This is a genomic window from Burkholderia sp. PR2, assembly GCF_052372875.1.
Taxonomy (GTDB): domain Bacteria; phylum Pseudomonadota; class Gammaproteobacteria; order Burkholderiales; family Burkholderiaceae; genus Burkholderia; species Burkholderia diffusa.
Genome location: NZ_JBQRWH010000002.1, coordinates 743,175 through 798,976, shown reverse-complemented (window position 1 = coordinate 798,976; position 55,802 = coordinate 743,175). Strand labels below are relative to the sequence as shown.

52 protein-coding genes and 2 pseudogenes (1 of these 54 only partly in view) are annotated in these 55,802 nt (G+C 66.5%); 32 read left to right on the top strand and 22 right to left on the bottom strand.

The window, feature by feature from the left end; all coding sequences use genetic code 11:
- Window positions 1–93: 93 nt before the first annotated feature.
- Window positions 94–1,341, top strand: coding sequence for an MFS transporter (locus tag ACT2FV_RS15215; RefSeq protein ID WP_444504228.1), 1,248 nt, complete (start codon window positions 94–96; stop codon window positions 1,339–1,341).
- 77 nt (window positions 1,342–1,418) lie between these two features.
- Entirely contained in the window at window positions 1,419–1,985 is a 567-nt protein-coding gene (locus tag ACT2FV_RS15210; protein WP_444504227.1) for an SLOG cluster 4 domain-containing protein, read from the top strand.
- 43 nt (window positions 1,986–2,028) lie between these two features.
- On the opposite strand, the pseudogene ACT2FV_RS15205 reads toward ACT2FV_RS15210, so the two are convergent.
- The 3 genes and pseudogenes from ACT2FV_RS15205 to ACT2FV_RS15195 all read right to left on the bottom strand — a co-directional run.
- Window positions 2,029–2,172: pseudogene (locus ACT2FV_RS15205) on the bottom strand (polyamine ABC transporter substrate-binding protein); the annotation flags it as partial.
- 211 nt (window positions 2,173–2,383) lie between these two features.
- Window positions 2,384–3,076, bottom strand: coding sequence for a pentapeptide repeat-containing protein (locus ACT2FV_RS15200; RefSeq protein WP_059600681.1), 693 nt, complete (start codon window positions 3,074–3,076; stop codon window positions 2,384–2,386).
- An 84-nt stretch (window positions 3,077–3,160) separates the two neighbouring features.
- Window positions 3,161–3,787 (bottom strand): TetR/AcrR family transcriptional regulator, encoded by a 627-nt coding sequence (locus ACT2FV_RS15195; RefSeq protein WP_444504226.1) that lies wholly within the window; start codon window positions 3,785–3,787, stop codon window positions 3,161–3,163.
- A 264-nt stretch (window positions 3,788–4,051) separates the two neighbouring features.
- Here ACT2FV_RS15195 and ACT2FV_RS15190 point away from each other — a divergent pair, with 264 nt between their 5' ends.
- Window positions 4,052–5,239: a beta-propeller fold lactonase family protein gene (locus tag ACT2FV_RS15190; protein WP_151048040.1), complete on the top strand. Its 1,188-nt coding sequence runs from the start codon at window positions 4,052–4,054 to the stop codon at window positions 5,237–5,239.
- A gap of 168 nt (window positions 5,240–5,407) precedes the next feature.
- Here ACT2FV_RS15190 and ACT2FV_RS15185 read toward each other — a convergent pair whose 3' ends face one another.
- Together ACT2FV_RS15185 and ACT2FV_RS15180 are read right to left on the bottom strand one after the other, a co-directional pair.
- Window positions 5,408–6,166, bottom strand: a complete 759-nt coding sequence (locus ACT2FV_RS15185) for a hypothetical protein (protein WP_444504225.1) — start codon at window positions 6,164–6,166, stop codon at window positions 5,408–5,410.
- 144 nt (window positions 6,167–6,310) lie between these two features.
- Window positions 6,311–6,445: a hypothetical protein gene (locus ACT2FV_RS15180; RefSeq protein WP_006750603.1), complete on the bottom strand. Its 135-nt coding sequence runs from the start codon at window positions 6,443–6,445 to the stop codon at window positions 6,311–6,313.
- A 392-nt stretch (window positions 6,446–6,837) separates the two neighbouring features.
- On the opposite strand from ACT2FV_RS15180, the gene ACT2FV_RS15175 reads away from it, so the two are divergent.
- The 6 genes from ACT2FV_RS15175 (at window position 6,838) to ACT2FV_RS15150 (ending at window position 11,718) form a co-directional block, all read left to right on the top strand.
- Window positions 6,838–7,269, top strand: coding sequence for a hypothetical protein (locus ACT2FV_RS15175; protein WP_124629452.1), 432 nt, complete (start codon window positions 6,838–6,840; stop codon window positions 7,267–7,269).
- A gap of 102 nt (window positions 7,270–7,371) precedes the next feature.
- The gene (locus ACT2FV_RS15170) at window positions 7,372–8,184 is read left to right on the top strand and encodes an alpha/beta fold hydrolase (RefSeq protein ID WP_444504224.1); all 813 of its coding nucleotides are present in this window, start codon (window positions 7,372–7,374) and stop codon (window positions 8,182–8,184) included.
- Window positions 8,185–8,369: 185 nt separating this feature from the next.
- Window positions 8,370–9,539 (top strand): class C beta-lactamase, encoded by a 1,170-nt coding sequence (ampC, locus tag ACT2FV_RS15165; protein ID WP_444504223.1) that lies wholly within the window; start codon window positions 8,370–8,372, stop codon window positions 9,537–9,539.
- A 93-nt stretch (window positions 9,540–9,632) separates the two neighbouring features.
- Window positions 9,633–9,986: a hypothetical protein gene (locus ACT2FV_RS15160; protein WP_444504222.1), complete on the top strand. Its 354-nt coding sequence runs from the start codon at window positions 9,633–9,635 to the stop codon at window positions 9,984–9,986.
- 160 nt (window positions 9,987–10,146) lie between these two features.
- The gene (locus ACT2FV_RS15155; RefSeq protein ID WP_059600841.1) at window positions 10,147–10,401 is read left to right on the top strand and encodes a hypothetical protein; all 255 of its coding nucleotides are present in this window, start codon (window positions 10,147–10,149) and stop codon (window positions 10,399–10,401) included.
- A 144-nt stretch (window positions 10,402–10,545) separates the two neighbouring features.
- Complete coding sequence (locus tag ACT2FV_RS15150) at window positions 10,546–11,718, top strand: 4-hydroxybenzoate 3-monooxygenase (protein WP_444504221.1); 1,173 nt, start codon at window positions 10,546–10,548, stop codon at window positions 11,716–11,718.
- Between the two features lie 78 nt (window positions 11,719–11,796).
- Here the strand turns inward: ACT2FV_RS15150 and ACT2FV_RS15145 are convergent, their stop codons facing one another.
- The gene (locus tag ACT2FV_RS15145; RefSeq protein ID WP_059600665.1) at window positions 11,797–12,696 is read right to left on the bottom strand and encodes a helix-turn-helix domain-containing protein; all 900 of its coding nucleotides are present in this window, start codon (window positions 12,694–12,696) and stop codon (window positions 11,797–11,799) included.
- A 183-nt stretch (window positions 12,697–12,879) separates the two neighbouring features.
- Between ACT2FV_RS15145 and ACT2FV_RS15140 the strand changes: the two genes are divergently transcribed.
- The 4 genes from ACT2FV_RS15140 to ACT2FV_RS15125 all read left to right on the top strand — a co-directional run bounded on the left by ACT2FV_RS15140 (window position 12,880) and on the right by ACT2FV_RS15125 (window position 17,534).
- A complete protein-coding gene (locus ACT2FV_RS15140) occupies window positions 12,880–13,716 on the top strand; it encodes an SDR family NAD(P)-dependent oxidoreductase (protein WP_444504220.1) in 837 nt (278 codons plus the stop codon).
- 85 nt (window positions 13,717–13,801) lie between these two features.
- Window positions 13,802–15,583: an FAD-dependent oxidoreductase gene (locus tag ACT2FV_RS15135; protein ID WP_444504285.1), complete on the top strand. Its 1,782-nt coding sequence runs from the start codon at window positions 13,802–13,804 to the stop codon at window positions 15,581–15,583.
- Window positions 15,584–15,597: 14 nt separating this feature from the next.
- The gene (locus ACT2FV_RS15130) at window positions 15,598–15,939 is read left to right on the top strand and encodes an NIPSNAP family protein (protein WP_059600837.1); all 342 of its coding nucleotides are present in this window, start codon (window positions 15,598–15,600) and stop codon (window positions 15,937–15,939) included.
- Window positions 15,940–16,160: 221 nt separating this feature from the next.
- On the top strand, window positions 16,161–17,534 hold the full coding sequence (locus tag ACT2FV_RS15125) for an MFS transporter (RefSeq protein WP_059600660.1): 1,374 nt from the start codon (window positions 16,161–16,163) through the stop codon (window positions 17,532–17,534).
- 148 nt (window positions 17,535–17,682) lie between these two features.
- On the opposite strand, the gene ACT2FV_RS15120 is transcribed toward ACT2FV_RS15125, so the two are convergent.
- Window positions 17,683–18,624 carry a dihydrodipicolinate synthase family protein gene (locus ACT2FV_RS15120; protein WP_059525958.1) on the bottom strand — a complete coding sequence of 314 codons (942 nt, stop codon included), beginning with the start codon at window positions 18,622–18,624 and terminating at the stop codon, window positions 17,683–17,685.
- A gap of 595 nt (window positions 18,625–19,219) precedes the next feature.
- On the opposite strand from ACT2FV_RS15120, the gene ACT2FV_RS15115 reads away from it, so the two are divergent.
- Entirely contained in the window at window positions 19,220–20,194 is a 975-nt protein-coding gene (locus ACT2FV_RS15115) for an MFS transporter (protein ID WP_444504219.1), read from the top strand.
- A 288-nt stretch (window positions 20,195–20,482) separates the two neighbouring features.
- Here ACT2FV_RS15115 and ACT2FV_RS15110 read toward each other — a convergent pair whose 3' ends face one another.
- Window positions 20,483–21,406: a recombination-associated protein RdgC gene (locus ACT2FV_RS15110; protein ID WP_059600656.1), complete on the bottom strand. Its 924-nt coding sequence runs from the start codon at window positions 21,404–21,406 to the stop codon at window positions 20,483–20,485.
- 230 nt (window positions 21,407–21,636) lie between these two features.
- On the opposite strand from ACT2FV_RS15110, the gene ACT2FV_RS15105 reads away from it, so the two are divergent.
- Both ACT2FV_RS15105 and ACT2FV_RS15100 read left to right on the top strand, forming a co-directional pair.
- Window positions 21,637–22,581, top strand: coding sequence for a DMT family transporter (locus ACT2FV_RS15105; RefSeq protein ID WP_151048050.1), 945 nt, complete (start codon window positions 21,637–21,639; stop codon window positions 22,579–22,581).
- Between the two features lie 251 nt (window positions 22,582–22,832).
- Window positions 22,833–23,513: a GntR family transcriptional regulator gene (locus ACT2FV_RS15100; RefSeq protein WP_059600652.1), complete on the top strand. Its 681-nt coding sequence runs from the start codon at window positions 22,833–22,835 to the stop codon at window positions 23,511–23,513.
- 122 nt (window positions 23,514–23,635) lie between these two features.
- On the opposite strand, the gene ACT2FV_RS15095 is transcribed toward ACT2FV_RS15100, so the two are convergent.
- Window positions 23,636–23,830, bottom strand: a complete 195-nt coding sequence (locus tag ACT2FV_RS15095; protein ID WP_059600650.1) for a hypothetical protein — start codon at window positions 23,828–23,830, stop codon at window positions 23,636–23,638.
- 742 nt (window positions 23,831–24,572) lie between these two features.
- On the opposite strand from ACT2FV_RS15095, the gene ACT2FV_RS15090 reads away from it, so the two are divergent.
- From ACT2FV_RS15090 to ACT2FV_RS15075, 4 genes are all read left to right on the top strand, one after another.
- A complete protein-coding gene (locus ACT2FV_RS15090; RefSeq protein WP_059600647.1) occupies window positions 24,573–25,559 on the top strand; it encodes a TRAP transporter substrate-binding protein in 987 nt (328 codons plus the stop codon).
- Window positions 25,556–26,134 (top strand): TRAP transporter small permease, encoded by a 579-nt coding sequence (locus tag ACT2FV_RS15085; RefSeq protein WP_124629435.1) that lies wholly within the window; start codon window positions 25,556–25,558, stop codon window positions 26,132–26,134. Before ACT2FV_RS15090 ends, ACT2FV_RS15085 begins: the two co-directional genes overlap by 4 nt.
- 4 nt (window positions 26,135–26,138) lie before the next feature.
- Window positions 26,139–27,491, top strand: coding sequence for a TRAP transporter large permease (locus ACT2FV_RS15080; RefSeq protein WP_059449222.1), 1,353 nt, complete (start codon window positions 26,139–26,141; stop codon window positions 27,489–27,491).
- Window positions 27,492–27,892: 401 nt separating this feature from the next.
- Window positions 27,893–28,717 (top strand): alpha/beta fold hydrolase, encoded by an 825-nt coding sequence (locus ACT2FV_RS15075; RefSeq protein WP_444504218.1) that lies wholly within the window; start codon window positions 27,893–27,895, stop codon window positions 28,715–28,717.
- Between the two features lie 82 nt (window positions 28,718–28,799).
- Here the strand turns inward: ACT2FV_RS15075 and proP are convergent, their stop codons facing one another.
- The 8 genes from proP to ACT2FV_RS15035 all read right to left on the bottom strand — a co-directional run bounded on the left by proP (window position 28,800) and on the right by ACT2FV_RS15035 (window position 40,193).
- The gene (gene proP, locus ACT2FV_RS15070; RefSeq protein ID WP_444504217.1) at window positions 28,800–30,269 is read right to left on the bottom strand and encodes a glycine betaine/L-proline transporter ProP; all 1,470 of its coding nucleotides are present in this window, start codon (window positions 30,267–30,269) and stop codon (window positions 28,800–28,802) included.
- Window positions 30,270–30,758: 489 nt separating this feature from the next.
- The gene (locus tag ACT2FV_RS15065) at window positions 30,759–31,826 is read right to left on the bottom strand and encodes a porin (RefSeq protein WP_444504216.1); all 1,068 of its coding nucleotides are present in this window, start codon (window positions 31,824–31,826) and stop codon (window positions 30,759–30,761) included.
- 227 nt (window positions 31,827–32,053) lie between these two features.
- Window positions 32,054–34,048: an acetate--CoA ligase gene (gene acs / locus ACT2FV_RS15060; RefSeq protein ID WP_444504215.1), complete on the bottom strand. Its 1,995-nt coding sequence runs from the start codon at window positions 34,046–34,048 to the stop codon at window positions 32,054–32,056.
- A 251-nt stretch (window positions 34,049–34,299) separates the two neighbouring features.
- The gene (locus tag ACT2FV_RS15055) at window positions 34,300–36,186 is read right to left on the bottom strand and encodes a sigma-70 family RNA polymerase sigma factor (RefSeq protein WP_444504214.1); all 1,887 of its coding nucleotides are present in this window, start codon (window positions 36,184–36,186) and stop codon (window positions 34,300–34,302) included.
- Window positions 36,170–36,487: a high-potential iron-sulfur protein gene (locus ACT2FV_RS15050; protein ID WP_174909781.1), complete on the bottom strand. Its 318-nt coding sequence runs from the start codon at window positions 36,485–36,487 to the stop codon at window positions 36,170–36,172. Before ACT2FV_RS15050 ends, ACT2FV_RS15055 begins: the two co-directional genes overlap by 17 nt.
- A 75-nt stretch (window positions 36,488–36,562) precedes the next feature.
- The gene (locus ACT2FV_RS15045; protein WP_444504213.1) at window positions 36,563–37,822 is read right to left on the bottom strand and encodes a c-type cytochrome; all 1,260 of its coding nucleotides are present in this window, start codon (window positions 37,820–37,822) and stop codon (window positions 36,563–36,565) included.
- Between the two features lie 82 nt (window positions 37,823–37,904).
- Window positions 37,905–39,632, bottom strand: coding sequence for a methanol/ethanol family PQQ-dependent dehydrogenase (locus ACT2FV_RS15040; RefSeq protein WP_444504212.1), 1,728 nt, complete (start codon window positions 39,630–39,632; stop codon window positions 37,905–37,907).
- 87 nt (window positions 39,633–39,719) lie between these two features.
- The gene (locus tag ACT2FV_RS15035) at window positions 39,720–40,193 is read right to left on the bottom strand and encodes a hypothetical protein (protein WP_444504211.1); all 474 of its coding nucleotides are present in this window, start codon (window positions 40,191–40,193) and stop codon (window positions 39,720–39,722) included.
- On the opposite strand from ACT2FV_RS15035, the pseudogene ACT2FV_RS15030 reads away from it, so the two are divergent.
- Both ACT2FV_RS15030 and ACT2FV_RS15025 read left to right on the top strand, forming a co-directional pair.
- Window positions 40,096–40,404 (top strand): annotated as a pseudogene (locus ACT2FV_RS15030) (TonB-dependent receptor plug domain-containing protein); the annotation flags it as partial. The gene ACT2FV_RS15035 and the pseudogene ACT2FV_RS15030 sit on opposite strands and share 98 nt — an antisense overlap.
- Window positions 40,405–40,558: 154 nt before the next feature.
- A complete protein-coding gene (locus ACT2FV_RS15025; protein WP_444504210.1) occupies window positions 40,559–40,756 on the top strand; it encodes a hypothetical protein in 198 nt (65 codons plus the stop codon).
- On the opposite strand, the gene ACT2FV_RS15020 is transcribed toward ACT2FV_RS15025, so the two are convergent.
- Entirely contained in the window at window positions 40,741–41,736 is a 996-nt protein-coding gene (locus tag ACT2FV_RS15020; RefSeq protein WP_444504209.1) for an alpha/beta fold hydrolase, read from the bottom strand. The genes ACT2FV_RS15025 and ACT2FV_RS15020 overlap by 16 nt on opposite strands.
- 338 nt (window positions 41,737–42,074) lie before the next feature.
- Here ACT2FV_RS15020 and ACT2FV_RS15015 point away from each other — a divergent pair, with 338 nt between their 5' ends.
- The 6 genes from ACT2FV_RS15015 (at window position 42,075) to pqqE (ending at window position 47,565) form a co-directional block, all read left to right on the top strand.
- On the top strand, window positions 42,075–44,084 hold the full coding sequence (locus ACT2FV_RS15015) for a sigma-54-dependent Fis family transcriptional regulator (RefSeq protein ID WP_174920267.1): 2,010 nt from the start codon (window positions 42,075–42,077) through the stop codon (window positions 44,082–44,084).
- Between the two features lie 292 nt (window positions 44,085–44,376).
- Window positions 44,377–44,451, top strand: a complete 75-nt coding sequence (gene pqqA / locus ACT2FV_RS15010) for a pyrroloquinoline quinone precursor peptide PqqA (RefSeq protein ID WP_006410019.1) — start codon at window positions 44,377–44,379, stop codon at window positions 44,449–44,451.
- 64 nt (window positions 44,452–44,515) lie between these two features.
- Window positions 44,516–45,439, top strand: a complete 924-nt coding sequence (pqqB, locus tag ACT2FV_RS15005) for a pyrroloquinoline quinone biosynthesis protein PqqB (RefSeq protein ID WP_444504208.1) — start codon at window positions 44,516–44,518, stop codon at window positions 45,437–45,439.
- Between the two features lie 2 nt (window positions 45,440–45,441).
- Complete coding sequence (pqqC, locus tag ACT2FV_RS15000) at window positions 45,442–46,161, top strand: pyrroloquinoline-quinone synthase PqqC (RefSeq protein ID WP_444504207.1); 720 nt, start codon at window positions 45,442–45,444, stop codon at window positions 46,159–46,161.
- Window positions 46,158–46,439, top strand: coding sequence for a pyrroloquinoline quinone biosynthesis peptide chaperone PqqD (pqqD, locus tag ACT2FV_RS14995; protein ID WP_006751646.1), 282 nt, complete (start codon window positions 46,158–46,160; stop codon window positions 46,437–46,439). The genes pqqC and pqqD overlap by 4 nt, the downstream gene beginning before the upstream one ends.
- A 1-nt stretch (window position 46,440) precedes the next feature.
- Complete coding sequence (gene pqqE / locus ACT2FV_RS14990) at window positions 46,441–47,565, top strand: pyrroloquinoline quinone biosynthesis protein PqqE (protein ID WP_444504206.1); 1,125 nt, start codon at window positions 46,441–46,443, stop codon at window positions 47,563–47,565.
- Window positions 47,566–47,592: 27 nt separating this feature from the next.
- Here the strand turns inward: pqqE and ACT2FV_RS14985 are convergent, their stop codons facing one another.
- Window positions 47,593–48,663, bottom strand: coding sequence for a DNA topoisomerase IB (locus ACT2FV_RS14985; RefSeq protein ID WP_444504205.1), 1,071 nt, complete (start codon window positions 48,661–48,663; stop codon window positions 47,593–47,595).
- Between the two features lie 426 nt (window positions 48,664–49,089).
- On the opposite strand from ACT2FV_RS14985, the gene ACT2FV_RS14980 reads away from it, so the two are divergent.
- The 4 genes from ACT2FV_RS14980 (at window position 49,090) to yjfF (ending at window position 53,787) form a co-directional block, all read left to right on the top strand.
- On the top strand, window positions 49,090–50,052 hold the full coding sequence (locus ACT2FV_RS14980) for an ABC transporter substrate-binding protein (protein WP_059529188.1): 963 nt from the start codon (window positions 49,090–49,092) through the stop codon (window positions 50,050–50,052).
- A gap of 68 nt (window positions 50,053–50,120) precedes the next feature.
- The gene (locus ACT2FV_RS14975; protein WP_151049982.1) at window positions 50,121–51,635 is read left to right on the top strand and encodes a sugar ABC transporter ATP-binding protein; all 1,515 of its coding nucleotides are present in this window, start codon (window positions 50,121–50,123) and stop codon (window positions 51,633–51,635) included.
- On the top strand, window positions 51,632–52,672 hold the full coding sequence (locus ACT2FV_RS14970; protein WP_124901839.1) for an ABC transporter permease: 1,041 nt from the start codon (window positions 51,632–51,634) through the stop codon (window positions 52,670–52,672). The genes ACT2FV_RS14975 and ACT2FV_RS14970 overlap by 4 nt, the downstream gene beginning before the upstream one ends.
- Window positions 52,669–53,787, top strand: coding sequence for a galactofuranose ABC transporter, permease protein YjfF (gene yjfF, locus ACT2FV_RS14965; RefSeq protein ID WP_444504204.1), 1,119 nt, complete (start codon window positions 52,669–52,671; stop codon window positions 53,785–53,787). Before ACT2FV_RS14970 ends, yjfF begins: the two co-directional genes overlap by 4 nt.
- Before the next feature lie 184 nt (window positions 53,788–53,971).
- Here yjfF and ACT2FV_RS14960 read toward each other — a convergent pair whose 3' ends face one another.
- The 3 genes from ACT2FV_RS14960 to ACT2FV_RS14950 all read right to left on the bottom strand — a co-directional run.
- Complete coding sequence (locus tag ACT2FV_RS14960; RefSeq protein ID WP_444504284.1) at window positions 53,972–54,718, bottom strand: SDR family NAD(P)-dependent oxidoreductase; 747 nt, start codon at window positions 54,716–54,718, stop codon at window positions 53,972–53,974.
- A 169-nt stretch (window positions 54,719–54,887) separates the two neighbouring features.
- On the bottom strand, window positions 54,888–55,529 hold the full coding sequence (locus tag ACT2FV_RS14955; protein WP_444504203.1) for an HD domain-containing protein: 642 nt from the start codon (window positions 55,527–55,529) through the stop codon (window positions 54,888–54,890).
- A gap of 66 nt (window positions 55,530–55,595) precedes the next feature.
- Window positions 55,596–55,802: the 3' end of a catalase gene (locus tag ACT2FV_RS14950; protein WP_444504202.1), read on the bottom strand. It continues 1,263 nt past the right edge of the window; only the last 207 of its 1,470 coding nucleotides appear in the window; the start codon falls outside the window, past its right edge — the gene reads right to left on this strand; the stop codon is at window positions 55,596–55,598.

Genomic DNA, 55,802 nt, shown 5'->3' with positions numbered 1-55,802 from the left:
GGGCAGCGCGGCGCTTTCCGCGTGCGCGTCCGGCGCCCGTCATGCGCGGGAACAGGCTTTAGAATGTCGCCCGGACATTTCCGGCAGGACACCATGGCAGCAAACATGAAATCTTCGGCGCTTGGCGATCCGGCGGCGCCGCGCGACGAGCAGGTCGGGGCGTACGCGTGGAAGGCGCTGGCCGGTTCGGCGATCGGCTATGCGATGGACGGCTTCGACCTGCTGATCCTCGGCTTCATGCTGCCGGCGATCACGGCGGCATTGCAGCTGACGCCCGGGCAGGGCGGCGCGCTTGTCACGTGGACGCTGATCGGCGCCGTCGCGGGCGGCATTCTGTTCGGTGCCCTGAGCGATCGTTACGGCCGCGTGCGCGTACTGACCTGGACGATCATGCTGTTCGCGGTCTTCACCGGCCTGTGCGCGTTCGCTCAGGGTTTCCGGGATCTGCTCGTGTATCGGACCATCGCGGGCATCGGCCTCGGCGGCGAGTTCGGAATTGGCATGGCGCTCGCGGCCGAAGCGTGGCCGGCCAGCAAGCGGGCACGCGTCTCGTGCTACGTCGCGCTCGGCTGGCAGGCCGGCGTGCTGCTCGCCGCGCTGCTGACGCCAATGCTGCTGCTCCATGTCGGCTGGCGCGGGATGTTCGTGGTCGGCGTGCTGCCCGCGCTACTCGCGTGGATGCTGCGCAACCGGCTGCACGAGCCGGAAGTCTTCGTGCAGCGCGCGACGCGGCCGCGCGCCAACGCGTTCCGGATGCTCGTCGCCGACGCCCGCACCGCGCGCACGAGTCTCGGCATCGTGATCCTGTGCTCGGTCCAGAACTTCGGCTACTACGGGATCATGATCTGGCTGCCGACCTTTCTGTCGAAGCAGATGGGCTTCTCGCTGACGAAGTCGGGGTTATGGACGGCGGCGACCGTCGTCGGGATGATGATCGGCGTCTGGGTGTTCGGGCAGCTCGCCGATCGCATCGGCCGCAAGCCGACGTTCCTGCTGTACCAGCTCGGTTCGGTCGTGACGGTCATCGTATACGCGCGGCTGTCGGACCCGACGGCGATGCTGTGGGCCGGCGCGCTGATGGGGATGTTCGTCAACGGGATGGTCGGCGGCTACGGCACGCTGATGTCCGAAGGCTATCCGACCGCCGCGCGCGCGACCGCGCAGAACGTGCTGTGGAACATCGGCCGCGCGGTCGGCGGCTTCGGGCCGGTGGCGGTTGGCGCGCTGGCCACGCACTACTCGTACCAGACGGCGATCGCGCTGCTCGCCGGCCTCTACGTGCTCGACATGGTCGCGACGCTGTTCCTGATCCCGGAACTCAAGGGCGTCGAACTCGAATGATGCTGCGCGGCGCGCGCCGGGTTTCGCGACCCGGCGCCACGGCACGGTTCAATTCAATTTCATCACCGGAACTCACGATGCAACGCAACAACCGAACGATCGGCGTGATGGGCTCGGGCAAGGAACCATGGCTCACGTTTTCCGAGCCGCTCGGCGCATGGCTCGCGCAGGCCGGCTTCAACCTGCTGACGGGTGGCGGCCAGGGCGTGATGCTGGCAGTCGCGCGCGCATTCGTCGGCGTGCCGGGGCGGGCCGGCCGGTCGATCGGCATCGTGCCGACGCAGGCCGATCCGCACGCGGGCTTCGTGCCGCTCGACGGCTATCCGCATCCGTTCGTCGAGATCCCGATCCTCACGCCGCTGCCGCGCCGCGAACCGGGCGCCGATCCGCATACCATCAACCGGAACTACGTGAACGTGCTGAGCAGCGACCTGATCGTCGCGCTGCCCGGCGGGCACGGGACGGCTGAGGAGATCGCGCTCGCGCAGCGCTGGCGCAAGCCGCTCATCTGCCTCGGGCCGGACGGCGAGTTTCGGGAACGCGCCGCGGGCGCGACGTGCACGTCGTCGCTCGACGACGTGATCCGGTTCATCGACGTAACGTTCGCTGCGGCGTTGCCGCATGCGGAGCGGGCGCAGGGATAGTGGCCGTGGCTGTCCCGCCGTTGTCTGACGCGAGCTGCCCCCGTCAGCGCCCGGTCTTCAGTTGCGCACACAACCGGTTCTGGAGCCGGCGAATCTCGGGCCGCATCGGCTTGAGCAGCGTCATCTTGCTCAGTACCTCGTCGGCCGGATAGACCGACGGATCGCGCGCGATCGCGGGCTTCACGAAGGATGTCTCCGGATTTTCCCTAGTCATTCGAGTGCCGATGGGTTCGGTCGGCGAATACGAGCGCACGGGTCGTGGGTGACGTGCGCCGGTCGGATTGCCGCTGACGTGATGAGAATATTCGACAGATTGCCGGGCGGCATTTGCCGCATGCGCGGCTCGCGAGCGAAGTCGCGAATATCGACCGCGACGCGAAGAAATGCGTGTGCAGTCGTCAAGCGACCCGGATCCCCAGATTCTCGATCAGCATCGCGGCCTGGTCATACGAGATGGTCGCGCCGCGCAGCACGCCCGACGCGAGCAGCTTCGGCGTGCCGCCGAGCTCCACGTCGCGCAGGTCGGCGCCATCGAACCGGACGTCGTTCAGATGCGCGTTGCGCAGGCTGCCGCCTTCGAACACGGCGTCGCGAAAGTCCGTGCCGGCGAGATCGGCATCCGAGAAGTCGAGCGCCACGAGCCGCGTCTTCCGGAACGAGAAACGTCGCAGGCTCGCGCCGACCAGCAGCGTGTTCGAGAATTCGATGCCGAGCGACTTGCATTCCTCGAAGTCGGCGCCGGTGAGCCTGCATTCGTCGAAGCGTGCGGAGCCGAGCTTGCTGCGGCGCCAGCTCGTGTTGTTGAGATCGCAGGACTGAAACTGCGCGTCCTCGAGATCGGCCGACGCGAAGCTCGCCTGGCGCGCGCGGCAGCGAATCCACGCGGTCTGCGCGAGCGTCGCGCCGACGAACGACGCTTCCGCGAGCGCGCAGCGCTCGAACCGCACGCCGCGCAAATCGAGCCGCGACAGGTCCGCGCCTTCGAGGTCGCAGTCTTCGAGACGAATCGGCGCGGGCGAGCCTTCGACGAGAAGCAGCAGGTCGGCGCGATCGAGTGTTCGGCCGGAGACGGAAGCTCCGCAGGTCGTCATGGGGAAATCCAGTGTGAGTTGAAAGGTACGTGGCCGGTATCGGATGGCATCGGCCGGGTTGCGCGACATCGCGCGCGCTGCCGTTCAGCGTGCCGCCTTTATCCTGGCCGCGGCCGGCTCGCGCCGGAACGTCCACAGGATGCGCATCTGCGCGCGCATTGCCTGCTCGTCCGCCGGAATCAGGGAGTACGCCAGCGCGATGCGGCTGATCAGCGCGATGACGTCGTCAAGTGCGGGCACCTGCGCGCCGTGCAGGGCAGCGTATTCGCGGTACGGCTGTTCCAGCACGCGTTGCCACATCGGCGCGACGTTCTCGACGATGTAGCCGAACACTTCCGTCGGGACGCTCGTGGCGAGATAGTTGTGGTGAAAGCCGCCGTGATGACGATCGCGGTAGCGCACCGCGAAGCACACGCTTTCCTCGCAATAGGCCTCGAAGTCGTGCTCGAAGCCGGTGAGCGCGCGCTGCATCTCGTCGAAGAAAGCGGCATTCTCGACGCCGATCACGCCCTGGATCAGTTCCTTCTTCGTGCCGAAATAGCGGTACAGCGTGCGTCGAGAAATGTTCGCGCGACGTGCGACGTCGTCGATCGACAGACGGTCGATCCCGTGCTCGATCATCGCATCGAGCGTCGCGCGCAGGATTGCATTTCGCCCGTCGTTGACACTGTCCATCCTGCTGGCGTCGCCCCAGCGCAGTTGCCGATCCATCATTTTCCTCGATGCCGTGCGTTGCGCGGCGTGTGCCGGTGTGCCGACCGAATGCGTCGGTTTGGAATTCTCGCACACTTTGTCACAAATTAATTAGTCTGTGACATAGCGTTGGGCGCATCAACCCGCCCGGCGCATTCTTGAGCGGCGGGCGCGAGACGCCGGATTCGCGCGCTTTCGTGCATCATACGGTTGCATCGGCCCGTCGAGCAGCAGGGCCGTGCGAATCATTGCGTCCGCAACCGATCCGGAGAACCGACCGCCATGCATTCGAATCTCTTTCGCCTTCGTCGCGCCCGCCTGCTCGCCGCGCTGACGCTCGTCACCACTGCCGTCGCCGCGCACGCGGCCGACTGGATCGTGTCCGGCAACGACGGCAAGTACCAGCGCGTCGAAGGGCGCGATACCTATCTCGCGTCACCGCCCGCCGACACGCTGACGCTGCTCGACGCGAGCGTATTTCCGCCGAAGGTCGCGTTGCAGGTCGATGTCGAGAACGGCATCCAGGGGCCGCCGCAGGCCGTCGCGATCGCGCCGGGCGCAAAGCTCGCGCTGGTCGGCGCGCCGACGCGCTACGACATGAACGCGAAGCAGCTCGTGTACGACACGTTCCTGCAGGTCGTGGACCTCGATGCGTCGCCGCCGGCGATCACGCGTATCGAACTCGGCACGCACCCGCAGGGGGTCGTGATCGACCGATCGGGCCGGCTCGCGCTGGTGGCGAACCTCGACGGCAGCGTGTCGATCCTGCGGATCGACGGGACGCAGGTGACGCTCGACGGCAACCTGAAGATCGGCAAGAAGCGGCTCGCGGGGATCAGCTTCACGCACGATGGCAAGCATGCGCTCGTGTCGCTGCGCGACGAGCAGGGCGTCGCGGTGCTGAACGTCGACGACGGCAAGGTGACCGACAGCGGCACACGACTGAGCACGGGCGTCGCGCCCTATACGATCGACGTGTCGAGCGACAATCGCTGGGCCGTCGTCAGCAACGTCGGCCTCGCGGGGCTGCCGGGCTACACGGGCACGCTCGCGGGCGATGCGGATTCGGTCGCGCTGATCGACGTGTCGCGCACGCCGTTCCGCACGGTCCAGTACCTGACGGTGCCGTCGCTGCCGGAGGGCGTCGCGATCTCGCCGAACGGGAAGTGGATCGCCGTGCAGGCGATGGACGGCTCGAACCTGACGGCCGACAACCCGGGCCGCCGCAAGCTCGGCAAGGTGGTGCTGTTCGAGATCCGCGACGGTCGTGCGGTGCAGACGAGTGAAGTGCCGGGCGGCGAAGCCGCGCAGGGCATCGCGTTTACCGCCGATAGCCGGCACGTGATCGTGCAGTTCAACGTCGAGCGCCAGCTCGCGCTGTATGCGGTCGAAGGCGGCAAGCTGCGCGACACGGGCAAGCGCATTGCGCTGTCGGGCGGGCCGTCGTCGTTGAGGACGTTGCCGCGGTAATGTGTTGAAGCGTTGACGGGCTGGTCGATGCGCGCATCGACCAGCCCGGGATGCGGGGCTGCGCACGCAGCTCGACGCTGCGGCGCTGGCGGCGGTCAGCCGCCTTCCGCAAGCCGGACGGCTCGCGCCGCTACGCGTCGCGCAGCGCCAGCCGTTCGCGCCCGCGGGTCATTGACCGAGCAACGCCGGCAGGTTGCCTTCATAAAGATGAACGCCCACGTGGACGGTCTTGAACCACGAACACGCATACAGCTTGCCTCCGCACATCCGCCATTTCCTGCAGAAAGACAGATCCTCCGACAGCGAGCGACCGTCGGGTTCCCTCAGGAATTCGAAATGCTCGTACATGGTGGTCGAATTCGGCGACAGGTTTTGATAGCTCGGCGGGAACTTGACCTTCGTCTCGGGAAAAGCTTGCGCCATCTTCTCGAACACGCCGCGCGCGATCATCATCAGACCGGCGCCGCCCGAGTGGATTTCGGAAACCGAATCGAGCTGGATCCGGGGCGCGGAACCGTCCACCGCATACACGGTCTGGCTGTAATCGGAGCTGAACAAGGCGAGCCGTTCTGGCGGTGCCGACGGATCCGAGCGCGCGGCCTCGGCGACCGCCGGCCAGTTGATGCTCTTGGACGGATACAGCCCGAGCATCACGTCGTGCTGCTGTTCGAACATCCGGATCACGTCGCTGCCGCGAAAGCCGATGTCCGCATCGATGAACATCATGTGCGACAGGCCGCTATGCAGGAAACGCTCGACCGCGACGTTTCGTTGCTGATGCAACAATGCGGTGCCGCTCACGTAGAAGTATTCGAACGCGAGGCCGGCACTCAGGCACGCACGCTGAAGCTCCAGCAACCCGTTCACGTAGGGCAGATAGCACATGCCACCGTAAGCGGGCGTGGCGACGAAAATGCCTTGTTTCATGGTCGGATGGCGGTCGTGGGTGATTGCCGTGTTCGCACTGCGCGAGGATGACGATTCCGACCAGCATCTTACGCTGCGTCACGGCCCGCCGGTCGGCATTTTTCAGCGTAGCGGCAAATCGCGTCGCTGCACGCGCCGTCGCCGTTACGGACGCAACAGGTCGAATCCGCCGAATACGACCACGCCGCTAAGTGCAATCATCGCGACCGAATGCTGGCCGAAATAGAGAATCGCGGCAGCGAGCCACGTGGTCAGGCAGAAGGCGCCGATGCGGGCCATCGTGAGTTCCTCGAAATGCGTGATGAAGGGCGTGCGTGCCGGAGTCGGCGCGTCGTCATGTCGATGCGGGCGCGGGGCTCGCGCATCGACGGCGCCGGAGGGCATCGCGTATCGGGCCCGACCGGGCCGGGCGCTAACGCGGGGGTAGCCCGCGAGGCCTTGCCGGAAGCAGTCGGTGTGCTGCGGCAGCAGGCCAGCGGGCGATTTTACCAGCGTCGACGGTCGGCTAATCTGGCCCCTTCGCGACAATCGACCGTACGCGCTTGGCAACCGCCGCTTCAAGGCACTTCGGAGGTCGGGGCTAAAGTTTTATCTGACGAATACCGTAAACAAGTTGCAAGGTATTCCCTGTTCAACCAACCCGAGTTGCACACTCATTACGGACCGACACGATGCAGATCGATCTTTCTTCCGCCGCTCAGACTTCGCTTGCCACCGGTCAGGCGACTGCCAACCCGTCCGGCACCGGTGCCGCGCCGACGGCGACTTCCACCGCGTCGTCGTCGACGGGCAGTGCCGCGCCGGCCGGCGGCGCGGGGCAGACGCCGGGCGCGTCGGGATCCTCGGCCGCGGATCCCGCAGTCACGCAGCTCAAGCAACTCATCGAGCGCTTGCAGAAACAGCTTGCGCAAGTGCAGCAGCAAATGGCGGCCGCCGCGCAGCGCGCGAAGAACGATCCGGCCGCGGCGATCGAGCAGCAGACGCTGAGCGCGGAAGCCAGCACGATTTCCGCCGCGCTGTCGACGGCGATCGCGCAGCTCGCGCAGGCGATCCAGAAGTCGGGCGGCTCGACGTCCGGCGGGCTGGTGTCGACGCAGGCCTGACGGCACGGCGCCGCATCGTCCCGCCGCGCGCGCACGCGTCGCGGCACGCTACCCCGCGCATTACAATCCGAAGCTCGTCTCCCTCGAAAGGACGGCAGAACGATGAATGCGGAATTCACCGACGACGATCTCGTCCGCTTCGACGCGCAAGGCGGCACGCCGCTGCCGGCGGCCGACACCGAAGGATGGCTGGACCACGACGGCGCGCGCATCTGGCACGCGTCGTTCGGCCATGGCGCGCCGGTCGTGCTGCTGCACGGCGGCCTCGGTCACGGCGGCAACTGGGGTAACCAGGTGCCGGCATTGCTCGCGGCCGGCTACCGCGCGATCGTGATCGACAGCCGCGGCCACGGTCGCAGCACGCGCGACGATCGCCCTTATTCCTACGAACGCATGGCCTCCGACGTGCTCGCGGTGCTCGATGCGCTGCGCATCGGGCGCGCACGCTTCGTCGGCTGGAGCGACGGCGCGTGCGTGTCGCTCGTGCTGGCTGCCCGCGCGCCGGCGCGTGCGGCGGGCGTGTTCTTCTTTGCGTGCAACATGGATCCGGGCGGCGCAAAGGAGATGGTGCCGGGCCCGCTGATCGACCGCTGCTTCGCGCGGCACCGCAAGGACTACGTGCGGCTGTCCGCGACGCCGTGCGAGTTCGATGCGTTCGTCGCGGCCGTCAGCGAAATGATGCGCACGCAACCGGATTACAGCGCGGCCGACCTCGCGGCGATCGCCGTGCCGGTCGCGATCGTGCAGGGCGAGCACGACGAATTCATCCGCCTCGACCATGCAGCGTATCTCGCACACACGATTCCGGGCGCGACGCTGACGATCCTGCCGGACGTGAGCCACTTCGCGCCGCTGCAGCGGCCGGCGAGCTTCAACACCGCGATGCTGGCATTTCTCGACCGGTTGCCGGACTGACGTCCGCATGGCCGGTTCACGCGCCGCATAAGATTTTCTTTAGGCTCGCGCAAAATTTCATCGATTGTTCGCAAGCAGCCTGCGGGCGATAGTCCTGCTCGACAGGCCGGCTGCCCACGGTCCTCGCGCGGCGCGGCCGGACCTGTTGTTCACGCAACCATCATAAAATCGAAGGAACCGCAATCATGCGATTCAACGCGATCCGCATCGCCGCGACCCTGTTCGTCGCCGCGTGCGCCGCTGCCATGGCTGGCCGCGCGGCCGCTGCCACGCAGGACGAAATTCACGACACCGTGACCCGCCACGTCGCGCCGCTGATGAAGCAGTTTGCCATTCCCGGCATGGCGATCGGCGTCGTCGTCGACGGCAAGCCTTATGTGTTCGACTACGGCGTGATGTCGACGCAAACCGGCAAGCCGGTGACCGGCGACACGCTGTTCGAGATCGGCTCCGTCAGCAAGACGCTGACCGCGACGCTTGCGGCGAACGCACAGGAAGGCGGCGAGCTGTCGCTCTCGGACCCGGCCGGCAAGTACCTCCCCGCGCTGCAGGGCAAGCCGTTCGGCGTCGTCACGCTGCTCAATCTCGGCACGCATACGCCCGGCGGAATGCCGCTGCAGGTGCCGGACAGCATCCGCGACGACGCGGACCTGATGCGTTATCTCGACGCGTGGCGGCCTGCGTACGCGCCGGGCACGCGTCGCACGTACTCGAACGTCGCGATCGGGATGCTCGGTTTTCTCACCGCGAAGGCGATGCATGAAGACTTCACAGTGCTGATGGAACAGCGGCTGTTCCCCGCGCTCGGGATGACGCATACCTACATCGACGTGCCCGCCGCACGCCAGGTTGATTATGCGCAGGGTTATACGCAGGACGGCAAGCCGATCCGGATGACCGGCGGCATGCTGTGGCAGCCTGCGTACGGCGTCAGGACGACGGCGGCCGACCTGCTGCGCTTCGTGCAGGCGAACATGGGGCTCGTCGAAACGTCGCCGCGGCTGCAGCGCGCGCTCGAACGCACGCATACCGGCTATTTCCGTGCGGGCCCGTTCACGCAGGACCTGATCTGGGAACAGTATCCGTATCCGGTCGCGTTGCCGACGCTGCTCGCGGGGAATGCCCCGCCGATGCTCCACAACGCGACACCTGCGACCGAACTCGAGCCGCCGCTCGCGCCGCGCGCGGACACGTGGATCAACAAGACGGGGTCGACCAACGGCTTCAGCGCCTATGTCGCGTTCGTTCCCGCGAAGCGGATCGCGATCGTGATGCTCGCGAACCGCAGCTTCCCGATCGAGGATCGCGTGAAGACCGCGTACGGGATCGTCGAGTCGCTGCACGGCAAGCCGTAACCTGAGTCGCGTCGGCCCGCGTGGTCCGGCAACTGGAGCGGACGAGTGCGCGAACCGCCGGCAGGCAAGGGCATGCGCGGCCGGTGCCGCTGAGTGGGTTCGGTCGCCGCACAGCGAGACGGGACCCGCGCTTCCTCTTACGCCCGTCCTTGCGACGATCGCCTTGATCTTGCTGCGCACGGTGCCGATCCGCTCGCCGTGCGTGCCGCTGCCGATGTCGGTCGTGATGGCCATTTCCGCACGCGTGAGCGTGCCTTGGATATCCGCATTCCCAGGTTGCCGCACGCGCCGCATCGCGCGGATGCGGTGCGATCGATTCCAGCAGTCATCCTCAATATTGTGGATGCCGTCGCAAGGCGGAGCATCTACGATCGTCAACGAAGGATCGTAGTGCGGATGCAACCGACGCGGCACAACGGCGACGTTTCGAAGGCTGCGTGGCAATGATCCGATGATATGAACTAAATCGTTGCGCGGATCGGCGGTGTTCTGACACAGAGCGCGCGTACCGTGACGGGAAGCGAGTACGACGTGTTCCCCGAAAAGACCATGCGGTGACGCGGCGATGACGACAGGCCAGGGCAGTGTTGCGGGGGGTATCGATCAGATGCTCACGAGAGACTATGTGGAGCGCGAGCTTTCTCATATCGAGAGAATGGTCGCGCTGCTGGAAAGCGATGCCGATAGCGGCGATGCGGCGATGCCGTGTGCGATGCGTGTGAGTCGTCCGAGTTACTGGCGCGGGCGGATCGAAGCGTTGCTGGCGATCCCCGACATGCCGCGCCATGTGACGGAACTCGCCAATGGCCTGCTCGCGAAGATCGACGGGATGGAGTCGCGCCTGGCGACGGTGAAACCCTGACCGAGTGGGCGCACGCCACGGATGGCGCGTAGCGCATCCGGCCTTTATCTACTATCGAGATAGTCCATATTCCGGATATCGCGTTGCGGGATAGCGCGTGCCGCCGCCAAACTTGCGCAAAATCAATTCCACCCGGAGACATTCATGCGTACACAAGTCGGCATCATCGGCGCGGGGCCCGCGGGCCTGCTTCTTTCCCATCTTCTTCATCTGCGCGGCATCGAGTCGGTCGTTCTGGAGTCGCGCAGTCGCGAACAGATCGAGTCCACCATTCGCGCCGGCGTGCTCGAACAAGGCACGATGGACGTGTTGACCGAAGCCGGCGTCGGCGACCGGATGAAAGCGGAAGGCGCGCTGCATCACGGCTTCGAACTCGCGTTCGAAGGCAAGCGCCGCCGCATCGATCTCACCGAACTGACCGGCAAGGCGATTACCGTCTACGCGCAGCACGAGGTGCTCAAGGATCTCGTGGCCGCGCGTGTCGCGGCCGGCGGTGCGCCGTACTTCAACGTATCCGGGACGACGATTTCCGGCATCGAGACCGATGCACCGTCGATCCGCTTCGTGCACGACGGTGTCGAACAGACGCTCGACTGCGATTTCATGATCGGCTGCGACGGCTCGCAGGGCGTGTCGCGCACGATGATCCCAGCCGAATTGCGGCAGGACTACGAACGGGTCTTTCCGTTTGGCTGGTTCGGCATTCTCGTCGAAGCGCCGCCGTCGTCGGACGAACTGATCTATGCGCGCCACGAGCGCGGCTTCGCGCTCGTGAGCACGCGTTCGCCGAACGTGCAGCGCATGTATTTCCAGTGTGACCCGAAGGATTCTGTCGACAACTGGTCCGACGATCGTATCTGGGCGGAGATGCATGCGCGTGTCGATTCCGCCGACGGCCAGCGGATCGTGGAAGGCCGGATCTTCCAGAAGAACATCGTCGGCATGCGCAGCTTCGTGTCGACGACGATGCAGCACGGCAGGCTGTTCCTCGCCGGCGATGCCGCGCATATCGTGCCGCCGACCGGCGCGAAGGGCCTTAATCTCGCGGTGTCAGACGTGCGCATCCTGACGTCCGCGTTGCAGGCGTTCTATGACGAAGACCGCACCGACCTGCTCGACGCATACAGCGAAACCGCGCTGCGCCGGATCTGGCGCGCCGAACATTTCTCGTACTGGATGACGCGCATGATGCATCGTCTCGACGACGCGTCGCCGTTCGAGCAGCGTTTGCAGGTCGCGGAGCTCGAGCACGTGACGACGTCGCGCCCGGCGGCGATGGCGATGGCGGAAAACTACGTCGGTGCCGTCGCGGTCTGACGTGCCGCTAGCGGGTCGGCTGTTCCGGTCGCGACACCCCGGCGTCGCGACCGGCTCCACCGGCTGAATCGGGCCGGTTCAAGACTGGCCGGGCATCAGCTCGCGATGGGCCGATTCCCTGAATTCGCCCGGTGTCTGGCTGGTCTGCTTGCGGAAATAACGGCTGAAGTACGCGCTGTCCGCAAAGCCCATCTCGTGCGCAATCTGCTTTACGCTCAGATTCGAATAAACCAGCTCGCGTTGCGCTTCTCGAATCAGATGCGCGTTGACGACCGCCGTCGTCGAAATCCCCAGCTCCTCGCGGCAGACGCGCGCAAGCTGCGCGGCCGTCACGCCGAGCCGCTCCGCATAGAATTCCACCGGTCGATGCTCGCGAAAATGCGCGTCGATCAGCTCGCGAAAACGTCGCAGCAACGTCCCGCGCCGGTCGATGCCGGCATGCGACGGTGCTGCCGCGAGATCGCTCAAGCGCGCGACATGCACGACCAGCGCGACGAGCAGCGCCATCCCGGCCGCGCCGCGGCCGCGTGACGTGCTGCGGAATTCCTGTTCGAGCAACGCGAACAGCGGCATCAGCATCGACACGCTCGCGTCCGGCCCCTTGACCGGAATCATCGCCGCACGTTGCAGGGTCGACAGCGCACCCGGCGCGACCGTCTTGACCAGCTTTTCCAGCGCGTGCTGCACGACCGTGACCACGAGGCCGTCGATTTGCGGCGAGAACTCGAAAGCATGGACCGTCTGCGCGGGCAGCAGCACGAGGCACGGCGGCGCGAACGTGTGCTTCCCGCTCTCGATCACGACATGCCCGTGCCCGCCGCGGATGTACAAAATCTGCAATAGCGCATCGTGGCGGTGCGCGGCGATATGCCAGTCGTTCGGCCGGCTGCGCTCCGGTATCCATTCGAAGTTGAACGCGTCGTACCAAGGCGGACGAGCCGATTCGCCATACAGATCGTAGTTAGGGATTCTCCTCATGCCGCGCGGCCTCCTGTGTACAAATTGTCCTGTTGCTTGCGGCGTTTGTCCAGTTTTCGCGCGATGCGCGCTTCTATACTTTTCTCATCGACGTAGCGCTTGCAACTGACGCATCGCGCGACGTTCCGGCAGCGTATGCCGGATCGATCCGGACATTTCAATCCTATTTAAAGAGGAAACCTAATGATATCGCAAGCAGATACCCGACAGGCGGACTGGCTTCGTCTCGACGGGCAGGTGTGTGTCGTGACGGGGGCGGCGGGCGGCATCGGTACATCGATTGTCGAAGCGCTCGTGGCAGCCGGTGCGCGGGTCGCGTTGCTCGACCGTGACGCGGACAGGACGATCGCCGCCACGGAGCGGTTGCGGACGGCAGGCGGCGATGTCGTCGCGATCGGATGTGACATTGGCGACGCGGCGAGCGTGAGCCAGGCCGCGGAACGCGTCGAGCGCGATTTCGGTCCCGTCGACGTACTTGTGAACAACGCCGGCCTGTTGCGTGCCGGCGGCATCGAGACGATCAGCCTGGACGCATGGAACGCGATGCTGCAGGTCAATCTCACCGGCTACATGCTCTGCTCGCAGGCGTTCGGCCGCGCGATGCTGGCACGCGGCTCGGGCTCGATGGTGCATGTCGCGTCCATCGCGGCGCGCTACCCGCAGACGCATAGCGGTGCATACAGCGCGAGCAAGGCAGCGGTCGCGATGCTCGCGCGGCAGCTGGCGGCGGAGTGGGGGCCGCGCGGCATCCGCAGCAATACGGTGTGCCCGGGGATGATCCGCACGCCGCTGTCCGAAGCGTTCTATCAGAGCGGCGACATCGAGGCGCGACGCAGCGCGATGACCGCGAGCCGGCGCATTGGCCGCCCCGACGACATCGCGAACGTCGTCGCCTTTCTCGCGAGCCCGCGCGCCGCGTATGTGAATGGGGCGGAACTGGTGGTTGACGGTGGACTCGACGCGATGCTGATGGATCTCGTTCCGCGGCCTGGCTATGAGGCCGGTGCCGGCGCAAGGTAGTTCAACGACATTGCCGCGCGTGATGCAGACACGCCGCGTTCAGCGGCGTGGCGGCGCGGCTGTTCCATCCATGGAGGAAGACATGATGAACGATCGGCATCGTTCGAAGCACGTCACGTGCGATCTGCTCGTGATCGGTTCGGGAGCGGGCGGCCTGTCCACCGCGATTACCGCGCGCAAGGCCGGCCTCGACGTGATCGTCGTCGAGAAGGACGCGTGCTTCGGCGGCACGACCGCGTTTTCCGGCGGCGTGCTGTGGATCCCCGGCAATCGCCACGCGAGTGCAAACGACGTGCGCGATACGCGCGAGGCGGCACGCACGTATTTGCGCGGCGAAACGGGCGCGTTCCGTGACGACGCGGCAATCGAGGCCTTTCTCGAGCACGGCCCGCGCATGCTCGAATTCTTCGAGCGCGAAACGGACGTGAAATTCGTCCCGACGCTGTATCCCGACTATCACCCGGACCAGCCAGGCGGAGTCGACATCGGCCGCTCGGTCGTCGCCGCGCCGTACGACGCGCGGCGGCTCGGGCAGGATCTCGAGCGCCTGCGTCCGCCGTTGAAGACGATCACGTTTATCGGGATGATGTTCAATTCGTCGAATGCGGACCTGAAGCATTTCCTCAACGCAACGCGCTCGCTCAAGTCCGCGTGGTACGTGACGAAGCGGCTCGCCGCGCATCTGAAGGATCTCGCGCTGTACCGGCGCGGCGTGCAGATCACGAGCGGCAACGCGCTCGCTGCACGACTCGCGAAGTCGGCGCTGGACCTCGGGATCCCGATCCTGACGAACACGCCCGCACGTGAACTGGTGACCGACGGAGGCCGCATCGCCGGCGCGACGGTCGGGGCGGATGGCGAGACGTATCGCATTACCGCGCGCCGTGCGGTCGTGCTGGCGAGCGGCGGCTTCTCGCACGACGTCGCGCGAATCGCGCGTGCGTATCCACACGTTGCGCGCGGCGGCGAGCATGTATCGCCCGTACCGGCCGGCAACACCGGCGACGGCGCGAAGCTGGCCGAGCAGGCCGGCGGCCGCGTGGAGATTCGCTATCCGCAACCGGCCGCATGGATGCCCGTTTCGCGCGTGCCGCTCGGCGATGGCCGTTTCGGGGTGTTTCCGCATCTGCTCGATCGCTACAAGCCGGGTGTCATCGGCGTGACCCGTCGCGGCACGCGTTTCGCGAACGAATCGAATTCCTACCACGACGTCGGTGCGGCGATGATCGCTGCATGTCGCGACGAGACAGAGACGGCGATGTGGCTCGTGTGCGATCGCGCGACGATCCGCAAATATGGGCTCGGCTTTGCGAAGCCCGCACCGGTGCCGCTCGGGCCGCTGCTGCGCAACGGCTATCTCGTGCAGGGCCGTACGTTGGCGGAACTCGCGCAGCGGGCCGGTATCGATGCAGCGAATCTGGAGGCAACCGTGCGGCGCTACAACCGCGACGCCGCGCGTGGCGAGGATCCCGAATTCGGCCGCGGCACGACGTCGTTCAACCGCTATCTCGGCGACGCGGACCATCGTCCGAATCCGTGCGTGGCGCCGCTCGGCGACGGGCCGTATTACGCGCTGAAGGTCGTGATGGGTGATCTCGGCACCTTCGACGGAATCCGCACCAACGCGGTCGGGCAGGTGCTGGCAGCCGACGACCGGCCGATCGCCGGCCTGTACGCGGTCGGCAACGATCGCGCCAGCATCATGGGCGGCAACTACCCGGGTGCAGGGATCACGCTCGGTCCGATCATGACGTTCGGCTATCTGAGCGCGCGCCATATCGCGGGGCTCATCGACCTGACCGGCCTCACCGAACCGACACCGGGCGCTGCCGTGGCGCATCCCGCCGACGCGCGCGCGACCGCGTGAACCCGGAGCACACCATGACTACCGCGAAAGCATTCATCGACCATCGCATCTATACGATCCGCCCGCGCGGCATGGCGGAATTCATCGAGATCTTCGACCGACTCGCGATGCCGATCCAGGTGAAGTATCTCGGCCCACCCGTCGGCTTCTACATGAGCGACATCGGCGCTTTGAACCAGGTTGTCCACCTGTGGGGCTACGACAGCATCGCCGATTACGACGCGCGGCGCACCGCGCGCGATGCCGATCCGGACTGGCCCGCGTACCTGCAGGCGTCCGGCCATCTGATCGTCGCGCAGGAGAGCCGCATCATCCGCCGGGTCGAGTTCCCGAGCCTCGCGTACCTCACGCGCTGAGCCCATGACGACGACACCCGATACGACACGGACGCCATTCGCGTGGAGAGGGTGGCAATCGTGACGAGCTGCGCGGACGGCACTGGCGCCGGGGATTCGGCGCCTGGCAGACCTGCGCACGTCACCCGGACGCCGGGCCTACAACGAAACATGAACATGGAGATGTCCGCGTGCGTGCGGCGCATCAGCGCCGTCGTGCACCGGATCGAAGGAGACACACGATGAAAACCCAACCGCGTACGCTCGACGTGCAGTCGTTCATCGACGCCGAGCGCTTTTCCCCCTGCCAGTGGCTGATCCTGATCCTGTGCTTTCTGGTCGTGGCCGCCGACGGCTACGACACGGCCGCGATCGGCTTTATCGCGCCGGCGCTGACCCACGACTGGGGCATCGCGCGCAGCGCGCTCGGCCCGGTGATGAGCGCGGCGCTCGCCGGGCTCGGCATCGGCGCACTCGCCGCCGGCCCCTGCGCGGACCGGCTCGGCCGCAAGACCGTGCTCGTGCTGTCGGTTGCGTGCTTCGGCGCGTGGAGCATCGTGTCCGCGCACGCTCAGTCGATCGAGGCGCTGACCGCCTTTCGCTTCCTGACCGGGCTCGGCCTCGGCGCGGCGATGCCGAACGCCGTCACGCTGATGGCGGAATATGCGCCGGCCCGGATCCGCGGCGTGGCCGTCAACGCGATGTTCTGCGGCTTCTCGTGCGGGCTCGCGGTGGGCGGCATCACGTCGGCATGGCTGATTCCGCACTTCGGCTGGCAAAGCGTGCTGACCGCGGGCGGCATCGGGCCGATCGCGCTGGCGGTCGCGCTCGTGATGTTGTTGCCCGAGTCGGCGCAGTATCTCGCGGCACGACCCGGCACGCATGCGCGCATCGCGCGCATCCTCGCACGGATCGCACCGAACGAGCGCTTCGACGACCGTGCGTTCGTGGCCGCCGGCGCGCGCCCGCAGGCCGGCGGGGCGTCCGCGCTCGCGCAGGTGCTGTCCGCGCAGTTTCGTTCGCGCACGCTGATGCTATGGGCGGCCTACTTCATGGGGCTGCTGATCTATTACCTGCTGACCAACTGGATGCCGACGCTGCTTCGCGATGCGGGCTTCAGCGCCGAAGGCGGCGCGCTGATGACGTCGCTGTTCCCGCTGGGCGGCGTGCTCGGCAACCTCGGTGTCGGGTGGCTGATGGATCGCTTCAATCCGAACCGGACGATCGTGATTGCGTATGTCGTCGCAGCGCTGCTGGTGCTCGTGGCGAGCCGCACGATCGGGCATGCCGCGTGGCTCGGCACGCTGATCTTCCTGTGCGGCACCGTGGTGACGAGCGCCGTGACGTCGATGTCGGCCTATGCGGCGAGCCTGTATCCGACGCGTTGCCGCGCGACGGGCGTGGCCTGGATGCTCGGCATCGGACGGATCGGCGGCGTGGCCGGCGCGTTCGCCGGCGCGATGCTGATGGGGTTCGGCTGGCGCTTCGGCGATGTGTTCAGCCTGCTTGCGGTACCGGCGCTCGTCGCGGCCGGTGCATTGCACGCGATCGGCCGCTGCCGCACGGAACTCACGGAACAGGAGCGCGCGAGCGGCGCGGCCGTGCAGCAACACTGATGCGGCGGATGCCTGCCGAGCGTGTGCGGGCGTGCTGCTTCAGGGCGGGGCGTAGACAAGAAAAAAGCCACGGGGTGATCCGTGGCTTTCCCTTTCCATCGCGCAGCCGTGTCATGGCCGCGTATTGCACTGCATCGTGCGAGCGCGCTTACGCGATGCTCTTCGACCAGTTCGCGTACCAGTTGCGGAACAGCGTGTACTGCGCTTCCGCGTAGTTCCGTTGCGCGTCGCTCAGTGCATCCGTTTCGTTGAAGTGCAGCGTGTATTCCTTGTCGCCGTTCAACACCATCAGGTGCTTGTAGAACAGGACCAGGTCGCAGCCTTCGTCGAACGAGGACAGCACGGCCAGCGCCGCTTCCAGTTCCTTCGCACGTACGCGTGCCACCGCATCGCCTTGCGCGGCCTTCTTGCACAGGTCGACGAGTTGCAGCACTTCGCGCGGCAGCGCGTTGCCGATGCCGGTGATCGCGCCCGCGGCACCGCAGTTCACGAAGCCGTGGAACACTTGCGTGTCGACGCCGGCCATCAGCGTCACGCTGTCGTCCTGCGACGTGATGTTCTCGGCTGCGTAACGCATGTCGGCCGCACCGCCGAATTCCTTGAAGCCGATCAGGTTCGGGTGCTGGCGGCGCAGTTCGAAGAACAGGTCGGCACGGGTTGCGAAGCCGTAGTACGGGCTGTTGTAGATCACCGCCGGCAGGTTCGGCGCGGCGTTCAGGATTGCGGCGAAGTGAGCCTTCTGTGCGGCCGGCGATGCGCCGCGCGACAGCACGCGCGGGATCACCATCAGGCCGTGCGCGCCAACCTTCGCGGCATGCGCGGCGTGCGACACGGCTTCCTTCGAGTTCACCGCGCCGGTGCCGACGATCGTCGGGACGCCGGCTTCGACCAGGCGTGCGACGCCTTCCTGGCGCTGCGCTTCGGTCAGCAGCGGCCAGTCGCCCATCGAGCCGCAGTACACCACCGCGCGCATGCCGAGTGCCACCAGTTCCTTGCCCTTCTTTACCAGCGCGTCGAAATCCGGCTGACGGTCAGCGGTGCACGGCGTCATCAGGGCCGGAATGGTGCCGGTAAAAATGTTGTCGCTCATCTCGTTTCCTCACATTCAGATAGGGTCAACTGCCATTGCTGGCACAACCTGGGCAGTACGCGCGCTCGCCGTCTCGTCGGTGCTTCATGTGATCCGGACGGCGGCTGGCCACCTCTTGCGTGCCTCGGTGCCGAAACGTTGCCTCCGGTTTCGCCCGAAAGTCAGCCATCGACGAATGCATTCTAGCCAGTTCGCATATTTTATACAATATAAAATAAAAAGGGCATGACACGGGCCTTGGTTTCGGGGCATCGGCGAGGGCGGCGAACCGCGCCACGGCGGCCTCCGGCGAGGATGGCGGGCGATCCCGGCGAAGGCGGCGCAATGCGCGTCCCGGCTCCACCACCTGATGCCTGCGAATGCCGACCAGCGTTGCGCAAGCCCGTTCCCGTCGCGCTTTCATCTGACCGAAATCCGTTCCTCCGCAGGCTCCCGGAACGGCCGGCGGCGGCTCGCCGACGTGTCGCATTTCCGCCGAAAGCATTTTTTGAGATTACTTGGATTGTGTATTGGATATTGTATAAAAGCTTTCGGCGCGCTTACCCGCGAACCGGCCCGTCAAGGGAAATGGAAGACAACGAGAGGAGATACGGAGATGACAAGTCAGGTCGGCGAGGCAGTCTCGCCTGGTGGTGCGACGGCCGTGCAGGACACGGCGTCGAAACGGGAATTGAAGCGGGTCGTCGCGGCGTCGATGGTCGGATCGGTGGCGGAGTGGTACGAGTTCTTCCTGTATGGAACGGCCTCGGCGCTGGTGTTCGGCACGCACTTCTTCAAGAAGACGGGCAACCCGATCGACGGCCTGCTCGCGGCGTTCTGGTTCTCGGCGGTGGTCGTGCTGATCGGTTTCTGGATTCGCCGCAAGGTCGACGATGCGCCGATCTTCAAGGAAGCGCAGGCGCGCCGCGCGCAGAAGCAGGAAAGGCAGCTCGGCGTGGGCCACGTGCTGAAGTACCACTGGCGGCAGGTGCTGATCGGCATCGGCGCGCGTTTTGCCGAGAACATCCTGTACTACATGGTCGTCACGTTCTCGCTGACCTATCTGAAGCTGGTCGTCGGCTTCGATACCACGCGGATCCTGAAGCTGATGTTCGCCGCCAACGCGATCCACTTCTTCTTCATCCCGCTGATGGGGCTCATGTCGGACATCGTCGGCCGCAAGCTCGTATACCTGACCGGCGCGGTGCTGACCGCGGGCTGGGGCTTCGTTGCGTTCCCGATGATGGACACCGGCAACGACTGGATCATCATGGCCGCGATCGTGCTCGGCCTGTTCATCGAATCGATGACCTACTCGCCGTACTCGGCGCTGATGACCGAGATGTTCCCGACCAACGTGCGCTATACCGCGCTGTCGCTGTGTTACCAGGTCGCGCCGCTGATGGCCGGCTCGCTCGCGCCGTTGATCGGGCTGTCGTTGCTCGAGCGCTATCACTCGTCGACGCCGATCGCACTGTATCTGGTCGCGGCGGCGGCGATCTCGATCGTTTGCGTGGGCCTCGGGAAGGAAACGCGCGGCAAGTCGCTGCGCGACGTCGATGCCGAGGCGAGCCGGCGCACCCACGCGTGATGTATGCGACCGAAGCCCGGTCGAACGCACCGAAGCCACCCGCGAGGGTGGCTTTTTTCGGTTCAGCGCGGATTTCCCGGGGAGAGCGGGGAAGACGGTCGGTGGTCTTATACGAATTGCCTGGCGACCTTGACGATCGCGGCCGCGTTCAGGGATTGCACCGGTCTCCTACGGATCGCGAGCGCGCAGCCGCGACCCGCGCCAGAGCGGCGACGCTCCTGCTCGACATGTCGCGTCAGCGCGAAGCCACGCCGCCGCAGGGCGATGATCCTTGACAGCCGGCGAGACTCAGGCTGCTGCCGCCTGATGAATCGCGTCGTGCCGCTCACCACCCAGGATATCGACCAGATCGGTCAACATCCGCGCCAATTCACCCGTCATCAGCGTGACGTCCGAGTCGAAGCGTTCGTCGTCGTTCTGCGCGGTGGGGTCCGTCGCTTCCTTGATCACGTCGAGCGGCGTGACGCGCTTGATCGTCAGCGACGGTGTCAGCACGAAGGAGATTCGGTCATCCCAGGTCATGGCGAGGCGCATGCATTGTTTGCCGGCCTCGATGTGCCGGCGCATGTCGTTCGCTTCCAGCGCGTGGCCGACGTATCGCACCGTGGCCCCGCCTTCGCCGCTCGAGCGCAACTCGGCGTCCTGGTCCACGGTGAACCCGCCCGGCGCGTCACCGGACAGCAGCCAATCCGTCATCGCGGCGACCGGCGAAAGCGCCACTTGAACGCCGGCGAGCGGCAATTGATCGATCGATTTGACGAGCAGGCCGCGGACGTCGTCGGCAAGAGCCTGTGCAGCCGCATCGATAACGAGCCAGCCGTTCACCGTATCGATCCACACGCGGGTATCGCGGCGAATGGTGAACGCGCGCGGCAGCAGTTCGTCCGTCACCTGCTCCTTGAGTTCGCGCAGCTGTTTTCGCCCGACCTTGAAGCCCTGCTGCTCCTCGACTTCAAGCGCCCGGGCCTTGGTCACCTGATTGACGACCGAGGCCGGGAGCAGTTTCTTTTCGGCACGAAACATCAGCAGCATCTGCCGGTTGATCGAATACACAAGCGCGCCGTCGTCACGCGGCGACGCCCATCCGAAGCGCTGCATCTCGACGCTGGTGCCCGGCTGAAACGCGTGGGGCGCCAGCCATTCTTCCATCTGATCGGGGGTAACGGCCCACGGTGCCGGAAGACGATGAAGCTGAAGATTCTTGAACCACATAGGCGTGCGGGCAAAGCGCATCATTCTATATGACGGTGAAGTTTACCGGCCATCAAGAGTCGCTGACGTTTTCCTGTGAGCGGCCGCACCGAGGGCCGCTTATTACCGGGTTGGCGTCATAAAACTTGTCGTTCCGGGGTAAGAACAAGGCTGTTTTCGGAAGGTCGACGGCGCTGCACCCGCTAACCTGATTACGTTGACTCCGGGAGCTGAGAATGCAGGCGCGGTCTATGATGGGTGTGTTTGCTGCCGTTTTCGCGGCATTCTCCTGGTCGCTCAATTTTGTTGCGCCTTACGTGATCGGTCCATACTCCATTTACGACCTGGCTGTTACGCGATTTCTGCTTTCGGGAATATTGGGCGCTGTTCTGTTCATCGCCGTGAAGGATCGCGGGTCGCACGCGACCTTAGTCGACTGGCTGGTCGCGGCATGGCTAGGCCTCGTCGGGTATGTAGGCTATTTCGTGACGATCATGTCAGCCGTACGCTTCGCCGGGCCGATTGTCCCGCCAGCGATTGTCGCGACTGTACCCGTGGTGCTTGCCATCGTTGGGAATCAGGGCGCTCAGGCCACATCGTGGAGAGTTCTGAGTATCCCTCTGGGCTTCATCACGTTGGGCTTGATGATGGTCAACTCGTCCGGGCTGATGGAGGCGCTTGATGGCCTGTCGACTCGAGTCATCGCTGGCATCGCAATCTCGTTTGGCGCAGTATCGCTGTGGACCGCCTTCGCCCTATCCAATCGAAACGCGCTAAGAAAGCGCCCGGGGATGGACCCGAGGAAGTGGACGGCGATGATGATGATCGGTGGCGCGCTGGAGATTGCGCTCTTTATTCCAATCGCTGCACCGCTGTCGCTGCTGAATATCACCAGACTTGGCATCCAGTGGTCGTCATTCGGACTTGTTCTGGCGAGTTCACTTGTTCTGGCCGCAGTAGGGTCGATTGGTGGTTCGTGGGCGTGGACGATAGCATCGAAGAAGCTGCCAATCGGGCTTGCAGGTCAGCTGATCGTGACCGAGACGGTATTCGCGACGTCGTTCGGGCTCGTGGCAAGTCATCGGTGGCCTACGTTCGACGAGGCATTCGGCATCGGCGCCATCGTTTGCGGAGTCGTTATAGCGTTGAAAGTCTTGCATTCACCGGCAGCACAGTCGAACCGGATTTCCAGGTAAGTCGTGCTGGAGATGCGCAGCATTGTTGAGCGGCTGCTTCCGATCCGGAACCGGTCGCTCAAGGGCACATCGCGTGGGTGACCGCTTCGGGATGGCAAGCGACATACGCAGGCGGCCGAACGCAGGGCGCGACAGCATGAAGCCCCATGCGGCGGCGGCTCGACGGCGCGGGCCCTCTGCTAATATTGTAGAAAATATGCAATATCCGCCGCCGCGCCGACATCTGCCTGACCGCCTTCCCCAGTCCGAACATGAACGAGAAACGCCCTCCTCTTGTCTACGCCACGCGCGCCGAAGCCGCGGCGAACGAATTGCGCCGCCGTATCCTGACAGGGGAGTATGTCGACGGCTATCAGCTTCGCCAGGATGCGCTGGCGACCGAGCTCGGCATCAGCCGGATTCCGCTGAGGGAAGCGCTCGTGCAGCTCGAGAGCGAGGGGCTCGTCAAGATCCTGCCCCACAAGGGGGCGATCGTCTCGGAGCTGTCCCCGGAAGACATCACCGAACTGTTCGAACTGCGCGCGCTGCTGGAACCCGTGCTGCTGAAGAAGTCGATTCCGAAGCTGACCGCCGAGGATTTCGCGCGGCTCGATGCGATCCTCGAGGAATACAGCGAAGTGCTGCATGCGAGCCAGTCCGGGCGCTGGGGCGAACTGAACACCGAGCTGCATCAGGTGTTGCTGTCGCGCGCCGACCAGCCGAAGACGGCGGCGATCGTCGCGTCGCTGCTGCAGCAGACCGACCGCTACACGCGCGTGCAGTTGTCGCTGTCCGAGGCCGCGCGTGACGTGGCCGAATCCGAACACGCCGAGTTGGTCGCGTTGTGCCGCAAGGGCGATGCGCGCACGGCGGCATCGCTGCTCAAGCGGCATATCGAGCATGCGGGCGGCGAGCTGAACGCGTTCCTGCGGGATCGACGCCTCGGTCGTTGAGAGCGCGTCCGGCCAGGACGCTGCGAACACCGCGTTGCAGCAGATTCCGGTGCCGAGGCGTCGCATGCGAGGCGCGGCCCGTCCGGGCATCGCGGCAATCGGCCTGCATGCGTGTCGTTCGCCTATCCGCCGCCAATACCCTGCAGCACCTTGCCCGTTCCGCCGCACACCGTGCATGGCTGTCCTTCGACCATGCCCGTGCCGCGGCACACGCCGCACAGGTCCTCGCCCACGCCCGGCGCATCGGGTGGCCCTTCGTCGCCCGGATTCAGCGGCGTGTCCTGATTCGGACCGGCCGACGTTCTGGTCGTCTGCATCGCACACCTCCATTCGCATTTCCGATGTCGCCGCAAGCACGCATCGCGCGTGCCCGCGGCGTGTACACGCGCGCAGGCGCCGGCCCGCATGCCGGAAGCGCGCAACGACGGGCACACCGGGCCCAATGACGCCATTCCCGCGTGACGGCGGGGAATAGCGTCATCGCATCATCATTACAACGGCGGCGCCCACGTCGAGCCGAATGGGTTTGACTGGTCCGATGCCGGAGGAAGTCGACGAACTCGACCACGTTGGCCGGACGCATATTGCGCGTTGCCTCGCCGTTCACGACGACGCGGTTCGCGGTCGACGCTCAAACCGGCAGGTTCACGTTGTGCAGCGTGAGGTTCACGGCCGATTGATCGTCCTGGCTTGGCGTCGTGCGGCTGCGGGCGCGCAGTAGTCAGTCATCCTATGACGAATGAAATAGAAGCGAAAGCCGGCGTCCGGTCTCGCGAAAGCGATTCAACATCGTGCCGATTCAAATGCAGACCTGTTTCCGGAAAACGTTTTGCAGGTCGTCCACCGAGTTGAGGCGACTTTTTCCCATCTCCCGCCGCAAGCCCGCTACAGAGCCCGTTATAGGGTATGCACCAATCGAGTTAAACGATTAACCGACGTACATTCGCTCCGACACGTCATACAACGTATGACTGCGAATCCGCGAAGGCCGTGCATCGATGCATGCGGATGCCGAGCGGATCGCCGCCAAACAACGAGCAACCAGCAAGGAGACTGACGATGAAGCACCGATTCACCCGCTCCCGTACCGCACTGGCCGTCGCGCTGATGGCCGGCTTCGCGGTGTCCGCGCAGGCCCGCGTGTTCCGCTCGGCGGACGTGCACGGCGACAGCTTCCCGACCAACATGGCGGTCAAGTACATGGGCGACGAGCTGTCGAAGCTGACGGGCGGCAAGGACTCGATCAAGGTGTTCGGCAACAGTGCGCTCGGCTCCGAGAAGGACACGGTCGACCAGGTGCGGATCGGCGCGATCGACATGGCGCGCGTGAACGGCGCGTCGTTCAACGAGATCGTGCCGGAGTCGCTGATCCCGTCGTTCCCGTTCCTGTTCCGCGACGTCGACCATTTCCGCAAGGCGATGTACGGCCCGGCCGGCCAGAAGATCCTCGACGCGTTCGCGGCGAAGGGGATGATCGCGCTGACGTTCTACGAGAGCGGCGCGCGCTCGATCTACGCGAAGCGCCCGGTGCGCACGCCCGCCGACATGAAGGGGCTGAAGGTGCGCGTGCAACCGTCCGACCTGATGGTCGACGAGATCAGGGCGATGGGCGGCACGCCGACGCCGATGCCGTTCGCCGAGGTCTACACGGGCCTGAAGACGGGCCTCGTCGACGCGGCGGAAAACAACCTGCCGTCGTACGAGGAAACCAAGCACTTCGAGGTGGCGCCCGACTACTCGGAGACGCAGCACGCGATGACGCCGGAAGTGCTGGTGTTCTCGAAGAAGATCTGGGACACGCTGTCGCCGCAGGAACAGGCCGCGATCAGGAAGGCCGCGGCCGATTCGGTGCCGTACTACCAGAAGCTGTGGACCGCGCGCGAGGCATTGGCGCAGCAGACGGTGACGAAGGGCGGCGCGAAGATCCTGCCCGCCGCGCAGATCGATCGCGCGGCATTCGTGAAGGCGATGCAGCCGCTGTGGGCCAAGTACGAGAAGACGCCGCAGATGAAGCAGATCGTCGACGAGATCGAGGCAACCAAGTGACCCGTCGCACTTCCTTGAATGGCGCGGCGGCTGCGGGCTCGCCGGATGCGGCCGTCGCGGACGGTGCGGCACCGTGCCGGCCGCGCGCGGCGGCGCCGCTCCTGCGTTGCGTGAACGACCTGCTGTTCCGCGCGCTGGCCGTGGTCGCGTCGCTGTGTCTGGCGGCGCTCACGGTGCTGGTGTTCTACGCGGTCGTGATGCGTTACGTGTTCGAGAACGCGCCCGATTTCGTCGAGCCGATCGCGTTGCTGCTGGTGATCGTGATCGCGATGTTCGGTGCGGCGATGAAGGTGCGCGACGGCGGCCACATCGGCCTCGACTCGCTCGTGAGGCGCCTGTCGCCGGGCGCGCGCACCGTGGTGATCGCGATCCAGCACCTGAGCCTGATCGCGTTCGCGATCGCGATCATGGTCGGCTGCGGCAGCATGGCTGCCGAGACGATGGGCGACCGCATTCCGATCATCGGGCTGCCCGAGGGTGTGCGCTACCTGATCACGATTCCCGCGGCGATCGCCATCATCCTCTTCTCGCTCGAGCACCTGCTCGCGCTTCGTCGTTCTTCGTCGGGCCAATAACGCCATGGAACTCGCGATCCTGTCCGTCAGTTTTCTGATTTTCCTCGTGCTCGGGGTGCCCGTTTCGTTCGCGCTCGGGATTGCCTGCGTGTTGACCTATATGGTCGAAGGGCTCCCGATCGCGACCGCGATGCAGTCGATGATCTCGGGAATGAACGCGTTCTCGTTCCTCGCGGTGCCGTTTTTCATCTTCTCCGGCGAGCTGATGCTGCACGGCGGCATCGCGGACCGGATCCTGCGTTTCGCGCAGGCAACCGTCGGCCACTTCCGAGGCGGTCTCGGGATGGCCAACGTCGTCGCGTGCACGCTGTTCGGCGGCGTGTCGGGCTCGCCGACCGCCGATACGTCCGCGATGGGCGGCGTGGTGATTCCGCTGATGAAGCGCGAAGGCTACAGCGCGGCCTACGCGGTCAACGTGACGACCCACGCGTCGCTCGCCGGCGCGCTGATGCCGACGTCGACCAACATGATCATCTATGCGTTCGCCGCACAGGGGATCACGGGAATGCTGCACGGCCAGCAGGTGAGCGGCGTGTCGATCGGCGACCTGCTGTTTTCCGGCCTCCTGCCGGTGCTGTGGGTGATGGGCTTCGTGCTCGCCGCCGCGTACTGGCAAGCCGTGCGTCACGGCTATCCGCGCCGTGAAGACGGTTCGTCCGCGCTGCCGGCGTTCCCGGGCTGGTATGCGGTGCTGCGCAGCTTCGTCGGCGCGGTGCCGGGCCTGATGGTGATCGCGATCATCCTCGTGTGCGTCGCGAAGGGGATCGCCACCGCAACCGAAGCGGCCGCGATCGCCGTCGTGTATTCGCTCGTGCTGACCGCGATCGTGTACCGCACGCTGACCGTCGAGAAACTGCGCCGCGCGCTGTCGCATGCGGCGCGCACGACGGGCGTCGTGCTGCTGCTGATCGCCGTGTCCAACATGCTGCGCTTCCAGATGTCGTACCTGGAGATTCCGGATGCGATCGAAGGGCTGCTGAAGCAGTCGACCGCAGCGCCCTGGCTGATGCTGCTGTACATCAACATCATTCAGGTGTTCCTCGGCACGTTCGTCGACATGGCCGCGCACATCCTGATCACGACGCCGCTGTTCCTGCCGATCGCGATGGCGTGCGGCGTCGGGCCGGTGCAGTTCGGGATCATGCTGCTGCTGAATTGCTCGCTCGGTCTCGTTCACCCGCCGATCGGCTCGGTGCAGTTCGTCGGCTGCGCGATCGGCAACGTGTCGATCGGCGAGACGACGAAGATGGCGTGGCCGTATTACCTCGCGATCTTCAGTGCGATCAACATCGTCACGTACATGCCGTTCTTCTCCACCTGGCTGCCGAGCCTCATCAGCGGGCACGCGGTGTTCTGATCATGCGTTTCGCCCGTCGCGGCACCGGACGACCGAGGTCGTCCGGTGCCGCGAACACGTTAACGGTCGCTTCACGCACGGCGCATTCACATCAACATGAAGACAGCATGGCGGGCCGTCGCGGCCGCCGAGTTCGCGCTGGCCGCGTCGCTCACGCACGCATCGACGCAAGCGTATGTCTCGAACGGAACGGCGACAGCCTCGACATTCCGGTGCCCGGCGTCGTCCCGGTCGCACGGCGGAAGTGCACGACGCCATGCGTCGCGGGACGCGCGACGGCAGTCACACGCAGCGCGGGCAAGCTGTGCGATGATTCGCCGCTTCGCGTTCGTCGCAAAACGCCGCGGATCGCGGCGCCCGTTTCCGGGCCGCCGCCGATCGCATTGACATCCGGAGACGACATGCCCGCACACATCGTTCATGGCAGCACCCTGCATTACCAGGATCACGGCACCGGATTTCCGGTGCTGCTCGGACACAGCTACCTGTGGGATTCGGCGATGTGGGCGCCGCAGATCGACGCGCTGGCGAGCCGCTATCGCATGATCGTGCCGGACCTGTGGGGGCATGGTGCGTCGGGCCCGCTGCCCGACGGCACCGAGACGCTCGACGACCTCGCCGCGCACGCGAGCGCATTGCTCGATGCGCTGGAGATCGAGCAGTGCGCGGTCGTGGGGCTGAGCGTCGGCGGGATGTGGGGCGCGCGGCTCGCGTTGCGCGAACCGCAGCGCGTGCGCTCGCTCGTGCTGATGGATGCGTCGCTGGAGTCCGAACCCGACGCGACGCGGCTGCGCTACTTCGGGATGCTCGACGCGATCGCCGCCGCCGGTTGTATCGCGCCGCCGTTGCTCGATGCGATCGTGCCGTTGTTTTTCCGGCCGGACGTGAACCTTGCCGACCCGGTGCCGACCGCGTTTCGCGCCGCGCTCGCGAACCTTCCGGCCGACCGGCTGCGGCAGTCGATCGTCCCGCTCGGTCGACTGATCTTCGGGCGGCCGGATACGCTCGTCGCGCTCGCTGAACTGGATGCCGAGCGCACGCTGCTGATGTGCGGCGCGGGCGACATGGCGCGGCCGCCGTCGGAGACGGTGAAGATGGCGGGCGTGATCGGTTGCCGCCATGCGCTGGTGCCGGACGCCGGCCACATCTCGAACCTGGAGAATCCCGCGTTCGTCACGCGGACGCTGCTCGACTGGTTCGACGAACAGCAGCTCGCGGCGGGCTGACAGTCAGATGCGCGGCGCCCGCGAGGGGGTGCCGCGCGGCGTCGCATGACGACGCAACGGCTTGCATCACTGCATGACTGGATTACGCGCGTTCGCCGACCGGCGCGAACTTGCGGTCGCGCACGCGCCCCTCGTCAACGCCGCGGCGAATCAGGTCCTGCGCTTCCGCGCGGCTCGCGACACACGGCGCGGAGCCTGGCAGCGGCCGCCGTGCGGTTTCGCGCAGCGCGAGCACCGACACGATGCCGATGAACGACGCGCCCATCAGGTAGTAGGCCGGCATCATCAGGTCGCCGGTGCGATCGACGAGCCATGCGGTGACGAGCGGCGTCGTGCCGCCGAACAGCGACACCGACACGTTGAAGCCGATCGCGAGCGCGCCGTAGCGGATCCGCGTCGGGAACAGCGCGGGCAGCGCGGACGGCATCACCCCGGTGAAGGTCGACAGCAGCGTGCCGTAGATCATCATTCCGCCGAACACCGACAGCATCCCGCCGGAGCGGATCAGCAGCAGCGCGGGCACCGACAGCGCGAGCAGGCCGACGCAGCCGAACATCATCACCGGCTTGCGGCCGAGCCGGTCCGACAGATGCCCGGCGTAAAGCGTCATCGGCATCATCAGCACCATCACGAGCAGCACCATGAACAGGCCGTGCGTTTCGTTGAAGTGCAGCGTCGCCGACAGGTAGTTGGGCAGATACGACAGCGCCATGTAGTCTGTCACGTTGAAGATCAGCACGAGGCCGACGCACTGGAGCAGCGGCTTCCACTGTTCGACGAGCAGCGTGCCGAACGACTGTTTCGGGCGCGATCGTTCGTCCGCTTCGCGTGCTTCGGCTTCCTTCTTGAACGCGGGCGTCTCCTCGAGCTTGATCCGGATGTACAGGCCGACGAGGCCCAACGGACCGGCGATGAAAAACGGCACACGCCAGCCCCACGACAGCAGGGCTTCCTGCGAGAGCGTCGCCGTCAGTATCGCGACGGTGGCCGCGCCGAGCGTGTAGCCGATCAGCGTGCCGAACTCGAGGAAGCTGCCCATGAAACCGCGGCGCTTGTCGGTCGAGAATTCGGCGATGAAGGTGGCGGCGCCGCCGTATTCGCCGCCGGTCGAGAAGCCCTGCACGAGGCGGGCGACGAGCAGCAGTATCGGCGCCATGATGCCGATCGACGCGTAGCTGGGGATCAGGCCGATCGCGAAGGTGCCGACGGCCATCATGATCATGGTGGCGGCGAGCACGCGCTGGCGGCCGATGCGGTCGCCGAGCGGGCCGAACACCATGCCGCCGAGCGGGCGCACGAGGAACGCGGCCGCGAACGTGCCGAAGGTCGCGAGCAACTGCGCGGACGGGCTGCTGGACGGGAAGAACACCTTGCCGAGCTTGACGGCGATATAGCTGTAGACGCCGAAGTCGAACCATTCCATCGCATTGCCGAACGCCATGGCGCCGACCGCTCGCTTCAGGACGGCGGGGTCGACGATCGTGATGTCGTCCAGCTTGAGGGACTTGCGCGAAGACCGGGCTTTCGCGGGGTGCGCTTGCGATGAACTCAAAGAACGCTCCTGGAGGAGCCTTCGGCTGGCCGAGCGGATGCGGAACCGTCGGGGACGAAGGCGGTTGTCTCGGGATCGCCGTGATGTCGGTGATGCGGCGCGCGTCATGCGACATCCGGCAGGTGTGTGCTGGTGTGAAGCAGTGTAGAGAAACGGGAAACGCGGACTATCGGTCATGCGCCCGGAAACCGGTCGAAAACGACACGGATGGCGCAGCCGGGCAACTCCGCGTATCAGCAGGTTCGGCGCGCGGCGGTCCGGGCCGCGCCGATGGCGGTCTATACCGGACGCTGATCTTGCCGTGTGCGTGGATGCTGCACGTGGCGGATCGTGCGGGCGTGAGATGGGCGATACGTCGGGCACGGATTCGTGCGCGATGGAGATCGCGCCGAATCCGAACGCGTCCTGGCGTACCGAAATCGGCGCGAGATGATTCGGACTGCGAATGCATGGCGGTGGCGATTCGGCACCGAAACCGCCTCCTGCGCATCAGAACATGTGGCGGATTCCGACGTTCGCGCCGACGGTCGTGCCGGTGACCGCATAAAGCGCGTTGTTGATCCCGAGCCCGGTGTTCATCGCTCCGTGGTTGTTGACCGTCGCGACCTGCGCGTACAGCGCGGTTGCCTTCGACAGGCTGTAGGTCGTGCCGACGGCCGCGAGCAGCGAGTGATTGGCCGTGTCGTTGCGATCGCTGGTGAACCAGACACCGCCGTTCAGGTCGACGGCCGGCGTCGCCTGGTAATCGAGGCCGCCGCCATACACGTTGTTGCTGAACGATCCGCCGACCTTGTAGCTCGTGAACGACGCCTTCGCGGTGACGGGGCCGAAGCGGTATGCGGCGCCGATCGTGCGCCCGACGAACGCGACGGTGCTCGGCGTCGGCGTCGGGTTGGTACCGTCGTTGCCGTCGTAGAACGCGGCGTCGATCATGAAGCCCTCATGTTCGTACTTGAGGCTCGCCGAATACTGGCGGCCGGCCTGGAAGTCGCCGGCCTTGCCGCCGAACGCGAACATCGCGCTGCCGGTGAGGCCAGCGATCGTCGGGCTGGTGTACGACACGGCGTTCGGGTTGAACAGGCCCGTCACCAGCACGTTGTCGACGTAGTTGATCAGCCCGCTGCCGAAGTGCGAGAAGCTGCGCGGATCCGAATCGAAGATCGCGAGCAGGAATGGCGAGTACTGCACGCCGGCCTTGACCGTGCCGAAGCCGCCGTCGAGCCCGACCCACGCCTGGCGGCCGAAGAAGTTGCCGTTCGAATGGGCGAACGCGCCGTTGGTGACGGCAAAGCCGCTTTCGAGCTGGAATTTCGCCTTGAGTCCGCCGCCGAGATCCTCGGTGCCGATCATCCCGAACGTCGTCGGCGTCATGCCGGTGTCGGTCATCGCGAACTGATGGCCGGCGTTCGCGCCGGTGGCGGCGTCGAGCGTCTTGCTCGTGTACAGCACCGCGGCGTCGAGGTTGCCGTACAGCGTTACGCTGCTCTGTGCGAAGGCGCTGCTGCTGACCATCGCGCCTGCCAGCGCGGCGCAACCGATCACGATTCTGTTTTTCATTGGGTGTCTCCAGTGTTGTTGTACGTCGATGCATCGAACGGGGAATGCGACGGACCGCCGCGAAGCGGTGTCCGGCGCGCGGGCCGCATACGCACGATGGGGCGCGGCGGAACGCACGTGCGTGGCCGGGTGTCGGCCGCATGCGACGCGTTCATGGCGGGGATGGCTGCCCGAACGCGCGTGCGTCGAAGAGATTGGGTAAGGCCGGCGGATGCCGGCCCCGTCATTCAGAGCGACTGGCCGAGCTGCTCGAGGATCGCGGGGTTCTCGAGCGTGGACGTGTCCTGCGTGATCGCCTCGCCCTTCGCGAGCGAGCGCAGCAGGCGCCGCATGATCTTGCCCGAGCGCGTCTTCGGCAGGTTGTCGCCGAAGCGGATGTCCTTCGGCTTCGCGATCGGCCCGATCTGCTTGCCGACCCAGTCGCGCAGCGTCTTCGCGAGCGCCGCCGCTTCCTCGCCTTCCGGACGCGAACGCTTCAGCACCACGAACGCGACCACCGCCTCGCCCGTCGTGTCGTCCGGGCGGCCGACCACCGCAGCTTCCGCAACCAGCTCGTGCGAAACCAGCGCCGACTCGATCTCCATCGTGCCGAGCCGGTGGCCCGACACGTTCAGCACGTCGTCGATGCGGCCCATGATCGTGAAGTAGCCGGTGTCCTTGTCGCGCACCGTGCCGTCGCCGGCCAGATAGAGCGTGCCGCCGAGCTCCTCGGGGTAATAGCTCTTCTTGAAGCGCTCCGGGTCGCCCCAGATCGTGCGGATCATCGAGGGCCACGGACGCTTGACGACGAGAATGCCGCCTTGCCCGTTCGGCACGTCCTGGCCGGTCTCGTCGACCACCGCGGCCATGATGCCCGGCAGCGGCAGCGTGCATGACCCCGGCACCGTCGGCGTCGCGCCCGGCAGCGGCGTGATCATGTGGCCGCCGGTTTCGGTCTGCCACCACGTGTCGACGATCGGGCAGCGCTCCTGGCCGACGTGCTTGTGGTACCACATCCACGCTTCCGGATTGATCGGTTCGCCGACCGTGCCGATGATGCGCAGGCTCGACAGGTCGTAGCTCTTCGGATGAACCTTGTCGTCGGCCTCGGCGGCCTTGATCAGCGAGCGGATCGCGGTCGGCGCGGTGTAGAACACCGTGACCTTGTGATCGTTGCTCATCTTCCAGAAGCGGCCGGCGTCCGGCCAGGTCGGCACGCCTTCGAACACGACCTGCGTGCCGCCGCACGCGAGCGGGCCGTAGGTGATGTACGTGTGGCCCGTGACCCAGCCGATGTCGGCCGTGCACCAGAACACGTCGGTCGGTTTCCAGTCGAAGGTCCACTTCATCGTCTGCGCGGCCCACAGCAGGTAGCCGCCGGTGCTGTGCTGCACGCCCTTCGGCTTGCCGGTCGAGCCCGACGTATAGAGGATGAACAGCGGATGCTCGGCGCCGACCCATTCCGGTGCGCACGTGTCGGGCTCGCTGTCGGCGATCTCGTGCATCCACAGGTCGCGCCCGGCGTGCCAGTCGATCTTGCCGCCGGTGCGGCGATAGACGATCACGCTCTTGACTGCTTCGCAGCCACCCATCGCGAGCGCCTCGTCGGCGATGCTCTTGAGCGGCAGCGTCTTGCCGCCGCGCGCCTGCTCGTCGGCGGTGATGAGGGCGACCGCGCCGACGTCGACGAGCCGCTCGTTCAGCGATTTCGCGGAGAAGCCGCCGAACACGACCGAGTGCGTGGCCCCGATGCGCGCGCAGGCCTGCATCGCGACGATGCCCTCGATCGACATCGGAATATAGATGACGACGCGATCGCCCTTGCCGATTCCGCGTTTCTTCAGCGCATTCGCGAAGCGCGAGACACGTGCCAGCAGATCGGTGTAGGTGACGCGCGCGACGGTCCCGTCGTCGGCCTCGAAGATCACCGCGACGCGCTCGCCGTTGCCGGCTTCGACGTGACGGTCGAGGCAGTTGTACGAGGCGTTCAGCTCACCGTCGTCGAACCACTTGTAGAACGGCGCATTGCTCTCGTCGAGCACCTTGGTGAACGGCTTGTGCCAGCTGAGGCCCTCGCGCGCGAGACGCGCCCAGAAGCCCTCGTAATCCTGCTCGGCCTCGGCGGCAAGCGCCTGGTAGGCCGGCATGCCGGAAATGGTCGCGCGCTCGCGCGTGTCGGCCGGCGGTTCGAAGATTCGGCGCTCCTGAAGGATCGATACGAGGGCGGTCAAGATGGTCTCCATGCAAATCGTTGGGTATGGTCTGACTCTCGAAACGCAACTTGCATGCCAATCGTGCGGGTGTTCGGCCTGAACGGCGTGCATGCGCGTCGTCGAGCGGCTTTCGTCGATCGATCTGCACTGCAATTCAATGAACGACAGAACGATCGGCGATCTCGTCGGCCTGCATGTTGCGTCGAAATGCAGCAGCGGGTGTTGCAGACGTCAACACGACGCACGACGTACGGCGTGTGCACCGTGGGATTGACGTCACGCTATGCGATGAACGACCGCAGCACGCCGAGCGCGTCGGACGCACGAAGGCGTGTGAGTGCCGACGCCTCGATCTGCCGCACGCGTTCCGCGGACAGGTTCATCTGGCGGCCGATGTCGCGCAGCGAGCAGCCTTCGTCCGCGTGCAGCCCGTAGCGCAGCCGGAGCACCATCGCCTCGCGCGGCGGCAACCGGTCGATCGCGGCAGCGATCGTGTTGCGCAACTGGGTGGCGCCGGCGGCGTCCTCGGGCGACGGCGACGACAGGTCCGGCGCGACGTCGGCGAACGTCATGTCGCCTTCCGGCGAAACCGGCAGGTCCGCGGACACGGGTTCCTTCACGATCGCAAGCAGATCGCGCACCTTGTCGACCGGCTCGCCCATGTGGACGGCAAGTTCGGCCGGCGTCGCGGCCGTGCCCGCGCGTTGCCGATGCTCGCGCGCGAGCCGCGTGAGCTTGTTCAGCGCGTCGACCGTATGCGTCGGCACGCGGATCGTGCGGCCGAGGTCGGCGAGCGCATGCGTGATCGCCTGCCGGATCCACCAGGTCGCGTACGTCGAGAACCGGAAGCCGCGCCGGTAGTCGTAGCGCTCGATGGCCTTCAACAGACCGATGTTGCCTTCCTGGATCAGGTCCGCGAACGGCAGGCCGCGATCGGGATAGCGCTTCGCGATCGACACGACGAGCCGCAGGTTCGCGTCGAACAAGCCCGTTTTCGCCGGTTGCATCGCGCGTTCGATCGCACCGAGCCGGGCATCGAGCGACGCGGTCGCGCCGGGCGGCAGTTCCGACGCCGGGGCATCGCGCACGATCGCGACGCGTGCGTCGATGAATTCGGCCGCACGTCGCGTCAGCGTCGGCCCGCAGGCCGGATGCGCGGCAATGCACGACGCGAGCCAGCCGGCGTGATCGTCGTGGTCCGTCTGCGCGAACGACGGTGGAACGCCCACGTCGGCCAACAACCGCGCCAGCCGGCCCCGCAGCGCGCGGTGCCGGCGTGCACGGCTGCGCAACGGTTCGCTCATCCGTTCGAGTGCACGGGCGGACAGGCACAGCGTGCCGAGCAGCGCCGCGGCGTCGCGTACGTGCATGCGATACGCGGCAGACGCGGTGCCGCCCGCGGCCAGCGCGGCCCGAATGCCGTCCGCGAATGCGTCGATGCGGGCGAGCCGTGTCAGTACCGCGTCGCGCCAGGCCGAATCCTCCGATGGCGCCTCGTCGTCGCGACCGGGCTCACCGATGGAGGCGGGCGAAGCGCCCGCATCGGCGTTATTGGATGGTCGAGCGTCGCGCGGGTCGTCGGCGAGAAAGATCACATAGGTCGATGCGGCGGCTCGGCGTTCGGCGATCTCGGTACGAATCGACACGAGCGCGTCGAGTGCATCGGGGTCCCCGCACAGCACCGCGACCGACGCCGCGCGGCCGCGCTCGATGCGCTGCGCGTATGCGAATTCCTCATCACGCGTGAGGAGTGGCGTCGTGCCCATCTCGCGCAGGTACAGCCGGACCGGATCGGTCGTACGCGGCGCGAGCAGGTCGGCCGCGGCGAGCGTGCCGTCGCCGTCGGCCCATGCGCGCGCGGGCGGGGCCGGCCGGAAGTAGCGTTCGAGCGTCCAGCCGCTCGTGGTATCGGCGCGCTCGGACACCGCGATGCCGAGTTCGGCGAGCACGGCGGCGGCCGCATCGAGACTGCTTTCGCTCGCATCGTCGTCGGGCAGCGCGTCGATGATGTCGCCGCGCGTGACGAAGCCGCGCGACAGGCCGACCGCGATCAGTGCGTGGAGATGCGCGACGGCATGCACCGGCGCGCCGTCGTCGCTGCCGGCCGCGGGCGCCGGTGCGTGCCGCGCCGGCAGCCCGTCGCGCGAAGCATCACGCCCGCTTCGCATACACGTTGCACCAGCCGTCCGCCGCGACCAGCTTGCCGGCGAACATCGGGCACGTGCCGGCGGTATCTGCCGCTTCGCCCTTGTAGAAGCGGCAATTTGCACAACGTTGGCCGGCCTGGTATTTCGGGAACTGCGCGGTGTCGACGCTGGACGCATGCGCGCGATAGCCGAGCGTCTTCGCGGCGGGGTCGTTCTCGTCGACGAGCGGCGGCGCCGCGCATGCCGTGCGTGCGGCGGCGAGCGTCGCGCACAGGCCGATGGCGTTGATGATGAAGGTTCTGCGGGAGGTCGGGTACGTCACGGTCGTTTCCTGTTGAAGATGAAATCGTGGGGAAGGGAGCGACTTGCATTGCGTGGCGAAGCCGCTTGCCCGGTATTACTGGCTCGCGTCCTTGTGCGCGGCGGGACCGGCGACGAGCGGCGCGGTCGACGCATGTGCGGTATCGGCCGTCAGCTTGTCCTTGCTGGCGGCATAGCCGTTCGACGCGAGCAGGAAGGCCATCAGGTCCGCGTATTCGTCGTCCTTCAGCTTGCCCGGCTGGTCCGCCGGCATGTTGGTCGCCATGTAGCCGAATACGCCTCCGATCGTCAGGTGCGAATGCGACAACGGCGCGAACGACGGGCCGCTCAACGCGGGCGCGGTGTTGCCTTCGAGATCGGCGCCGTGGCACTTGGCGCACGCATTGCCGTAGATTTCCTTGCCGTGGGCGACCTGGGCCGCGTCAAAGGACGGCGCGGCGTCACCGGTGCTCGCGCCGACACGAATGAAGCCGCCGCCGGCGCTCACGTTGCGCGCGCGCAGCAGGTTACCGGGCGCGCGGCCTGCGCTCGCCGTCGCGCCGTCGAGGAAACGCGACGGCATGCGCGACTCGTGCGCTTCGAGCGCGCTGCCGGGTAGCGCCCACTTGCGGGTCAGCGCGGCCAGCCGGCCGTTGTTCTTCAATTGCGTGAGTGCCGCGTCGATACGTTGCTGCAACTCGGCCGAGCGCGGCGCGTACGCAAACGTGAGCTGCCATTCCGCATACGGCGACGACGTCGCGCCGATGTGGAACGCCTGTTTCGGATGCGCGGCCTGATACGCGACGACTGCCGGATACCAGACGATCGCGCGATGCGCGCGGCCGCGCGCGACCGCGTCGACCGTTTGCTCGGACGTGTTCTCGAGATCGAAGCGCGCATTCTTCTGCTGAACCGCGATCAATTGCGCGGGGCTCGCGTAGGTCGCCGCGACAATTTCGCGGCCGGTGGCCGGCGCGCCGGCATCGCGGCGCGTGACGCTCACGTAGCCCGAGCGCAGGTAGCCTTGCGAGAACAGCAGCTTCGTATCGGATGCGTCGGCGATGGCCGAGCGTGGAAAGCCTGCGAGCACGTCGCAGTCGTGTTCCAGGATGCCGGCGAGCTCATGCGCGGACACGCCGTCGTCGTCGTTGCCGCCCGCGTCGTGCCCGGAGAAGTTCGCGGCGATGCCGGCCGTGCGGAACGCCTCGCGGGCGACGGCCTTGTCGAGCGCGGCCGTCGGCGTGCCCGGCAGCGAGCAGACGCGCACCGCCGTCGCGGCCGTGGAGAGCGCCGGTGTCAGCGCCGTGCCTGCCGCGAGCGCACAGGCCACGGCGAGGCGGGAAAGTCGGATGTTCATGATCGTACGCTCGGTTGAAAACGGGAAAGGGAGGGGCGCCCGCGCCGGTGGCGCGGGCGCAATACGGTTGGCCGGATGCCGATCAGCCGCGGTCGAGGGCGAACACGTACAGCGTGCCGCCGCGCGGCACGTCGTCCGCCGCCTTGGCCATCGGGCCGCCCCAGATCGGATTCGCGCCGCCGTAGCCGGCGAGTACCGCTACGTACTCCTTGCCGTCGACTTCGAAGACGGACGGCTGCGCGATGATCCCGCTCGCGAGCTTCGGGCTCTCCCACAGCACCTTGCCGGTGGCGACGTCGAACGCGTACAGGTGACCGTCGAGCGAGCCGCTGAACGCGAGGCCGCTTGCGGTCGTCGCGACGCCGCCGTTCCACGGCAGCTTGCTCCAGTGGCTCCACACCTTCTTGCCGGTGTTCACGTCGATCGCCTGGAGTTCGCCGTACCCTTCGCTGCCCGGCTCGGGCTTGATCTCGAAGCCTTCGCCGAGATACGGCAGCCCTTCCATGTAGTTGACCGACTTGCCCGACAGGCTCATGCACGCATGCAGCGCCGGCACGATCGCGAGATGGCGCACGGGGTCGTACGACACCGACCACCAGTTCTTGCCGCCAAGGAAGCTCGGGCACGTGTCGATCGTCGTGCCGACCTTCGGATACTTCGCTGGATCCTGGATCGGCGAGCCGTCTTCCGTGTAGCCGGTGACCGACGTCGCCTTCACGAACGGCTCCGCATAGATCAGCTTGCCGGTGTCGCGATCGATCGCATGGAAGTAGCCGTTGCGGTCCGCGTGGATGATCGCGTCGCGCTCCTTGCCCTTGTACTTGATCGTCGCGAGCACGGGTGTGTTGACGCCGTCATAGTCCCAGGTGTCGTGCTTCGTGTACTGGTAGTGCCATTTGAGGTCGCCGTTCTTCGGATCCAGCGCGAGCAGCGAATCGGAGTACAGGTTGTCGCCCGGGCGCAAGTCCGCGAGCCACGGCCCCGGGTTGCCGACGCCCCAGTACAGCGTGCGCGTCGCCGCATCGTAAGTGCCAGTCAACCAGGCCGGCGCGCCGCCGTGCGCCTGCATGCCGTCGGGCCAGGTGTCACCGTGCTTCTCACCCTGGCCGGGAATCGTGAAGCGCTTCCACAGCAGCGTGCCGTCGTTCGGGCTGAGCGCCGCGATGAAGCCGCGTGCACCGTATTCGCCGCCCGAGCTGCCGACGACGATCGCGCCGTCGAGCGCGAGCGGTGCGAGCGAGAACGCGTAGCCGAGCCCCGGCTCGAACATCTGCTTCTTCCACACGAGCGCGCCGGTCTGCGCGTCGAGCGCGGCCACCTCGCCGCTCAGCATCGCGACGTAGACGTTCTTGCCGTAGAGCGCGACACCGCGGTTCACGACGTCGCAGCAGGCCGTCTTGAACGATTCCGCGCCGAGTTTCGGTTCGTATTTCCACAGTTGCGCGCCGGTGGCCGCGTCGAACGCGTACACGTTGTCCTTCGGCGTGGTCACGAACAGGTAGCGGCCGTTGACGATCGGCGTGGCTTCGAAACCCTGCTTCAGCTCGGCCGGAAACTTGTAGCTCCACGCCTGCGTGAGCTGCTTCACGTTCGACGCGTCGATCTGCTTGAGCGGTGAATGCGCCTGGCCGTTGTACGTGCGGTAGTAGGTGAGCCAGCCCGGATCGCGTTGCGCATCCGTGAGCCGCTGATACGTGACGGCCGGATAATCAGCGGCAGCGTCCACCAGGCCGGGATTCAAGGCGATCGCGGCCGCCGCCGCGATTCCGATGGTTGCCAGTCGGCTCGTCGAAGCCGAGAGTTTTTTCATGGTTGTCTCCAGAGTCATTGTGGTCGCACCGCGGCCAACACATGGCCGGGCCGGCAGGGTGGGGATCCGGGTCCAGTGCGCAGCCAGTCACGCAAATCGCATGCCATTGAGGCGCGCGCCCTGTCGCGCAAGGCGGAGCGGCCGGTTGTGCGCGCCGCGGCGACATGCGCGGCGTGGCGCGGATGATCCGCGTGTGTTGCGTTCGGGGACAGCCGCGGGTGGAGTGTTGCGAAACATGACAGTGCGGTGCGCGGCCAAAGGCGTCGCCTCGTTGATCCAAATTGACACAGGCGCAACAGGGGTGGCTCGAACTGCAACAGGTGCGCGGTTGCATATCGATGCGTGTCGGCTTCGATCGGCTGCCGGCAGGACGTTGCACGCATCGGCATGCTTCTTGCCGTTCGACACGGCAATGATTCCGCGCCGCGAGAGACCGCCATGCATGTCCCGATTTCGTCCGATGCCGATCGTCGTCGGCGGCACGACGCCGCTGCTCGGGATCGGCACGCGGCTGTCGCGCGTGCCGGCCAGCGTCCAGACCATTCGCGGCGAGGACATCATGCGTCAGCACGGCAGCGTACTGACCGACTACTTCGAGAAGAACGTGTCGAGCGTCGACATCAACGAGGCGCCGGGCAACCCGTACCAGACGGACGTGAACTACCGCGGCTTCACGGCATCGCCGATCGTCGGCACGCCGCAGGGGCATTCGGTATCCGTCGACGGCGTGTGCGTGAACGAGCCGTTCGGCGTCACGTGGAATCCAGTGCCCGGCTTCACCGCATATGAGACGTACAACGAAGGAATGCGCTCACCAACCGCGATCGAGCTCGCATGCGCCGATCCGGCCGCGCCGTGCTCTCTGCCGAACGACTTTCTCGCAGCCCCGGCGCTGAAGCCTGATCGACCTCGATACGACCTGGCAGGTGACGAAGCACCTGCAGTTGTTCGCGTCGATCACCAACCTGCTCGACAAGCGCTACGCGAGCTTCGGGATAATCGGCCGGAACGTCTGCGCTGGTCCGAATCATTCGTTCGACGGGATCAACCCCGTCAACGAGCAGTTCGTCGGGCCGGGCGCGCCGCGCGGCGCGTGGGTCGGCGCCCGCTATGCGTGGGACTGAACGGGCGGCTCGGCGTGTTGCGGTGCGTCTGCTGCCGTGACGTCGAGCACCTTGCGTACCGCGCGAGCGACGCCACGCGCGAGCGCGTCGTCGCTCGCGAGATGCCCGGCCGGCACGCGTTCGACGACGGCCGCCGGCACCGCGCGGGAGAGCCGGTCGACGTTGTCGACCGGGCACACGCGGTCGCGCGTGCCGTGCACGGCATGCAACCGCACGCCGGCTTGAGCGGCCTGCCGCGCCAGCGCCAGCAACCTGCGCTCGCCGAGCCAGCAGTTGCGTTGCAGGTAGTGCGCCTGGATCCGGTATTTGTCGATCAGCCCGGCGACGGCGGGTCGCGTCGGCCGCGTGGCGCGCGCCGGTCGCCCGGTCAGGATCGCATCCTCGTACGCGTTCCATGCGAGCGCGACCGCGCGTTGCCGCGCCGCGCCGGTGCCTGGCTGGAGACGCCGCGCGCAGCATGCGATCAGGCGATCGGCGTGCGCGGTGCCGGCGGCGGCCATCAGGCGCTGCCAGGCCCGCGGCGCCCGTGCGCGCGAGCCGACGAACAGGCCGCGCACTTCGCGCGACGACGTCAGAAACAACCCGCGCAGCACGACGCTCGTCACGCGGGATGGATGTCGCCCCGCGTAGGCGAGCGCGAGCGCCGCGCCCCACGACCCGCCGACAACGCACCAGCGTGCGATGCCGAGGCGTGCACGCAGCGCGTCGAGATCGCCGATCAGACGCATCGTGTTGTTGTGACGCAGGCCGCCGCGCGGCGTCGATGCGCCGGCGCCGCGCTGGTCGACGAGCACGACGCGCATGCGCGTCAGGTCGAACAGGCCGATTACCGCCGGTCGGCTCCCGCTGCCGGGCCCGCCGTGCAGCACGACGACCGGATCGCCGTGCGGGTTGCCGGCTTCGGTCCATGCGATCCGGCATGCGTCGCGGGACAGGGCAGGTCGTGGCGTGGAAGCGGGGCGGAGCGGTCGCTGCGTCATGTCGTGTCGGAAAGAGGGTAACGGGTCAACGCCGTGACGGGCGGATCCGGTGGAACCCGAGAACAGACCGGGGCTTGACCCACGTCAAAGCCAGAATCGCGCCAGCGACCACGATCGGGATCGACCGGGTAGCGGCGGCGGGTGGAATAGGACATTACGTCCCCGGCGCGTCGCACCGGCTGCACCGCATGCGATTGAGGTTGCTTTCATTTTCATTTCGTTTTGCGCCGGGCGACGATGCGCGGCGTCCGACGCAAGCGCTGCCGACAGCGTGGCCCGAAGTTTGCTTGATCCAGCACAAAGTCCGGCACCGACCGGAAGGATCCCCGGAGGAGACAATGCGCGATGACGTTCATCCGACGGCCAACGCACGGGCAACGCATGCGCCCGGCTGGCCGACGCCGACGATCCAGAAGTCCCATGAGCGGTCCGAGACGTTCGGCCTGCAGGCGTCGGCACGTCCCGACTACGACCTGTTGTCCGGCACCGCGCTGGCGCTCAAGCGCGAGCAGAACCGCGTGCTGTGCGTGCATGCGATGCCCGTGATGGAGACGCTGCACGAGCAGATCGTCAATACGCAGAGCATGATCGTGCTGACCGATGCGGAAGGGCTGATCCTGCATTCGATCGGCGACGACGACTTCTTGCGGCGCGCGGAACGGGTCGCACTGCGCCCCGGCGCGAACTGGGCGGAGAGCCGGCAGGGCACCAACGCGATCGGCACCGCGCTCGCGGAGCTGTGCCCGATGGTCGTGCACGGCGACCAGCACTTCCTGGCCGCGAATCATTTCCTGACCTGCTCGAGCGTGCCGATCCTCGACCCGTACGGCGACGCGATCGGCGTGCTCGACGTGACGGGCGATCATCGCAGCTATCACCAGCACACGATGGCGCTCGCGAAGATGTCGGTGCAGATGATCGAGAACCACCTGTTCACGACGACGTTCCAGGAGACGCTGCAGGTGTCGTTTCACGGCCGCCCCGAATTCCTCGGAACACTGATGGAGGGGATCGTCGCGTTCACCGCGGACGGCCGCTTCCTGTCGGCCAATCGCAGCGCGCAGTTCCAGCTCGGGATGCCGCTTGCCGCGCTGCGCGCGCATACGCTCGCGTCGCTGTTCGACGTGACGAGCGCGCAGCTGATCGACCGGATGCGCGCGAGCACCGAGCCGCACGTGTCGCTGAACCTCGGCAACGGCGCTGTGGTCTGCGCGCGCGTGCAGTTCCGGCGCGCGTTGCGGGCCGAGGGCAGCCGGCCCGCCGAAGTGCACGACGTCGCCGCGCCGGCCGCGCGGCCGCCTGCCGCGCAGTGCGCGGCGAGCCTGTCGCGGCTCAGCTATCTCGACACCGGCGATCCGCAGGTGGCGGCGGTGATCGCGAAGGTCCGCAAGGTGATCGGCAAGGACATTCCGGTGCTGATCACCGGAGAGACGGGGACCGGCAAGGAGCTGCTCGCGCAGGCGATCCACAACGACTCGCCGCGCCGCGACGGGCCGTTCGTCGCCGTCAACTGCGCGTCGATTCCGGAGACGCTGATCGAATCCGAGCTGTTCGGCTACGAGGAGGGCGCGTTTACCGGCGCGCGCCGCAAGGGCGCGACCGGCAAGCTGCTGCAGGCCAACGGCGGCACGCTGTTTCTCGACGAAATCGGCGACATGCCGTATCCGCTGCAGGTGCGGCTGCTGCGCGTGCTGCAGGAGCGCATCGTCAATCCGCTCGGGTCGACGAAGGCGATCGGCGTAGACATCGCGATCATCTGCGCGACGCACCGCGACCTGCGCGACATGATCGCGCAGAACCGCTTTCGCGAGGACCTGTACTACCGGCTCAACGGGCTCGTCGTGCGCCTGCCGCCGCTGCGCGACCGCACGGACCTCGCGGTGGTCGTGCAGAAGATGCTGCAGCGGGAAACGCTGTCGGGGCCCGGGCGCCGCCCCTTGAGCGTTGCGCCCGGCGTGATGGCGCTGTTCGAGCGCTGCGCGTGGCCGGGTAACTTCCGGCAGCTCGCGAACCTGCTGCGCACGGCGGCCGCGATGGTCGACGACGACTGCGAGATCCGCTGCGAACATTTGCCGGACGATTTCTTCGACGACGTGCGGCACGACAGCGGCCCGGCGGCACAGGAGGCCTGTACTTCTCCGCCGCTCGCATCGGAAGCACCCGCGTTCGCGAACGCGGCCGGCGATGCGCGGCTGCAGGACGTGGCCGCCTCAGCGATCGCGGCCGCGCTCGCGCGTCACGGCGGCAACGTATCCGCCGCCGCACGCGCGCTCGGCGTGTCGCGCAACACGATCTACCGCAAGATGCCGGCCGCCGGACCGGATGCGCTGGAGCCGGACGAACCCTGACGCAAGCCGCGACTGTCACACCGGTGTGTCAGGTTGCAACACCCGGTGTTCAAGGATTCAACACTTGCTCAACCGGCCGCGCGTGGCATGAACCGTCGCTCGACGGTTTCTGAAATATTCGTGTCGGCAAATCGTAAGAATTGCGGTGCCGTGACCACCCGGCGGCTGCCGCATGCCTTCGCACACCGTTGCGCAACGCAAGTGCCGCCCCGGCACGCTCCTTGCTGAATGGGTATCGGCCGCTCGATCGATGCGGTTTTTTCGACTCACCAACTCAACAAGGAGACACATCATGCAATGGACCACCCCGGCTTATACCGATCTGCGTTTCGGTTTCGAAATCACGATGTACATCGCCAACCGCTGATCGACGCGCGCAGTGCCGCCCGCATCGACGGACACGATGCGGGCGGCGCCGGGAGCACACGCAGATGAAGATCAAGATACTCGGCTCGGGCGCCGGCGGCGGACTGCCGCAATGGAACTGCAACTGCGGCAACTGCCGTCGTGTGCGGGCCGGCACCGACGGCATCGTGCCACGCACGCAATCGTCGATCGCGGTCAGCGGCGACGGTGTCGACTGGGTGCTGGTGAACGCGTCGCCGGACATCCTCGCGCAACTGCGCGCCGCCCCCGACCTGCAGCCGGCTCGCGCGATTCGCGACAGCGCGATCGTCGCCGTCGTGCTGTGCGACGCGCAGATCGACCATGTGACGGGCCTGCTGATGCTGCGCGAACGCACGTCGCCGCTGCCGCTGTATGCGAGCGCGCCGGTGCTCGACGACCTGTCGACCGGGCTGCCGCTCGTGCCGCTGCTCGGCCACTACTGCGGCGTCGACGTCCACACGATCGCGCCAGGCGAACCGTTCGCGATACCGGGCGCCGGTGGCATCCGCTTCACCGCCGTGCCGGTCGACAGCAAGCCGCCGCCTTATTCGCCGCGCCGGGAGGCGAGCGTGCCGGGCGACAACATCGCACTCCTGATCGAAGACACGACGAGCGGCCGGCAGGCATTCTACGCGCCGGGGCTCGCCGACGTCGACGACGGCGTGCGCGCCGCGATGCGCGACGCCGACCTCGTGCTGGTGGACGGCACATTCTGGACCGGCACGGAGATGATCGACCTTGGCCTGTCGTCGAAGCACGCGGCCGACATGGGGCATCTCGCGCAGTGCGGCGACGCGGCGAGGCCGGGCATGATCGACCGCCTTCGGCTGTTGCCGGCGCACACGCGCAAGGTCCTTACCCACATCAACAACACGAATCCGATTCTCGACCCCGGCTCCGGCGCGCGCGCGCAATTGCGCGAGCACGGCATCGAGGTCGCCCACGACGGCATGCAATTCGAGGTCTGACCATGAACGCACCGATTCCGGCCGCGGCGCTGCACGCGACACCCTGGAGTGCGCAGGAGTTCGAGGCGCGCCTGCGCGCGCTCGAATCGCGCTATCACATCCACCACCCATTCAACCGCCGCCTGAATACCGGCGCGTGCTCACCGTCGGAGATTCGCGGCTGGGTCGCGAACCGCTTCTACTACCAGGTCAGCATTCCGCTGAAGGACGCGGCGATCCTGTCCAATTGCCCGGACCGCGACACGCGCCGGCTGTGGGTCGAGCGGATTCTCGATCACGACGGTCACGGCGGTCAGGAAGGCGGGATCGAGGCATGGGCGCGGCTCGGCGAGGCGGTCGGCATCGAGCGCGAGGCGTTGTGGTCGCTCGCGCACGTATTGCCCGGCGTGCGGTTCGCGGTGGATGCCTACGTCAATTTCGCGCGGCACGCGCCGTGGCAGGAGGCCGTGTGCTCGTCGCTGACCGAGATGTTCGCGCCGCAGATCCACCTCGACCGGCTCGCGGGCTGGCCGTCCCACTATCCGTGGATCGAGGCGGACGGGCTGCAGTATTTCCGCAGCCGCGTGCCGCTCGCGCAACGAGACGTCGAACACGGGCTCGCGGTGACGCTGAACCATTTCACGACACCGGACGCGCAACGGCGCGCGCTCGACATCCTGTCGTTCAAGCTGGATGTGCTGTGGTCGATTCTCGATGCGATTGAAAAGGCGTATCCCGCATGAACTCCAACGACGCCGTCAGCGGCGTGCCGCTGCGCCCCTCGCTGAGGGGCATGTACCGCCTGCAGTGGGAGGCGGCCCAGGATGCGTACGTGCTCCTGTATCCGGAAGGCATGGTCCGGCTCAACCCGAGCGCGGGCGAGATCCTCGCGCGCTGCGACGGCACGCGGGAGCTCGACGACATCATCGACGAACTCGAGCGGCTGTTCAGCACGTCGGACCTTGCGTCGGACGTCTATCGCTTCCTCGATCATGCGCGACTGCGCGGCTGGCTCGACTGACATGGACATGACCCCTCCTCCGAACCGGCCGTCCGCGCCGTTGTGGCTGCTCGCCGAGCTCACGTACCGCTGCCCGCTGCACTGTGCGTTCTGCTACAACCCGGTCGATTTCGCGACACACGGCGCGGAGCTCGATACCGACGCATGGCGCACGGTGATCAGCGACGCGCGCGCGCTCGGCGCCGCGCAGATCGGCTTTTCCGGCGGCGAACCGCTGCAGCGCGACGACCTGGAGGTGCTGGTCGAGCATGCGCGGTCGCTGGGTTTTTATACCAACCTGATCACGTCGGGCGTGGGCCTGAATGCCGCGCGCATCGACCGGCTCAAGGCGGCCGGGCTCGATCATATCCAGCTGTCGCTGCAGGATTCGACGCGCGAGCTGAACGACTTCCTGACCAGCACGCGCACCTTCGACCTCAAGCGCGGCGTGGGGCGGCTGATCAAGTCGCACGGCTATCCGATGGTGCTGAACTGCGTGCTGCATCGTTACAACCTGCCGCACGTCGGCCAGATCATCGAGATGGCGCTCGACCTTGGCGCGGATTTTCTCGAACTCGCGAATACGCAGTACTACGGCTGGGCGATGCTGAATCGCGACCAGCTGATGCCGACCGCCGAACAGCTGCGCGAAGCGGAGGAAACGGTCAACCGCTACCGCAAGCTCGTCGGCGAACGGTGCAAGATCCTGTTCGTCGTGCCCGACTACTTCGAGCAGCGGCCGAAGGCCTGCATGAACGGCTGGGGCTCGGTATTCCTCGGCGTCGCACCGGACGGGACCGCGCTTCCGTGCCATGCCGCGCGCGGGTTGCCCGGTCTCGAGCTGCCGAACGTGCGCGACCGGTCGCTGAAGGACATCTGGTATGAAAGCGACGCGTTCAACGCGTTTCGCGGTGACGGCTGGATGCGCGACCCGTGCCGCACCTGTGACGAGCGCCATGCGGATCATGGCGGGTGCCGCTGCCAGGCGTACATGCTGGCCGGCGACCCCGCGCAGGCCGATCCGGTCTGTGCGAAGTCCGAGCATCACGGCCGGGTCGAACAGGCCGTGCAGTTCGCGCGGAGGGCAGGGCGGCAGGACGAGCGTCCGCTGATCTTTCGCAGTGCTGCGAATTCTGTCGGGCGTTGAGCGGCGCGTGCCGCTGTATCGGACACGTCACTTTCTCGACTTCCTGGACGATTGACGCGCCGCCTGCCCGAGCAACGCAGCGAACGCGGCTTCGTCCACGCGCAGCCCGCGCGGCGAGTGGCGCACCTCCAGCGCCGCGAGCATCCCGGCTTCGAACGCATCGAGCACCGCCGGGTGGATGTAGCAGCGTCGGCACACGGCCGGCGTGTTGCGCAATATGTCGGCGACGGCCCGCACCGTTTCGACGATCTGCTTGCGCGCCTGCGTGACGTCCTCATGCGGGATGTGCCGCAGCAATGCCAGCGCCTGAACACTGCCTGCCCATGTCCGGTAATCCTTCGCGGTGAACTCCGCGCCTGCTGCTTCGCGCAGATACGCGTTCACGTCGGACGAGCCGATCGAATGACGTGTGCCGTCGTCGTCCACATACTGGAACAGCTCGTGCCCGGGTAACTCCGCGCAGCGCCGTACGATCCGGCCGACGCGCGGGTCTTCCACGGTCACGTCATGCTCGATGCCGCTCTTGCCCGTGAAGCGCAGGCGAACCTGTCCCGGGCGGATCGTCACGTGGCGCTTGCGCAGCGTCGTCAGCCCGTACGACGCGTTCTCGCGTGCATATTCGGCGTTGCCGATCCGCGCGAGCGTCGTGTCGAGCAGCCGCACGATCGTCGCGACGATCTTGTCGCGCGGCATCCCGGGCAGTGCCAGATCACGCGCGACGCGCGTGCGGATGCGCGGGAGCGCGCGGGCGAAGGCCGCCATCCGCGCGTACTTGTTCGCGTCGCGCGTCTCGCGCCACTGCGGGTGATAGCGATACTGCTTGCGCCCGCGCGCATCACGCCCCGTCGCCTGCAAATGGCCGCGCGGGTCCATGCAGATCCAGACATCGGTATACGCCGGCGGAATCGCTAGCGCATCGATGCGGGCGATTTCGTCGGCGTCGCGGATCCGGACGCCGTCCTGCGTGTAGTACGCGAAGCCGTGGCGCAACCGCCGGCGCGTATAGCCGGGATGCCGGTCGTCGACATGGCGCAGCGGCGCGGCAAGACGAGCGACGGTTTCGGTGCCGGGGCCGCTTCGGGACGTACGTTTCTTCATGTCGCAAGCCGCCAGCGAAGCGGCGTATCCATGTGCGGCGATCGGCGTTCACGCGCGGCGGACATCGTTGTTCTCCTTGTTGTCGGAGCGGCTGTCGCGGGGCGCGAACAGCGCTTGCTAGTGCGACAGCAAGATCCGTGCGCCGCCGCGATACGCCGCTCCGCCCACGTCGAAAATGGTGGGGGCAGGCGACGATCCGGTGCTAGGTGTTTATACGTATGCCGATACCGATATCGCTTCAATCCAATATTTCATTGGAAGGTTATCGGACTTGTTTCTAGACTGATCCGGGGCGTACATACCGGGCCGGCCGCATGCGCCGGCCGGCACCGCCCCGAACCGCACCCGCGCCACGCAGAACCACAACAGCACGGCATCGCGCCAGGCAGGCGCCGCGGCATACAACGACATCATCGGAGACGGACCATGACATTCATCAGGAAGCTGACGGCCGGTGCGCTCGTCGCCGCGGCGACGGTATTCGCTTCGGGTGCGCACGCGCAGCAAAAGCCGATCACGCTCGGGTTCTCGCAGGTCGGCGCGGAAAGCGCGTGGCGCACCGCCAACACCGTGTCGGTGAAGAGCGCGGCGAAGGACGCTGGCATCAATCTGAAATTCTCGGACGCGCAGCAGAAGCAGGAGAACCAGATCCGTGCGATCCGCTCGTTCATCGCGCAGAAGGTCGACGTGATCGCGTTCTCGCCGGTCGTCGAGTCGGGCTGGGAGCCGGTACTGACCGAAGCGAAGGCGGCCCATATTCCGGTGATCCTGACCGATCGTGGCGTCGACGTGAAGGATCCTTCGTTGTACGTGACGATGATCGGCTCCGACTTCCTCGAGGAAGGGCGGCGCGCCGGCCACTGGATGGAAGAGCGCTTCAAGAACGATGCGGGCCCGATCAATATCGTCGAGCTGCAGGGCACGGTCGGCTCCGCACCGGCCAACGATCGCCGCGCGGGCTTGCTCGAAGTGATCAAGAACAATCCGAAGTTCAAGGTGATCGCATCGCAAAGCGGCGACTTCACGCTCGCCGGCGGCAAGCAGGTGATGGAAGCGTTCGCGAAGACCTACGGCAAGCAGATCAACGTCGTCTACGCGCACAACGACGACATGGCGCTCGGCGCGATCCAGGCGATGGAAGAGGCCGGCATCAAGCCCGGCAAGGACGTGAGCGTCGTGTCGTTCGATGCGACCAAGGGCGGCTTCCAGGCGATGGTCGCCGGCAAGATCAACGTCGACGTCGAATGCAGCCCGCTGCTCGGGCCGCAGCTGATGACCGCGGTGAAGGACGTGGTCGCCGGCAAGCAGCTGCCGAAGCGCATCGTCACGAACGAGACGGTGTTCCCGATGAGCGTCGCGGCGCAGGTGCTGCCGACCCGCAAGTACTGAGTCCCGGCGGACGCGGGCGGCGGCGCGGCTGCCGCCCTCAGCCTTCCGCCTCGAATCGAGGGCGATCCATGACGAATCCGCCGGTAGTCGAGATGATCGGCATCGACAAGGCGTTCCCGGGCGTGAACGCGCTGCAGCGCGTGAACTTCCGGCTGTTTCCGGGCGAAATTCATGCGCTGATGGGCCAGAACGGCGCGGGCAAGTCGACGCTAATCAACGTCCTGACCGGCGTGCACGCGCACGACGCGGGCGAGATTCGCGTCGGTGACGCACCGGTGCGGTTCGCCGCGCCGCGCGAAGCAGAGGCGGCCGGAATCCAGACGCTGTACCAGGAAGTGAACCTGTGCGCGAACCTGTCGGTCGCCGAGAACATCTTCGCGGGCCGGCAGCCGATGCGGCGCGGCGCGATCGACTGGAAGACGATCCATGCGCGCTCGCGCGATGCGCTCGCCGAGCTCGACCTGTCGCTCGACGTCACGCGCTCGCTCGACGCGTATCCGATCGCGGTGCAGCAGATGGTCGCGATCGCGCGGGCCGTGTCGGTCGATGCGCGCGTGCTGATTCTCGACGAACCGACGTCGAGTCTCGACGACGGCGAGGTCGCTCGGCTCTTCGACGTGCTGCGCCGACTGAAGGCGTCGGGGATGGCGATCCTGTTCGTCACGCACTTTCTCGAACAGACCTATGCGGTTTCCGACCGGATCACCGTGATGCGCAACGGCGAGCGCGAAGGCGAGTACCTCGCGCGCGACCTGCCGGTCGATATGCTCGTCGCGAAAATGACCGGCCGCGAACCGATGTCCGGCAAGCTGCAGGCAGGCGCGGCGGCCGTGCAGCGGGAAGCCGATGCGGCCGCGCCATTCCTCTCGATGCAGCAGGCAGGCCGGCGCGGGATGATGAGCCCGCTCGATCTCGACGTGCGGCCCGGCGAGATCGTCGGGCTGGCCGGGCTGCTCGGCTCGGGGCGCACGGAAACCGCGCGGCTCGCGTTCGCGGCCGAGCGCACCGACACCGGCGCGATCGAGATCGACGGCGCGCGCAAGCGGCTCGCGTCGCCGCACGATGCAGTGCGCAACGGGATCGCGTATTGCCCTGAGGATCGCAAGAAGGAGGGGATCGTCGCGGCGTTGTCGATCCGCGAGAACATCGTCCTCGCGCTGCAGGCTCGGCGCGGCTGGTGGCGGCTGATCGGCCGCGCGCGCCAGCGCGAACTCGCCGAGGCGTACATCGCGAAGCTCGGCATCAAGGCGCGCGACGCGGAGCAGCCGATCGGGCTGCTGTCCGGCGGCAACCAGCAGAAGGTGCTGCTCGCGCGTTGGCTCGCGACGGAGCCGAAGCTGCTGATCCTCGACGAGCCGACGCGCGGCATCGACGTCGCCGCGAAATTCGACATCATGGAGCGCGTGCTCGCGCTGTGCGCGCAGGGGCTCGCGATCCTGTTCATCTCATCGGAGATCAGCGAAGTGGTGCGCGTGAGCCACCGCATCGCGGTGCTGCGCGATCGCCGCAAGGTCGCCGAACTGACCGGTGCCGAGGCGTCGGAAGAACACGTGTATCAACTGATCGCGGGAGGCCGGTCATGATCCGGTTACGCACGTTGCTTCGCCATCCGCTCGTATGGCCGGTGCTGACGCTCGCGCTGCTGTTCGCGCTCGACGTCGCGCATCGGCCGGGCTTCCTGTCGATCGCGGTGCTCGACGGCCACTTGTTCGGCGCACCGATCGACATCCTGAATCGCGCGGCACCGCTCGTGATCGTGTCCCTCGGCATGACGCTCGTGATCGCGACGCGCGGGATCGACATCTCGGTCGGCGCGATCGTCGCGATCGCCGGCGCGGCCGCGGCGATCGTGCTCGACGGCGATCCGACGCGGGTCGGCACGGCGCTGGCGGCTGCGCTATGCGTGGGGTTGCTCGCAGGGGCATGGAACGGTGTGCTCGTCGCGTTCGTCGGGATGCAGCCGATCATCGCGACGCTGATCCTGATGGTCGCCGGACGCGGTATCGCGCAGTTGCTGACGGGCGGACAGATCATCCCGATCGGCGCGCCGGGCTACCTCGAACTCGGTGGCGGCTATCTCGCGGCCGTGCCGTGTTCGGTCTGGATCGCGATCGCGACGATCGCGGCGACCGCGCTGCTGGTGAACCGCACGGCGCTCGGCCTGTTCATCCGCGCGATCGGCGTGAACCCGGTCGCGACGCGGCTCGTGGGCTTGCGCGCGGGGGCGGTCGTGTTCGGCGTATATCTGTTCTCCGGCGTCATGTCGGCGCTCGCCGGCATCCTCGCCAGCTCGAACGTTCGCAGCGCCGACGGCAACAACGCGGGGCTGCTGCTCGAACTCGACGCGATCCTCGCGGTGACGCTCGGTGGCACGTCGCTGCTCGGCGGCCGCTTCAGCCTCGCGGGTTCCGTGCTCGGCGCGCTGATCATCCAGACGCTCACCTACACGACTTATTCGATCGGCGTGCCACCGGAGGCGACGCTCGTCGTGAAGGCGCTCGTCGTGATCGTCGTGACGCTGATCCAGTCGGACGCGGCGCGCGGGCTGGTGATCCAGCGTGCGTCGCGGCTGCTTTCTTCCACCCGCTCGCGCGCCACCACCGGAGCCACGCCGCGATGAAACGATTCTTCGCATCGCTTACCGACCCGCGCACGTTGCCGATCGTCGTGACGATCGTGCTGTTTGCCGCACTGTTCGGCTTCGGATCCGTGATGTACACGGGCTTCTTCTCGATGCAGGTGCTGACCGGGCTGCTCGTCGACAACGCGTTCCTGCTGATCGTCGCGATCGGGATGACGTTCGTGATCGTCTCGGGCGGTATCGACCTGTCGGTCGGCTCTGTCGTTGCGCTGACAACGATCTTCTGCGCGATCGGCGCCGAGCGATTGCACTGGCCCGTCTGGGCGATCGTGCCGCTGGTGCTCGTGTTCGGCGCGCTGTACGGCGCGGCGATGGGTGCGCTGATTCATTACTTCAGGTTGCAGCCGTTCATCGTCACGCTTGCCGGAATGTTTCTCGCGCGCGGCGCATGTTTTCTCATCACGACGCAGTCGATCACGATCAACGAGCTGACCTTCCATGCGCTCGCGGGCATCAGCGTGCCGGTCGGTGGCGGGACGCTGAGCGCCGGTGCGCTGATTGCGCTCGCGACGCTGGCCGCCGCGATCTACGTTGCACATTTCACGCGCTTCGGCCGTAACGTGTATGCGGTCGGTGGCAACGAGCGATCGGCGCTGCTGATGGGGCTGCCGGTCGCGCGCACGAAGGTCGGCGTGTATGCGCTGAGTGGCTTCTGCTCGGCGCTCGGTGGCGTGGTGTTCACGCTGTACGTGCTGTCCGGCTACGGGCTGCAGGCGCAGGGGATGGAGCTCGACGCGATCGCTGCGACCGTGATCGGCGGCACGCTGCTCACCGGCGGGGTGGGGTACGTGATCGGGTCGGTGTTCGGCGTCGGCATCCTCGGCACGATCCAGGTGCTCATCACGTTCGACGGCACGCTGAGTTCGTGGTGGACGCGGATCGTGATCGGCGCGCTGCTGTGCGTGTTCTGTCTGCTGCAGCGGGTCATCGAGCGGCACGCCGCACAGCGGCGTACCGGTGGGACCGGGCTCGATCCGAAACGGCGGAAGCGGGAAGTCGCGCAGGCCGGGTCAGCTGCGCCGGGTGACGATGCGGCGCTGGTGTCGACGATGCGGCGGTTGTGGCGGTTCACACCGTCGGCGGCACGCCGGTGACGAATACGCCGGTCCGGCCATATCCGTATCCGGTTCGGCGTTGAACGGCGCATCGGCGATGCCGACAGGTTTTGGCGACTCGGCCGGCCGCTCGATCGCGTGCAGGTCCAGCGCATCGAGCGGATCCCGTGCCGCCGCGGGGCCGAGGTGGCTGATCACGCGGGCGTAGTTCCGCGAATCTGCCTCATCGCATGCCGCCACTGGCGATGATGTGTTCGCCAGTCAACCACTTTGCGTCGTCGGAGGCGAGGAAAACCGCGATCGACGCCACGTCGTCCGGTTTGCCCACACGCCCGAGCGGCGTCTGGCTGACCGCCGAACTCTCGAACTCCGATCCGATCACCCCGGCGGTCTGTGCACCTTCGGTCACGATCACGCCCGGATTGATCGTGTTCACGCGAATCTTCCGCGGCCCGAGTTCGCGGGCGAGTGCGCCGGTGATGGAATCGACCGCGCCTTTCGTGCCGCTATATACGGCGGTCGTGGCCGGCGTGAGTGTCGAAACGACCGAACTGACATTGATGATGCTGGCACCCTCGCCAAGGTGCTGGACCGCGGCCTGTGTGGTGAGCAGAACACCGAGCACGTTGACGTCGAACTGCCTGCGGTATTGCGCTTCCGTAAATGCGTCGATCGGCGCGAACTCGTAGACGCCGGAGTTGTTCACGAGGATGTCGAGGCGGCCGTATGTTTCGATCGCCGCGTCGACGATGCTCTTCGCGTCGGCGGCATTCGACACGTCGCCGCCCACGGAAATCGCCTTGCCTCCGGCTGTTGTAATGGCTGACACAACGGCGTCCGCGCCGGCCTTGCTGCTCGCATAGTTCACGACAACCGATGCGCCCTCTACCGCAAGCGCCTTCGCGATGGCCGCGCCGATCCCTTTCGACGCGCCGGTGACGACCGCCACTTTCCCTGCAAGTTTGCTCATGATTTTTACCTCGGTGTGAATGAAGCCGCTGATAGAAACCGACGTCGCGTCGCGCACGATGCAATCGGCAATGTTTTCTGCCACCTCGGACTGATGCGCCGTCGCGAAATCGGGGCGCCGATCGCACGATGCTGGGCGAATCGACGCGTAGTCGTGCAGGACTTCTGCTTTAGCCCGGCCACGGCGAGTTACGGATCACTGAACAAAAATTTCCGCGATGGAAATGCGGCTCCTTGTCGGCGATCACGTCCGCTTTCACGTTGCCGAATGTGGTCTCCGGCTTGTGTTTGATGCCATCGTAGAAGGCTTGAATGATCTCCTCCTTGAAGTGTGGCGGGCGCGGATGCGCATGCGTCACCGCTTCGCGTTCCTCGTCGGAAAAATCGTGGTAAGAGAGGCCGAGCACGTCCATCTCGACACCGGCCGTCACCAGCGCGACGATCGGGTGCATATGGCGCGGAATGCCGGGCGTGGTATGCAGCGCAATGGCCGTCCAGACGAGATCGATGTCGGCCGCATCGATGCCCCGGCCGGAGAGAAATTCGCGCGCCGCATTGGCCCCATCGACTTCAAATCGTTCGGTGGCGCTGCTGTACGCACCGGCAAGGCCTACGTCATGGAACATGGCGCCCGCGTACAAGAGTTCCCGATCGAATTTCAGGCCGCGGCGCGCGCCTTCCAGCGCACCGAACAAATACACGCGGCTCGAGTGATGAAAGAGCAGCGGGCTAGACGTGTCGCGCACGAACTCGGTAATTTCCCGTGCAAGTTGACTATCGGGTACGGCGACATCCTGAATGACCTGCGACATGACGGTTCTCCATCGAAATGTGATCGGACGCTGGTGTCGTGGCGGACGCCGCAAGCGAATGGCTGGCTACTTCGTCGCAGTCGTCGCCCCGATTCTTGCCAAGGCCTCGCGAACGCCCGCGCCGTACTCAGGGTCGGCCTTCGCGCAATTGAGGATGTGGCGTTCCTGGATATGCGCCTGAACGGAGGCCATCTGGCGAGCGGTGTTATCGAACAGCAATTGCTGCTGCGTCCGACTCATCAGACGAAACAGATTTCCGGGCTGCGCGAAGTG

Excerpts from the sequence above, each read along its gene's own strand:
- ACT2FV_RS15215 (WP_444504228.1), top strand. The coding sequence starts at position 94 with ATGGCAGCAAACATGAAATCTTCGGCGCTTGGCGATCCGGCGGCGCCG.
- ACT2FV_RS15210 (WP_444504227.1), top strand. The coding sequence starts at position 1,419 with ATGCAACGCAACAACCGAACGATCGGCGTGATGGGCTCGGGCAAGGAA.
- ACT2FV_RS15200 (WP_059600681.1), bottom strand. The coding sequence starts at position 3,076 with ATGACGACCTGCGGAGCTTCCGTCTCCGGCCGAACACTCGATCGCGCC.
- ACT2FV_RS15195 (WP_444504226.1), bottom strand. The coding sequence starts at position 3,787 with ATGGATCGGCAACTGCGCTGGGGCGACGCCAGCAGGATGGACAGTGTC.
- ACT2FV_RS15190 (WP_151048040.1), top strand. The coding sequence starts at position 4,052 with ATGCATTCGAATCTCTTTCGCCTTCGTCGCGCCCGCCTGCTCGCCGCG.
- ACT2FV_RS15185 (WP_444504225.1), bottom strand. The coding sequence starts at position 6,166 with ATGAAACAAGGCATTTTCGTCGCCACGCCCGCTTACGGTGGCATGTGC.
- ACT2FV_RS15180 (WP_006750603.1), bottom strand. The coding sequence starts at position 6,445 with ATGGCCCGCATCGGCGCCTTCTGCCTGACCACGTGGCTCGCTGCCGCG.
- ACT2FV_RS15175 (WP_124629452.1), top strand. The coding sequence starts at position 6,838 with ATGCAGATCGATCTTTCTTCCGCCGCTCAGACTTCGCTTGCCACCGGT.
- ACT2FV_RS15170 (WP_444504224.1), top strand. The coding sequence starts at position 7,372 with ATGAATGCGGAATTCACCGACGACGATCTCGTCCGCTTCGACGCGCAA.
- ampC (WP_444504223.1), top strand. The coding sequence starts at position 8,370 with ATGCGATTCAACGCGATCCGCATCGCCGCGACCCTGTTCGTCGCCGCG.
- ACT2FV_RS15155 (WP_059600841.1), top strand. The coding sequence starts at position 10,147 with ATGCTCACGAGAGACTATGTGGAGCGCGAGCTTTCTCATATCGAGAGA.
- ACT2FV_RS15150 (WP_444504221.1), top strand. The coding sequence starts at position 10,546 with ATGCGTACACAAGTCGGCATCATCGGCGCGGGGCCCGCGGGCCTGCTT.
- ACT2FV_RS15145 (WP_059600665.1), bottom strand. The coding sequence starts at position 12,696 with ATGAGGAGAATCCCTAACTACGATCTGTATGGCGAATCGGCTCGTCCG.
- ACT2FV_RS15140 (WP_444504220.1), top strand. The coding sequence starts at position 12,880 with ATGATATCGCAAGCAGATACCCGACAGGCGGACTGGCTTCGTCTCGAC.
- ACT2FV_RS15135 (WP_444504285.1), top strand. The coding sequence starts at position 13,802 with ATGAACGATCGGCATCGTTCGAAGCACGTCACGTGCGATCTGCTCGTG.
- ACT2FV_RS15130 (WP_059600837.1), top strand. The coding sequence starts at position 15,598 with ATGACTACCGCGAAAGCATTCATCGACCATCGCATCTATACGATCCGC.
- ACT2FV_RS15125 (WP_059600660.1), top strand. The coding sequence starts at position 16,161 with ATGAAAACCCAACCGCGTACGCTCGACGTGCAGTCGTTCATCGACGCC.
- ACT2FV_RS15120 (WP_059525958.1), bottom strand. The coding sequence starts at position 18,624 with ATGAGCGACAACATTTTTACCGGCACCATTCCGGCCCTGATGACGCCG.
- ACT2FV_RS15115 (WP_444504219.1), top strand. The coding sequence starts at position 19,220 with ATGACAAGTCAGGTCGGCGAGGCAGTCTCGCCTGGTGGTGCGACGGCC.
- ACT2FV_RS15110 (WP_059600656.1), bottom strand. The coding sequence starts at position 21,406 with ATGTGGTTCAAGAATCTTCAGCTTCATCGTCTTCCGGCACCGTGGGCC.
- ACT2FV_RS15105 (WP_151048050.1), top strand. The coding sequence starts at position 21,637 with ATGATGGGTGTGTTTGCTGCCGTTTTCGCGGCATTCTCCTGGTCGCTC.
- ACT2FV_RS15100 (WP_059600652.1), top strand. The coding sequence starts at position 22,833 with ATGAACGAGAAACGCCCTCCTCTTGTCTACGCCACGCGCGCCGAAGCC.
- ACT2FV_RS15095 (WP_059600650.1), bottom strand. The coding sequence starts at position 23,830 with ATGCAGACGACCAGAACGTCGGCCGGTCCGAATCAGGACACGCCGCTG.
- ACT2FV_RS15090 (WP_059600647.1), top strand. The coding sequence starts at position 24,573 with ATGAAGCACCGATTCACCCGCTCCCGTACCGCACTGGCCGTCGCGCTG.
- ACT2FV_RS15080 (WP_059449222.1), top strand. The coding sequence starts at position 26,139 with ATGGAACTCGCGATCCTGTCCGTCAGTTTTCTGATTTTCCTCGTGCTC.
- ACT2FV_RS15075 (WP_444504218.1), top strand. The coding sequence starts at position 27,893 with ATGCCCGCACACATCGTTCATGGCAGCACCCTGCATTACCAGGATCAC.
- ACT2FV_RS15065 (WP_444504216.1), bottom strand. The coding sequence starts at position 31,826 with ATGAAAAACAGAATCGTGATCGGTTGCGCCGCGCTGGCAGGCGCGATG.
- acs (WP_444504215.1), bottom strand. The coding sequence starts at position 34,048 with ATGGAGACCATCTTGACCGCCCTCGTATCGATCCTTCAGGAGCGCCGA.
- ACT2FV_RS15055 (WP_444504214.1), bottom strand. The coding sequence starts at position 36,186 with ATGCGAAGCGGGCGTGATGCTTCGCGCGACGGGCTGCCGGCGCGGCAC.
- ACT2FV_RS15045 (WP_444504213.1), bottom strand. The coding sequence starts at position 37,822 with ATGAACATCCGACTTTCCCGCCTCGCCGTGGCCTGTGCGCTCGCGGCA.
- ACT2FV_RS15040 (WP_444504212.1), bottom strand. The coding sequence starts at position 39,632 with ATGAAAAAACTCTCGGCTTCGACGAGCCGACTGGCAACCATCGGAATC.
- ACT2FV_RS15035 (WP_444504211.1), bottom strand. The coding sequence starts at position 40,193 with ATGATGTCCTCGCCGCGAATGGTCTGGACGCTGGCCGGCACGCGCGAC.
- ACT2FV_RS15020 (WP_444504209.1), bottom strand. The coding sequence starts at position 41,736 with ATGACGCAGCGACCGCTCCGCCCCGCTTCCACGCCACGACCTGCCCTG.
- ACT2FV_RS15015 (WP_174920267.1), top strand. The coding sequence starts at position 42,075 with ATGCGCGATGACGTTCATCCGACGGCCAACGCACGGGCAACGCATGCG.
- pqqB (WP_444504208.1), top strand. The coding sequence starts at position 44,516 with ATGAAGATCAAGATACTCGGCTCGGGCGCCGGCGGCGGACTGCCGCAA.
- pqqC (WP_444504207.1), top strand. The coding sequence starts at position 45,442 with ATGAACGCACCGATTCCGGCCGCGGCGCTGCACGCGACACCCTGGAGT.
- pqqD (WP_006751646.1), top strand. The coding sequence starts at position 46,158 with ATGAACTCCAACGACGCCGTCAGCGGCGTGCCGCTGCGCCCCTCGCTG.
- pqqE (WP_444504206.1), top strand. The coding sequence starts at position 46,441 with ATGGACATGACCCCTCCTCCGAACCGGCCGTCCGCGCCGTTGTGGCTG.
- ACT2FV_RS14985 (WP_444504205.1), bottom strand. The coding sequence starts at position 48,663 with ATGAAGAAACGTACGTCCCGAAGCGGCCCCGGCACCGAAACCGTCGCT.
- ACT2FV_RS14980 (WP_059529188.1), top strand. The coding sequence starts at position 49,090 with ATGACATTCATCAGGAAGCTGACGGCCGGTGCGCTCGTCGCCGCGGCG.
- ACT2FV_RS14975 (WP_151049982.1), top strand. The coding sequence starts at position 50,121 with ATGACGAATCCGCCGGTAGTCGAGATGATCGGCATCGACAAGGCGTTC.
- ACT2FV_RS14970 (WP_124901839.1), top strand. The coding sequence starts at position 51,632 with ATGATCCGGTTACGCACGTTGCTTCGCCATCCGCTCGTATGGCCGGTG.
- yjfF (WP_444504204.1), top strand. The coding sequence starts at position 52,669 with ATGAAACGATTCTTCGCATCGCTTACCGACCCGCGCACGTTGCCGATC.
- ACT2FV_RS14960 (WP_444504284.1), bottom strand. The coding sequence starts at position 54,718 with ATGAGCAAACTTGCAGGGAAAGTGGCGGTCGTCACCGGCGCGTCGAAA.
- ACT2FV_RS14955 (WP_444504203.1), bottom strand. The coding sequence starts at position 55,529 with ATGTCGCAGGTCATTCAGGATGTCGCCGTACCCGATAGTCAACTTGCA.